The organism is Streptomyces sp. NPDC001922 (assembly GCF_042891165.1).
Taxonomy (GTDB): domain Bacteria; phylum Actinomycetota; class Actinomycetes; order Streptomycetales; family Streptomycetaceae; genus Streptomyces.
This window is the reverse complement of record NZ_JBIASV010000003.1, coordinates 57,672-113,845: the sequence shown is the minus strand read 5'-3', so window position 1 is coordinate 113,845 and position 56,174 is coordinate 57,672. Positions and strand designations below refer to the sequence as shown.

50 protein-coding genes and 1 pseudogene (1 of these 51 only partly in view) are annotated in these 56,174 nt (G+C 71.4%); 27 read left to right on the top strand and 24 right to left on the bottom strand.

Annotation, left to right across the window (positions count from 1 at the left end):
• The 4 genes from ACFYYR_RS06020 to ACFYYR_RS06005 all read right to left on the bottom strand — a co-directional run.
• Window positions 1-1,047, bottom strand: the 5' portion of a protein-coding gene (locus tag ACFYYR_RS06020; protein ID WP_388847414.1) for a beta-ketoacyl synthase N-terminal-like domain-containing protein. It extends 669 nt beyond the left edge of the window; 1,047 of the gene's 1,716 nt are visible here — the first part of the coding sequence; the start codon lies at window positions 1,045-1,047; its stop codon lies off the left edge, out of view.
• The gene (locus tag ACFYYR_RS06015) at window positions 1,044-1,967 is read right to left on the bottom strand and encodes a glycosyltransferase family 2 protein (protein WP_388847412.1); all 924 of its coding nucleotides are present in this window, start codon (window positions 1,965-1,967) and stop codon (window positions 1,044-1,046) included. The genes ACFYYR_RS06020 and ACFYYR_RS06015 overlap by 4 nt, the downstream gene beginning before the upstream one ends.
• 88 nt (window positions 1,968-2,055) lie before the next feature.
• Entirely contained in the window at window positions 2,056-2,346 is a 291-nt protein-coding gene (locus ACFYYR_RS06010; RefSeq protein WP_351504386.1) for an acyl carrier protein, read from the bottom strand.
• Between the two features lie 79 nt (window positions 2,347-2,425).
• A complete protein-coding gene (locus ACFYYR_RS06005) occupies window positions 2,426-4,333 on the bottom strand; it encodes a KedN5 family methylcobalamin-dependent radical SAM C-methyltransferase (RefSeq protein WP_388847410.1) in 1,908 nt (635 codons plus the stop codon).
• 520 nt (window positions 4,334-4,853) lie between these two features.
• Here ACFYYR_RS06005 and ACFYYR_RS06000 point away from each other — a divergent pair.
• The 3 genes from ACFYYR_RS06000 (at window position 4,854) to ACFYYR_RS05990 (ending at window position 7,350) form a co-directional block, all read left to right on the top strand.
• A complete protein-coding gene (locus ACFYYR_RS06000) occupies window positions 4,854-5,852 on the top strand; it encodes a PIG-L family deacetylase (protein ID WP_388847408.1) in 999 nt (332 codons plus the stop codon).
• 98 nt (window positions 5,853-5,950) lie between these two features.
• Window positions 5,951-6,631 carry a transcriptional regulator gene (locus ACFYYR_RS05995; RefSeq protein WP_388847406.1) on the top strand — a complete coding sequence of 227 codons (681 nt, stop codon included), beginning with the start codon at window positions 5,951-5,953 and terminating at the stop codon, window positions 6,629-6,631.
• Window positions 6,628-7,350, top strand: a complete 723-nt coding sequence (locus ACFYYR_RS05990) for a hypothetical protein (RefSeq protein ID WP_388847404.1) — start codon at window positions 6,628-6,630, stop codon at window positions 7,348-7,350. Before ACFYYR_RS05995 ends, ACFYYR_RS05990 begins: the two co-directional genes overlap by 4 nt.
• Here the strand turns inward: ACFYYR_RS05990 and ACFYYR_RS05985 are convergent, their stop codons facing one another.
• Window positions 7,351-8,433, bottom strand: coding sequence for a methyltransferase (locus tag ACFYYR_RS05985; protein WP_388847402.1), 1,083 nt, complete (start codon window positions 8,431-8,433; stop codon window positions 7,351-7,353).
• Window positions 8,434-8,480: 47 nt separating this feature from the next.
• Window positions 8,481-9,635, bottom strand: a complete 1,155-nt coding sequence (locus ACFYYR_RS05980; RefSeq protein ID WP_388847400.1) for a radical SAM protein — start codon at window positions 9,633-9,635, stop codon at window positions 8,481-8,483.
• Window positions 9,636-9,905: 270 nt separating this feature from the next.
• Between ACFYYR_RS05980 and ACFYYR_RS05975 the strand changes: the two genes are divergently transcribed.
• Window positions 9,906-11,633, top strand: a complete 1,728-nt coding sequence (locus ACFYYR_RS05975; protein WP_388847398.1) for a carbamoyltransferase — start codon at window positions 9,906-9,908, stop codon at window positions 11,631-11,633.
• A complete protein-coding gene (locus ACFYYR_RS05970) occupies window positions 11,630-12,829 on the top strand; it encodes a DegT/DnrJ/EryC1/StrS family aminotransferase (protein ID WP_388847397.1) in 1,200 nt (399 codons plus the stop codon). Before ACFYYR_RS05975 ends, ACFYYR_RS05970 begins: the two co-directional genes overlap by 4 nt.
• Window positions 12,830-12,894: 65 nt before the next feature.
• Here ACFYYR_RS05970 and ACFYYR_RS05965 read toward each other — a convergent pair whose 3' ends face one another.
• A complete protein-coding gene (locus ACFYYR_RS05965; protein WP_388847395.1) occupies window positions 12,895-13,290 on the bottom strand; it encodes a 4-oxalocrotonate tautomerase family protein in 396 nt (131 codons plus the stop codon).
• 117 nt (window positions 13,291-13,407) lie between these two features.
• Between ACFYYR_RS05965 and ACFYYR_RS05960 the strand changes: the two genes are divergently transcribed.
• The 3 genes from ACFYYR_RS05960 to ACFYYR_RS05950 all read left to right on the top strand — a co-directional run bounded on the left by ACFYYR_RS05960 (window position 13,408) and on the right by ACFYYR_RS05950 (window position 16,857).
• Window positions 13,408-14,331, top strand: a complete 924-nt coding sequence (locus tag ACFYYR_RS05960; protein WP_388847393.1) for a LysR family transcriptional regulator — start codon at window positions 13,408-13,410, stop codon at window positions 14,329-14,331.
• A gap of 507 nt (window positions 14,332-14,838) precedes the next feature.
• Window positions 14,839-15,846, top strand: a complete 1,008-nt coding sequence (locus ACFYYR_RS05955) for a 1-aminocyclopropane-1-carboxylate deaminase/D-cysteine desulfhydrase (RefSeq protein ID WP_388847391.1) — start codon at window positions 14,839-14,841, stop codon at window positions 15,844-15,846.
• Window positions 15,847-16,188: 342 nt separating this feature from the next.
• Entirely contained in the window at window positions 16,189-16,857 is a 669-nt protein-coding gene (locus tag ACFYYR_RS05950) for a hypothetical protein (RefSeq protein WP_388847389.1), read from the top strand.
• A 134-nt stretch (window positions 16,858-16,991) separates the two neighbouring features.
• Here the strand turns inward: ACFYYR_RS05950 and ACFYYR_RS05945 are convergent, their stop codons facing one another.
• Window positions 16,992-17,165 carry a CsbD family protein gene (locus ACFYYR_RS05945; RefSeq protein ID WP_388847387.1) on the bottom strand — a complete coding sequence of 58 codons (174 nt, stop codon included), beginning with the start codon at window positions 17,163-17,165 and terminating at the stop codon, window positions 16,992-16,994.
• A gap of 758 nt (window positions 17,166-17,923) precedes the next feature.
• Between ACFYYR_RS05945 and ACFYYR_RS05940 the strand changes: the two genes are divergently transcribed.
• From ACFYYR_RS05940 to ACFYYR_RS05925, 4 genes are all read left to right on the top strand, one after another.
• Window positions 17,924-19,075, top strand: coding sequence for a mechanosensitive ion channel family protein (locus ACFYYR_RS05940; protein WP_388847385.1), 1,152 nt, complete (start codon window positions 17,924-17,926; stop codon window positions 19,073-19,075).
• A gap of 333 nt (window positions 19,076-19,408) precedes the next feature.
• Complete coding sequence (locus ACFYYR_RS05935; protein WP_388847383.1) at window positions 19,409-21,028, top strand: diaminobutyrate--2-oxoglutarate transaminase family protein; 1,620 nt, start codon at window positions 19,409-19,411, stop codon at window positions 21,026-21,028.
• 1 nt (window position 21,029) lies between these two features.
• The gene (locus ACFYYR_RS05930) at window positions 21,030-25,148 is read left to right on the top strand and encodes a Pls/PosA family non-ribosomal peptide synthetase (protein WP_388847381.1); all 4,119 of its coding nucleotides are present in this window, start codon (window positions 21,030-21,032) and stop codon (window positions 25,146-25,148) included.
• 283 nt (window positions 25,149-25,431) lie between these two features.
• Window positions 25,432-25,983: an EF-hand domain-containing protein gene (locus ACFYYR_RS05925; protein ID WP_388847379.1), complete on the top strand. Its 552-nt coding sequence runs from the start codon at window positions 25,432-25,434 to the stop codon at window positions 25,981-25,983.
• A gap of 170 nt (window positions 25,984-26,153) precedes the next feature.
• Here the strand turns inward: ACFYYR_RS05925 and ACFYYR_RS05920 are convergent, their stop codons facing one another.
• Window positions 26,154-26,609, bottom strand: coding sequence for a VOC family protein (locus tag ACFYYR_RS05920; protein ID WP_388847377.1), 456 nt, complete (start codon window positions 26,607-26,609; stop codon window positions 26,154-26,156).
• 158 nt (window positions 26,610-26,767) lie between these two features.
• Here ACFYYR_RS05920 and ACFYYR_RS05915 point away from each other — a divergent pair, with 158 nt between their 5' ends.
• Window positions 26,768-27,757, top strand: a complete 990-nt coding sequence (locus tag ACFYYR_RS05915; protein ID WP_388847375.1) for a hypothetical protein — start codon at window positions 26,768-26,770, stop codon at window positions 27,755-27,757.
• Window positions 27,758-27,874: 117 nt separating this feature from the next.
• Here the strand turns inward: ACFYYR_RS05915 and ACFYYR_RS05910 are convergent, their stop codons facing one another.
• The 3 genes from ACFYYR_RS05910 to ACFYYR_RS05900 form a co-directional block, all read right to left on the bottom strand.
• Window positions 27,875-28,804 carry an SDR family oxidoreductase gene (locus ACFYYR_RS05910; protein ID WP_388847373.1) on the bottom strand — a complete coding sequence of 310 codons (930 nt, stop codon included), beginning with the start codon at window positions 28,802-28,804 and terminating at the stop codon, window positions 27,875-27,877.
• Window positions 28,805-29,070: 266 nt separating this feature from the next.
• Complete coding sequence (locus ACFYYR_RS05905; protein WP_388847371.1) at window positions 29,071-29,331, bottom strand: hypothetical protein; 261 nt, start codon at window positions 29,329-29,331, stop codon at window positions 29,071-29,073.
• Window positions 29,332-30,128: 797 nt separating this feature from the next.
• A complete protein-coding gene (locus ACFYYR_RS05900) occupies window positions 30,129-30,695 on the bottom strand; it encodes a DUF3841 domain-containing protein (RefSeq protein ID WP_388847369.1) in 567 nt (188 codons plus the stop codon).
• A 236-nt stretch (window positions 30,696-30,931) separates the two neighbouring features.
• Between ACFYYR_RS05900 and ACFYYR_RS05895 the strand changes: the two genes are divergently transcribed.
• Entirely contained in the window at window positions 30,932-31,756 is an 825-nt protein-coding gene (locus tag ACFYYR_RS05895) for a putative protein N(5)-glutamine methyltransferase (RefSeq protein ID WP_388847367.1), read from the top strand.
• Window positions 31,757-32,230: 474 nt separating this feature from the next.
• Complete coding sequence (locus ACFYYR_RS05890) at window positions 32,231-33,415, top strand: Cmx/CmrA family chloramphenicol efflux MFS transporter (RefSeq protein WP_388847365.1); 1,185 nt, start codon at window positions 32,231-32,233, stop codon at window positions 33,413-33,415.
• A 187-nt stretch (window positions 33,416-33,602) separates the two neighbouring features.
• Here the strand turns inward: ACFYYR_RS05890 and ACFYYR_RS05885 are convergent, their stop codons facing one another.
• Window positions 33,603-34,217 carry a DNA polymerase ligase N-terminal domain-containing protein gene (locus ACFYYR_RS05885; RefSeq protein WP_388847363.1) on the bottom strand — a complete coding sequence of 205 codons (615 nt, stop codon included), beginning with the start codon at window positions 34,215-34,217 and terminating at the stop codon, window positions 33,603-33,605.
• A 394-nt stretch (window positions 34,218-34,611) separates the two neighbouring features.
• Between ACFYYR_RS05885 and ACFYYR_RS05880 the strand changes: the two genes are divergently transcribed.
• The 3 genes from ACFYYR_RS05880 to ACFYYR_RS05870 all read left to right on the top strand — a co-directional run bounded on the left by ACFYYR_RS05880 (window position 34,612) and on the right by ACFYYR_RS05870 (window position 36,456).
• Window positions 34,612-35,511, top strand: a complete 900-nt coding sequence (locus ACFYYR_RS05880) for an RNA polymerase sigma factor SigF (RefSeq protein ID WP_388847361.1) — start codon at window positions 34,612-34,614, stop codon at window positions 35,509-35,511.
• A gap of 187 nt (window positions 35,512-35,698) precedes the next feature.
• Complete coding sequence (locus ACFYYR_RS05875) at window positions 35,699-35,926, top strand: DUF5133 domain-containing protein (RefSeq protein WP_388847359.1); 228 nt, start codon at window positions 35,699-35,701, stop codon at window positions 35,924-35,926.
• A gap of 98 nt (window positions 35,927-36,024) precedes the next feature.
• Window positions 36,025-36,456, top strand: coding sequence for a GNAT family N-acetyltransferase (locus ACFYYR_RS05870; protein WP_388847357.1), 432 nt, complete (start codon window positions 36,025-36,027; stop codon window positions 36,454-36,456).
• Between the two features lie 78 nt (window positions 36,457-36,534).
• On the opposite strand, the gene ACFYYR_RS05865 is transcribed toward ACFYYR_RS05870, so the two are convergent.
• The 5 genes and pseudogenes from ACFYYR_RS05865 to ACFYYR_RS05845 all read right to left on the bottom strand — a co-directional run bounded on the left by ACFYYR_RS05865 (window position 36,535) and on the right by ACFYYR_RS05845 (window position 41,198).
• The gene (locus ACFYYR_RS05865) at window positions 36,535-37,419 is read right to left on the bottom strand and encodes an aldo/keto reductase (protein WP_388847355.1); all 885 of its coding nucleotides are present in this window, start codon (window positions 37,417-37,419) and stop codon (window positions 36,535-36,537) included.
• A 219-nt stretch (window positions 37,420-37,638) separates the two neighbouring features.
• A complete protein-coding gene (locus ACFYYR_RS05860) occupies window positions 37,639-38,526 on the bottom strand; it encodes a DUF4190 domain-containing protein (RefSeq protein ID WP_388847353.1) in 888 nt (295 codons plus the stop codon).
• A gap of 402 nt (window positions 38,527-38,928) precedes the next feature.
• A pseudogene (locus tag ACFYYR_RS05855) lies at window positions 38,929-39,429 on the bottom strand (integrase core domain-containing protein); the annotation flags it as partial.
• A gap of 83 nt (window positions 39,430-39,512) precedes the next feature.
• Entirely contained in the window at window positions 39,513-40,655 is a 1,143-nt protein-coding gene (locus ACFYYR_RS05850; protein WP_388847351.1) for an IS30 family transposase, read from the bottom strand.
• Window positions 40,656-40,832: 177 nt separating this feature from the next.
• Entirely contained in the window at window positions 40,833-41,198 is a 366-nt protein-coding gene (locus ACFYYR_RS05845; RefSeq protein WP_388847349.1) for a VOC family protein, read from the bottom strand.
• A gap of 95 nt (window positions 41,199-41,293) precedes the next feature.
• Between ACFYYR_RS05845 and ACFYYR_RS05840 the strand changes: the two genes are divergently transcribed.
• Entirely contained in the window at window positions 41,294-42,259 is a 966-nt protein-coding gene (locus tag ACFYYR_RS05840; protein ID WP_361324882.1) for a WYL domain-containing protein, read from the top strand.
• A 49-nt stretch (window positions 42,260-42,308) separates the two neighbouring features.
• Here the strand turns inward: ACFYYR_RS05840 and ACFYYR_RS05835 are convergent, their stop codons facing one another.
• Window positions 42,309-42,767, bottom strand: coding sequence for a MarR family winged helix-turn-helix transcriptional regulator (locus ACFYYR_RS05835; protein ID WP_388847347.1), 459 nt, complete (start codon window positions 42,765-42,767; stop codon window positions 42,309-42,311).
• A 156-nt stretch (window positions 42,768-42,923) separates the two neighbouring features.
• Between ACFYYR_RS05835 and ACFYYR_RS05830 the strand changes: the two genes are divergently transcribed.
• Complete coding sequence (locus ACFYYR_RS05830; protein ID WP_388847345.1) at window positions 42,924-43,319, top strand: hypothetical protein; 396 nt, start codon at window positions 42,924-42,926, stop codon at window positions 43,317-43,319.
• Between the two features lie 145 nt (window positions 43,320-43,464).
• Here ACFYYR_RS05830 and ACFYYR_RS05825 read toward each other — a convergent pair whose 3' ends face one another.
• The 3 genes from ACFYYR_RS05825 to ACFYYR_RS05815 form a co-directional block, all read right to left on the bottom strand.
• Entirely contained in the window at window positions 43,465-43,647 is a 183-nt protein-coding gene (locus ACFYYR_RS05825; RefSeq protein WP_388847343.1) for a DUF2191 domain-containing protein, read from the bottom strand.
• A 117-nt stretch (window positions 43,648-43,764) separates the two neighbouring features.
• The gene (locus tag ACFYYR_RS05820) at window positions 43,765-44,025 is read right to left on the bottom strand and encodes a hypothetical protein (protein ID WP_388847342.1); all 261 of its coding nucleotides are present in this window, start codon (window positions 44,023-44,025) and stop codon (window positions 43,765-43,767) included.
• 264 nt (window positions 44,026-44,289) lie between these two features.
• Window positions 44,290-44,727, bottom strand: a complete 438-nt coding sequence (locus tag ACFYYR_RS05815) for a hypothetical protein (RefSeq protein ID WP_388847340.1) — start codon at window positions 44,725-44,727, stop codon at window positions 44,290-44,292.
• A 397-nt stretch (window positions 44,728-45,124) separates the two neighbouring features.
• Here ACFYYR_RS05815 and ACFYYR_RS05810 point away from each other — a divergent pair, with 397 nt between their 5' ends.
• The 7 genes from ACFYYR_RS05810 (at window position 45,125) to ACFYYR_RS05780 (ending at window position 54,535) form a co-directional block, all read left to right on the top strand.
• Window positions 45,125-46,705 carry a GMC oxidoreductase gene (locus ACFYYR_RS05810; RefSeq protein ID WP_388847338.1) on the top strand — a complete coding sequence of 527 codons (1,581 nt, stop codon included), beginning with the start codon at window positions 45,125-45,127 and terminating at the stop codon, window positions 46,703-46,705.
• A gap of 200 nt (window positions 46,706-46,905) precedes the next feature.
• Entirely contained in the window at window positions 46,906-47,745 is an 840-nt protein-coding gene (locus ACFYYR_RS05805; RefSeq protein WP_388847336.1) for an SDR family oxidoreductase, read from the top strand.
• Between the two features lie 98 nt (window positions 47,746-47,843).
• Entirely contained in the window at window positions 47,844-49,160 is a 1,317-nt protein-coding gene (locus tag ACFYYR_RS05800; RefSeq protein ID WP_388847334.1) for an NAD(P)/FAD-dependent oxidoreductase, read from the top strand.
• 131 nt (window positions 49,161-49,291) lie between these two features.
• Window positions 49,292-50,728, top strand: a complete 1,437-nt coding sequence (locus ACFYYR_RS05795) for a cytochrome ubiquinol oxidase subunit I (protein WP_388848123.1) — start codon at window positions 49,292-49,294, stop codon at window positions 50,726-50,728.
• The gene (locus ACFYYR_RS05790) at window positions 50,725-51,753 is read left to right on the top strand and encodes a cytochrome d ubiquinol oxidase subunit II (protein WP_388847332.1); all 1,029 of its coding nucleotides are present in this window, start codon (window positions 50,725-50,727) and stop codon (window positions 51,751-51,753) included. Before ACFYYR_RS05795 ends, ACFYYR_RS05790 begins: the two co-directional genes overlap by 4 nt.
• Window positions 51,750-53,162 carry a chloride channel protein gene (locus ACFYYR_RS05785; protein ID WP_388847330.1) on the top strand — a complete coding sequence of 471 codons (1,413 nt, stop codon included), beginning with the start codon at window positions 51,750-51,752 and terminating at the stop codon, window positions 53,160-53,162. Before ACFYYR_RS05790 ends, ACFYYR_RS05785 begins: the two co-directional genes overlap by 4 nt.
• Window positions 53,163-53,692: 530 nt before the next feature.
• On the top strand, window positions 53,693-54,535 hold the full coding sequence (locus ACFYYR_RS05780) for a calcium-binding protein (protein WP_388847328.1): 843 nt from the start codon (window positions 53,693-53,695) through the stop codon (window positions 54,533-54,535).
• Window positions 54,536-54,875: 340 nt separating this feature from the next.
• On the opposite strand, the gene ACFYYR_RS05775 is transcribed toward ACFYYR_RS05780, so the two are convergent.
• Together ACFYYR_RS05775 and ACFYYR_RS05770 are read right to left on the bottom strand one after the other, a co-directional pair.
• A complete protein-coding gene (locus ACFYYR_RS05775) occupies window positions 54,876-55,400 on the bottom strand; it encodes a GNAT family N-acetyltransferase (RefSeq protein WP_388847326.1) in 525 nt (174 codons plus the stop codon).
• Between the two features lie 164 nt (window positions 55,401-55,564).
• Window positions 55,565-56,155, bottom strand: a complete 591-nt coding sequence (locus ACFYYR_RS05770; RefSeq protein ID WP_388847324.1) for a helix-turn-helix domain-containing protein — start codon at window positions 56,153-56,155, stop codon at window positions 55,565-55,567.
• Window positions 56,156-56,174 lie beyond the last annotated feature (19 nt).

The window sequence follows — 56,174 nt, the reverse complement described above, 5'->3', positions numbered from 1 at the left end:
GTAGACATTGAGCGCGGAGACGCCCGTCACCACCGCCATGTCGGCGAGCCCGGACAGCAGCCACTCCCGGGCCATGGCCAGCCCGAACGCGCCGGACGCGCAGGCGTGGGCCAGCAGGGCGGCGTTCCCGGGGGAGACCCCGAAGCCTTCGCCGTCCCACTCCTCCTCCAGGGATATCTCCCGGATCTGCGGGGCGTCGTCCACCGCCGGCAGGTGCGGCACGACCCCGGCGCCGACCAGCAGCGTCCGCTCCGGCAGCCGGGTCAGGCCGGCCCCGGCCAGGGCCTCCGTACGGGCCCGGTCCAGCAGGACCCGCCGTACCGGGAGCCCCGGCCCGGCCTCCGCCGCGGCCTGGCACACCGTCCGGCTCCGGAACCGTGCGGCGTCGAACCGGGTGAGGTCGGAGAGCGCCCGCCGCCCGGCCAGCAACTCCCGCCAGAACGGGTCCACTCCGTCACCGAACGCCGTCACCAGCCCGAGCCCGGAGAGCACGACTCCCGACCCCGCCGAGCCGCCGGGCGACGGAGTCCCGGCGGGGGCCGCCACCAGGGTGCCCGTGACCAGATAGCCGCCGCTCTCCGGATCCCGCGCGAGCTCGCACACCGCCATCGCCTCGTGCAGCCCCGCCGCGACCGCACCGCGGGCCCAGCGCAGCGCCTGCTCCGCCGCGCCCCGGGGGCTGATCAGCACATGGCCCGCGCCGTCCCAGTCCGACCGCTCCGCGAACTCCTGCAGCAGCTGCGCCGGTTCCGGTGCCATCGACTCCGAGGGCCGCAGCCGGCGGCCGCCCGCCTCGGCCTCGACGCACCGCGCCACATAGCCGGAGGTCGTCGCCACGCAGTGGTCGGTGGCGGCCAGGAGCACGGGTGTCGTGCGGCGCAGCGGTGCCGGCAGCCCGTTCAGGGCCCGGGCCAGGACCTGCACCACCACCTCGGTCAGCGACTCCTCGCCGGCCGGAGCGGTGTGGCCCGTCCGCGCCGGGACGCCGGCCGGCGGTGCCGCGCGGGTGGCGCCCAGGACGACCGTGTCCGGACCGGGCGCGGTCACCGTGCCGCCTCCCCGAGCGGAGCGAGCCGCCCGGCCAGCTCCTCCAGGCCCAGCCGGCCGAGCAGGTACTCGCCCACGGCGGTGAGCCCGGGATCGCCGTGCTGCTGCGCCACCAGCCGCCAGAAGTGCGGCAGCGCGGTGGACACATCGCGGCGGGCCACCGGCAGGTGGTACGCGCCGGCCGGGATCAGGCGGAAGTCCACGCCGTCCGCGGCGAGCCGGAGACCGAGCTCCAGGTCCTCGCCGCCCCACAGCGTGCCGTAGCGCTCGTCGAACCTCCCGGCCCGGACGAACACCCCGCGCCGCAGGCTGGTGTTGGTGCCGATGCAGGACAGCCAGCTCAGATGCCGGTGGGCCGCATTCCCGGTCACCTTCCGGGCCGTGCTCTCGATGAACGAGCACCGCGGCCCGAACGAGCGGGCCACCCGCTCCGGATCCGCGACGTCCACGGGCCTCAGGCTGCGTCCGCGGGCACCGGTCAGCGCCCGCTCCAGCCGCAGGCTGTCCGGGGTCAGAGCGAACGCCGACAGATCGGTGACCCGGCCGTGCACCATCAGCTCCCGCGTCCCGGAGTGCGCCGCCAGGTGCGCCTCCAGGAGCCCCGGGGTGGCCACGGTGTCGTCGTCGAGGAAGAGCAGGAGCTCGGAGCGGGCCAGCCGGGCACCGGCGTTGCGCGCATGGGCGACGCCCCGTCCGCCGGTGTCGGCGACCCGGAGGGGGAGACCCGCCGGCAGGGCCTCGAGGACCTGCGCCACGGCTTCCCGGCCGGGCGCGTCGTTGACCAGGACGACCTCGAACCGGTCGCGGGGCAGCGTCTGGTGGAGCAGCGCCGTCAGGGTCAGCAGCAGCCGTGTGGTCCGGCCGCGCGTCGGTATGACGACGCCGATCGGCACGGGCGGGGCGTTCACGGTGCGGTCCACCCGGGCTTCCTCCACGGTCGAATGGGGAGTGCGGGGACTCATGGCGCCCCGCCGCCCTCCGCTGCGGAGGGCCCGTCCGTGCCGCGGGTCACGAGACCGACGGGCTCCGGCCCACCTTCTGATCGAGGATGTAGGTGGCCAGCCCCTCGATGGAGAAGAGGGTCTCCTCCGTCAGGTCCTCGTCCTCGAAGACCACGTCGTACTTCTCCTCCAGGATGAGGAGGTACTCCAGGGCGTCCAGCGAGCTGAATCCGTACTGGTCGACCAGGCTCGTGTCGGCGGCGGGCCCGGTGCCCTCCGGCTGCTGCCGGTGATCCTCGGCCTTGGTCATCCCTGCCGCTATCTCATGCAGCTCTCGAATGAGTCCAGCGCGGTCCATGCCGTTCCTCCTGTGAAGTTCGCTGCCTGACGGACCTCGGCGCCCGGGGCGGGTCATCGCCCCGGCACGACGGGTCGGTTCACTCGGACACCGACGCGAACTGCGCGGCGAGCTGCTGCTCGGTCCGCCCGCGGTAGGAGTCCATGCGGAAGTAGTGCTGCAGATCGCCACCGAACTCGGTCCGGTAGTAGAAGGAGGTCACCAGCGCCTCGGGGTCGGTGCGGACCGTCTCGCCCCGGCGCAGCGCCGCGATCAGCTCGGGCACGGGGTACTTGAAGGTGACGTCACTGCGCAGATACCAGCGGTCCCCGTACTTCTCGGTCACCGGGAGGTCCTCCTCGGGACCGGAGCCGTCGGGCAGCAGCCGTACCGGCTGGCACATGAGGTCGTACAGGAAGACCTCGTCGAGCAGCGGCAGCAGTTCCTTCGGCAGGTCGGGCCGCATGGCCTCGTCCCACCAGCGCTGCAGCAGCCGCTTGGTGAGCAGGCGCCAGACGTTGGGGTCCACGTTCTCGCTCGCGGAACCGGCCGGCTGTGCCACGGCCGTGAGCTCCCGGGCGTCCGGGTCCTCGCTGTTCTCCACCCACTCGGAGAACTTCAGGATCACCGCGGACTGCGGCACCCCGGCGAGCTCGCGCAGCGCGACCCAGATGTTGTGCAGCCACAGGCTCCGGGCCAGCACGCGGTTCCAGCAGATGAACCGGAGCATGCGCTCGTTGTCCTGGAGCGTCATGGTGTTGTGTGCCAGGACGTAGTCGAAGTCGTCGTTCTCGCCGCGCACCGTGACCAGACCGTGCTGCTCACGCTTGTCGTGGTAATCGGTGTTCGGCAGAATCATCAGCGGATGCACCGCGATGAACGGCGTATGGCGTGACGCGCGGTCGTAGCCGTCGAGGAACGACTCGACCGTTTCCCCCGGCGCACCCCAGATCAGTTCCAGATACGGGGTGATGCCGTGGTCGGTCAGCCAGGCGACGAGATCCTCCCACTCGTTCAGCTTCATATTGCGCCGCCGCATCAGATCCAGGACCGAGTCGTCCATGGTCTGCAGGGCCAGGATGAAGGCGCTGTGCATCCCGGACTGCTTCATCTTGTCCATGATGCGGTAGAAGCCGGCCGACTTGTTCTTGGCCCAGGAGGTCTCGAGGCGCTTGGGGAATCCGAACTTGCTGCGCACACGCAGCAGATCGTCCAGGAATTCCTCGTCCTCGCGCAGCAGGCCGAAGTTGGAGTCGCAGAGCATCAGCGTTTCCGCGCCGTGCCGGCCCAGGAGTTCGAGTTCCTCGCGCAGTCGCTCCCGTGAGAAGGCGCGCATTTTCTGCCCGGTGGCGCCGCCCCAGTAACAGAAGGCGCATTTGTAGGGGCAGCCGCGGTTGGTCTCCATGAGCGCGTAGTCGTAGAGGAACCGGCCCGCCCGGTCGACCAGCGGCACCGCGCCGCTGAGAATGGGGGAGGGAAGGGACTCCAGGTCCGTGATGCGTTCCCGCTCCTCGGTGGTGACGACTTCGCCGTCCGGCCCGCGGAAGGAGACGCCCCGGATGCCCTGCAGCGCGGTGCGGGTGGCGCCGTCCAGATAGCCGTTCAGCAGCTCCGGGAACACCAGTTCGCCTTCGCCGTTGACCACCACGTCCACCTGCGGGTACATCCGGAAGACGCGCTCCGCCTGATGGGCGACGTGGTTGCCGCCGAAGACGACCCACCCGTCGGGGTTCATCTGCTTGAAGGTCTCCGCCAGCACGCCGAACGTGCGGTAGTTCCAGCCCAGGACGGAGAAGCAGAGAATGTCGGGGCAGCCGTCCCGGATGAGATCCCGGCCCATGGCATTGATCCCCGCGTCACCCGGATAGTTCCGAATGGTGACGTCCATGCGGCGGCGAATACGTTCGTCCCTGTCGGCGCATGCTTTGAGATATCCGACGGCCAGGGGCATCGAGGCGGCGGAATTACCCCACACACCTTGCTGGACAAGTAAGACACGAGACTTCACAACCGCGTTCCCCCGATCCTCATCCGCATCCACCGTGGCCAGGGACTTTCAGAGCCCGAGGCTACAACAGAAGAGGATCCACGCAATGGGACCTCGTGCGGCGCGGGAGCGGGGTGTCCGGTTCCCGCCGCGTTCGTGCCGCCGAATGGCCCAGCGGGCCCGGGGCCGGGGACGGCCGTCCGCCTCCCCCGCCGCCCGGCCGCCGGGAGTCTGAAGTGGGAATTCGTCAAAAAGAATCTTGACCGCTTCCGGAGGGGGGCGCGTACGGAGATCTTGAAGGGGGGAAGGGGGAGATTGGCCGGAACCAGCCGGGAAGCCGCGGAAGGCCAAGGGAACCGGTGACCGGGCCGTCCGGCCCAATTTCAGCCACCTGTTGATTACGGGTTTATTCCGCTCCGTGCCTGTGGAGAATCGAACCGTTCGTCTTCAGCGCGGCCGGAGAGCCGGTGACGCGCCGTTTCACGGGCGGAATCAGGGGCCCCGGTACCGCCCGGATCCCGGACTCGGGCCAGGAGGCCACATGACGGAGGTTCCCGGCGCGTGGTGTCCCCTCGCTCTGCCCCACGCGGAGGTATCAGGGAACCGGGTCCTGTGCCGGGGCGAGACGGTCGAGGAGTCCGGCCACGCGCCCGGCTCGGTCGCCCGGCTGCTGGCCCGGTGCGACGGCAGCCGGCCGCTCGACGGCTTCACCGCGGCGGAGCGGAGCCTCCTCGGCACCTGGCAGCGGGACGGACTGGTGGTGATGGCGCCCGGCGGACCCCCGGACCGCGCCGCACCGGACGCCCCCGTCGTGGTGTCCCCGCACCCCGACGACGCGGCACTGGCCCTCGGCGGCCTGCTGGCGCGCCGCGGCGGCCGGGTGCTGGACGTCTTCAGCGTGGAGACCTGGACCAAGGACCCGTACTACGCCGGGCGGCCGGACCTGACGTCCCGTCTGCTCCTGGCGGAGGAGGCGGTCGCCGCCCGGGTCCTCGGCACGGAGGTCGAACTCCTCGGCTTCGTCGACGCGGCGGACCGCGCACTGCGCGCGGAGCGGTTCTTCGCCGGGACGGCCCTGTCCGACACCTTCCCGGACGAGGAACCCGGGCTGTTCGCCGAGCTGACGACCCGGCTCGCCGGACTGCTGGAGGGGGCCGCCGAGATCTGCGCACCACTCGGCGTCGGCGGCCACGTCGACCATCTGGCCTGCCGGGAGGCGGTGATCGCGCTGCTGGCCCGGGGGGACATCACCGGCGCCCGGGTCGTCTTCTACGAGGACCAGCCGTACTCGGTCTTCGGCTCCGCCGAGGAGGTGGCCCGGGGGCTCGCCGCCCGGCTGGCATCGCTCGGCCTCGGCGCGCTCCGCCCGGAGCTGTGCCCGATGGACGCCACGGCCGCGCTGGCCAAGCGCGAGGCCCTGCGGGCGTACCGCATCCAGGTCCGCCAGGGCGTCGTCCGGCGCATCGCCCGGCACGGGGAACGCCTGGCCGAACACTCCGGCCACCCGGCCGCCGAACGGATATGGCCCCTCGTCAGCTGAACGTGCGCCGTGCCCGCGGGTGGCACGACGCGGGCACCACCTGAGACGCCGGCCCCGCGGGGACGGCCACCGAGCAGAGGCGGCCCAGACGCCGCCTCGTGAAGGGTGTCGAGATGTACGTACTGGCTCAATCCCTGGACCCGGCCGATCTGGAGGTCCTCGGGGAGGCCTGCGCCGAACTGGGCCTCACCCTGCACGACTCCGATCCGGAGGGCGGATCGGCCGACTGGCCGGATGTCCTGCTCGCCTCGCTGCACGCCGTGGCCGCCACCGGGCCCGGACTGTCCGCGGCCGACGTCAAGCGCCGGGGCGGGTACCCGATCGCGGTCCTCGACAGCGTGTCCGCGACCGGGGTGCTGGCGGCGCTCTCCGACGGCTTTGCGCTCGCCCTGGCCAGCCCCCTCAAGCAGCACCGCCTCGTCGACAGTCTGGGGTACCTCAAGTCCGTCACCCCGCCGGAGAGCACTCAGGTGCTGACGCTCGACGGCCGGGGCCGGCTGCACTCCCCGTCGAAGGCGGTCCCGGTCTCCGACGCCGAGGCGGGCATGCTGCGACTGCTCGCCAGTCGCCCCGGGCAGATCGTCCCGCGCCAGGATCTCACCGAGGCGACCGGGGGAGAGGACGTGAATCCGGTGTCCTCGGTCCTCAAGCAGAAGCTCCTCGACATCGACTCGGGAGCCAAGATCCTCAAGGTGCCGCACCTGGGCTTCCGCCTGGTGGGCACCGTCCGCGACCTGTCCACCGCCTCCTCCGGCCACGAGAACGGATCCGCCACATGACCGACCGCGCCACCCCCGAGACCGTGACCGCCCGCACCGGAACGGCGGCCGGGCCGGCCGGACCCGGGACCGGCGCTCCCGGCACGGCGGCCGTGGCCGGAGCGTCCGCGGACGCCCCCGGAACGGCCGTCGTCACGGGGGCGTTGACGACGGACATCGGCCGCCAGCGCTCCGCCGTGCCCGAGGACCGGTTCCGGCTGGTCGTGGTGACCGGAGCGCCCGGTGTGGGCAAGACCCGGCTCGCGCAGAGCCTGGTCGCCCGCTATGCCGTACCGGCCGCTGCCGTCGACTGCGATCCGGTGGTGCACCCCTGGGAGAGCTCCGAGAAGCTGTACGCGCTGATGGCGTCGACCCTGCGCGCCACCCTCCCCGTCTACCGGGCCTGGGGCGCCGGGGTGGTCGTGGTCAGCGGCGTCGTGCTCGCGGGGCGTGCCCTGGAACCGTTCCTGGAGGTGTTCGACGCACTCGGCGCGGAATCCGTGATCTACGGTCTGCGCGCCGGCCCGGACGCACTCGCCGCCCGGATCCGCAAGGACCCGGGCGGCGAGCACTTCATCGAGGGCCGGCTGGCCGAGACCCATCTCGACGAGGAGGTGGCGCTGGTACCGGGGGCCCGGCAGATCGACACCACCGACCTCGGTCCCGAGGAGGCCGTCGAGGCCGTTCTCGCGATGGAGCGGGCCGAGCTCGGGCCGGCCTGGCTCGGGCCGGCCCACTGATCAGCCGAAGCGCCCGACCTGCAGCCCGCCGTGCCGTTCCGCCCGCAGGGAGAGCACGAACCCGTAGTAGTGCGTGGCGCCGATGCTCTCCACATAGGCCCGCACCTCGTCCCCCAACGGGCCCGAGAGCTGCAGGTTCTCGTCCCGCGGGGCGAACGCGGGCCAGCGCGGCGGGGTCGACGGGCGGAGGAGCAGCCGGCCGGAGACGCCGAGCCGGTTCATCTCCGCCTCCAGCTCCTGGATGAAGAACGGCCCCTGCTCGTCGCCGTAGGCCGCGGCCTGGAGCAGGGCCTCGCCCGCATCGGTGAGCAGCCCGGGTGTCCGGCGCAGCAGTTCCCAGAAGAACTCCAGTCCGTCCAGGCCGGCTTCACCGGCCAGCCAGCCCAGCGAACCCCGGCGCAGCGGCAGACAGGGCGGATTGGAGACGACCAGATCGAACCGGGAGTCGAGCGCGAGGGACATGATGTCGCCCTCGGCGGTGCGCACCCGCTCGCCCAGACCGTTCAGCCAGGCGTTGAAGGCGGCGGCCGCCGTGCACTCCGGATTGACGTCCACCGCCAGCAGGTCGGCGCCGTTCCGGGCGGCCGACAGACCGAGGATCCCGGTGCCGCAGCCGAGGTCGAGAGCCGAGCGGACCTCCCGGCGGGCGGCCACCAGCCGGGCCAGGGTCATGGAGTCCGTACCGACCCAGGGGGCGTACGATCCGACATCGCGGCCGGCGGCCCGCCACGCCGCGAGGAGGGTCAGGCCCTCACCGCGGACCAGGCAGTACTCGGCGGACAGCTTTCCGGACTCCTGGGCGAGCACACCGCAGCGCAGCAGCAGATCCAGCAGCGGACCGGGGAGTTGCGACCGGGCGTCGGCCTCCGTGACCGGCTCCCCGAGGACGAACAGCGAGGCGAGCAGGGATTCCGCGGACATCGTGCGGGCGATCGTGGCGAGAGTTTCGGTGTTCCGCCAGGGAGCCAGCTCACCGAGCCAGTCCCCGGCCAGGGTGAGCAGGTCGTGGTGCGGCAGCGACCGCAGTCTCGCCGCACCGGCCTCCGTCAATTCCCCGGCCGAGATCTCTTCCACGGAAATCATGCATTCTCCTCACACACCAGGTGCGTCGGTCGGTGATGTCGGTCGGGTCAGGCCGGATGGCCGGCCGGGGTGAAGATCGGCTCGAAGGCCGCCTTCAACTCGTTCAGCCGGGCCAGCGCCTGCGGGCCTGCGTACGGTGCGCACCGGGCGATCTCCGCCTTGGAGATCTGCCCGAGGAGGAAGAGGTTCACCACATCGATCGGCCCGGTGCAGCTCTTGCAATAGGGGAACCTCGGGCGGGGCTGCATGAACATCTCGTAGTGCTGGTGCCTGCCGAACTGCTCGGGAATCAGCTGGGGATCCTCGGTGATATTCCCCATCGGTTTCAGCCAGGCATACGGACAGCAGGAGACGTCCCCCTGTCCGAAGAGCTGCACCATGGTGGCGGTCGCATAACACCGCAGCGTGCGGACGCCGGTGCGCAGCTGATTGCCGATGTGCTCGACGAAGGCCCGCGGCGGAAGGACCTGTTCCAATTCGTCGTAGCGCTCCAGCAACGGCCCGAAATGGTCCCCGAGCTCCGGGGCGAGGGAATCCTTGGCGTCGCCCCTGACCGGGAAGAAGTACAGCATCGCGCCGGACCCGTACCGCTCCAGCAGAAACGCCGCGAAATCCGCCTGTCCGGTGACGTTCTTGTCGGAGAGAACCGACTGGATCTCGATGGGGATGCCCAGCTCCACCGCGTGGTCGAGATGCCGCATGATGACGTCGAACAGCCGGTGCTGCTTCGGCGGCAGGCGGTGCGCGTTCATCTCCAGCGTGTGCCCGTCCAGGGAGAGGCAGAGCTGGACGTTGCCCAGCGCGGCCAGCGCCTCCAGCCGCGGCGGCGTCAGGAAGACGCCGTTGGTGATGACCTGGACCACCTCGTACTTGCTGCTGCACTCCTCGACGAATTCGGTCGATCCCTTCAGCCAGAAGAACTCGCCGCCGCTGAGCCGCATGATCGGACTGTCCACCTGACGGTGATATACGTCGAGAATCCGGTGCCAGTCCTCACGCCGGTCCGTGGTCAGCCTGAGCCGGGCGTCGGGAACGTTCATCAGGAGATTGAAGTCCTCGGTCAAGCAGTAGGAGCAGCGCATCTGGCACAACTGCTCTTCGATGACCATGTCGTTCATGAGGAGTTTCAGACGCTCCTGGCCGTCACGGTGCTCGAACATCGCATTGCGAAAGTCGTTCTTCAGCGCCACGCTCATCACCATTCCGGATTGTCCTGCGCTGACCCTGACCGTAGCCTGCGAGTGTAGGTTTCGGCCGAGTGGACGGTCAACGGGCTCTCGGTACTTACGGACATGATCCGGAAAGCGTCCGGAACTCGACCGTCATGGCTCAACTTGCCCTCTGGACCGGTGTGGTGGGCGGTTGTAACGTCTCGCCCGCGTGGCGCATTCCCACATTCTTGCAATCGCGGTTCGGCGGCCCATTCGGCCTGCCACCGCGAGAACCCGCCTGTACTGAGTTAGGACGGCTGCATGCTCGCTCTTGGGCTCGGCGGATCCAATCACGACTTCTCGGCCTGCCTCGTCGAGAACGGCGAAGTCAGCGTCGGTATCGAGGAAGAACGTCTGACCCGTCGGAAGTACGCGGTCAACGTCAACTCACTGGCCAACCGCGGCTGGCGGTACTGTCTCGAAACGCACGGCACCCGGCTCGACCGGGTCGAAGCGATCGTGGCCGACGACACCCTGCTGCCCACCTGCTACTTCCCCTTCCGGCGCCGCACCCATCTGATCAGGCATCACCTGGCGCACGCCGCCAGCGCCTTCCACCCCTCGCCCTACCACGAGGCCGCGGTCCTCGTCGTCGACGGCGCCGGCAGCCTCTTCGAGGGCCAGGGCGTCGAGACCATGACTCTCTCCGTCGGCGAGGGCGTCGGCATCACCGAGCTGTCGAAGGTGTACGGCACCAACTGGAGCACCGACGGGCTCCGCGCCGACCGGGTCTACCAGGCGGGCGACAGCGACCACTCGCTGGGCTTCATGTACAAGGCGGTCAGCCGGGCGATCGGATTCACCCTCTACGAGGAGGGCGCCTGGTACCTGACCGAGGACGGCAAGACCATGGGCCTCGCCCCGTACGGCACCGACCGCTACCGGGACGAGTTCCACCGCCATCTCGACCTGCTCGACGAGGGCCGGTTCGCGCTGTACCTCAAGGACGGCGGGCTGCTGGACTTCGTCGAGCACGCGCTCGACGGGCTCGACGGCGACGAGCGCTTCTCCCGCGGCGCCGACCTCGCCTGGGCCGCCCAGGACCTGCTGGAGACCGCCGTGCTGCACGCCGCCCGCTGGCTGCACCGGCAGACCGGACTCAGCCGGCTGTGCCTGGCCGGCGGTGTCGTCCTCAACTCGGTCGCCAACGGCAAGATCCTCCGGGAGACGCCGTTCACCGAGATCTTCGCCCAGCCCGCGGCGGGCGACAACGGCTGCGCGGTCGGCTGCGCCTACTACGGCTACCACGTGCTGGGGAACAACCCGCGCCCGCGTGCGGCCAAGCCGGGCGCCAAGCCGGGTGCCGGGCCGCGCGCCCCCCGGCCGCAGCAGCACACCTACCTCGGCCGGACGTACGGCACCGACGAGGTGCGGGCCGCGCTCGACGCCTCGGGCCTGCCCTACCGGCAGGTGCCGGACCCCGCCCGGCTGGCGGCGGAACTCCTCCCCGGCGGCGCGCTCATCGGCTGGTTCACCGGCGGCTCCGAGTTCGGTCCGCGGGCCCTGGGCCACCGGAGCATCCTCGCGGACCCGCGCCGCGCGGAGATGAAGGACATCCTCAACAGCAAGGTGAAGCACCGCGAGTGGTTCCGGCCCTTCGCCCCGGCCGTCCTCGCCCACCGCGCCGCCGAGTACTTCGACCTCGACATCGAGTCGCCGTACATGCTCATCGTGGCCCCCGTGCGGGAGGACAAGCGGGACGAGGTCCCGGCCATCACCCATGTCGACGGCACCGCCCGGGTGCAGACGCTGACCCCTGGCGCCAACGGCAGCTTCTACGAGCTCGTCGAGCGCTTCGGCGAGCTCACCTCGGTACCGGTGGTGCTCAACACCTCCTTCAACGACCGCGGCGAGCCGATCGTGGAGACCCCGCAGGAGGCGCTGGCCTTCTTCGGTCCCAGCAAGCTCGACTACCTGTTCCTGGAGGACTTCCTGGTGTGCCACAGCGCGACCGACCTCGACGCCGTGACCGGACGGACGGCCGGATGACCGCCCCCGAGCCGCGTTACGAACCGGCGCGCGCCCTCGCCCTGTGGGGCGAGGAGGAGATCGCCGCTGCCGTGGAAGTCCTCCGGTCGCGCTCGCTCTTCCGCTATTACGGACCGGACCTGCGGCACCGGGTCGACGCCTTCGAGGCCGAGTTCTCCGCGATGACCGGAGTGCCGCACACGGTCGGCGTCTCCTCGGGCACGGCCGCGCTCACCGCCGCCATGGTCGGGCTGGGCATCCCGGAGGGCGCCGAGGTGATCGTCCCCGCGGTGACCTTCATCGGCTCGGTGAACGCGGTCGTCCAGGCCCGGGGCATCCCGGTGTTCGCCGAGGTCGACGACTCCCTGACCCTCGACCCCGAACGGCTCGACGAACTCGTCACCGAGCGGACCTGGGGCATCATGCCGGTCCATCTCGCCAACGCCGCCGCGGACATGCGGCCGATCACCCAGGTGGCCCGGCGGCACGGGCTGCGGGTCGTGGAGGACGCCGCCCAGGCGGCCGGGGTCCACTACGGGGGTCGGCCGGTGGGCAGCCTCGGGGACGCCGGAGCGTTCAGCTTCCAGCTGGAGAAGAACCTCACCGCAGGGGAGGGCGGCGCCGTCACCGTCGGGGACCGCGCGGTGTACGACCGGGTGGCCCGGTTCCAGGACCAGGGCGGCCAGTTCACCACCGGGCGCGGCGGTGACCGCGGCACCTCGGCCGAGGCACCGTTCCTCGGCGCGAATCTGCGGATGACCGAACTGACGGGCGCCGTGCTGTCGGTGCAGCTCCGCCGGCTCGGGCCGATGCTGGAACGGCTGCGGAGCGTCGCCCGGCACGTCCGCCGCGAGACCGCCGGCCTGCCGGTGCGCTGGCGCCGGCTTCCGGACGAGGCGGGATCCGGGGGCGACCTCACGGTCCTGCTCGCATCCCGCCTGGAGGCCCGGCAGTTCGTGGCCGCGCTGACCGCCGAGGGCATTCCGGCCCACACGATGTACCAGGGCCAGGCGGTGTACGCCAACCGGGCCGTACGCGAGGGACGCACCCCCTGGGGCGTGGCGTGGGACCGGCCCGCGCGCTGCCGGGTCAGCGAGGGCCTCGTCGGCCGTTCGGTCAGCATCGGCCTGGGGGCCACGATGACCGACGGCGATGTCGACGCGCTCGTCGCCGCGTTCCGCAAGGCCTACGAGGGGCTCGCACCCGCGGCGGGCTGACCGCGGGGAGCCGGCGGTGGGCGGAGGAGTGCGGCCCCTCCGCCCACCGTCACGCCCGGCCCGGCTCAGCGGGCCACCGGCCGGCGGTAGTGCTCGAACCGGGTCACCCCCTGGTAGCCGTAGCTCTCGGGGTGCAGCTCGTGCAGCGCGACGCCGGACCGGGAGAGCGGACCGAGGAGGTCCGCCAGCAGTTCCCCCGCAGCGGCGATGAAGGCGGCCTTCTCCTGGGCACTGTTCGTGCCCAGGGTGAGGGACACCTCCACGTGCGCGTCGCGGTCGCCGGTCAGCGGCTCGCCGTCGACGAAGTAGTGGCCGGCCGGGACCGGGACGATGTGGACGACGGTCCGCGCACTCGATTTGTGGAGGACCCCGACCGCCAGCCGGGTCAGCCCCCGGGCGATGGCGGACCGGACGTCGGCGGGGAGTTCGGAGTCGGTGACGGCGACCCGGATGTGGGGCATGGCTCTCCTCGGCCTGCTCGGGACGCGTCCGCCGGGACCGGCGGCGCGGAACAAGCGTTGCCGACCCTGGCACCCTGGATCCAACACACATCAGTCATGGACGTATGAGGCTGCCGCATGCCCGTGAACCTCCCTCAGCTGAGGGCCTTTCTCGCCGTCGTCGACACCGGTGGTTTCAGTGCGGCCGCCGCCGAACTCGGCATCAGCCAGTCCGCGGTGTCGCACGCCGTCGCCTCCCTGGAGCGTGAGCTGGACGCACCCCTGCTGGTCCGCGCCACCCCGGCCCGGACCACGGCACTGGGCGAGCGGGTCCTGCCGCACGCCCGTGTCGCGCTGTCGGCGGTCCGGGACGTGGCACGGGTCGCGGCCGAGGCCTCCGGGGCGTTGACCGGCACTGTGCGGCTGGCCGTCACGCCCTCGGTCGGTCAGGGGCTGATACCCGGACTGCTCCGGCACTGGGGCGAGGACCAGCCACGGATCACGGTCCGCGTGTTCGAGGGCGACAGCGCCGAAGTGGCGTCCTGGCTGGAGAACGGGACGGCCGACGCCGCCGTGCTCGTCGACCCGCCGCCCGGTCCCGGCGTCCGGCTCGCCGTCGACCACTACGGCGCGCTGCTGCCCCGTGACCACCCGCTGGCGGACGAACCGGCCGTCGGACTCGGCGAGTTGGCGGACGACGCGTTCCTGATCTCCCCCAAGGCCTGTGAAGCGCGCATCCGTGCGATCCACCGCGCGGCCGGGCTGCCCTTCACCCCCACGCAGCGGGTCCGGGACCTGGCGACCCTGGTCGGCATGGTGCAGGCCGGTCTCGGCGTGACCGTCCTGTCCGAGGTCTCGCGCTCGTCGATCCCGTCCGACCTGGTTCTGGTACCGCTGCGGCCCCGGACCTCGCGCCGTCTCGTGCTGACCGGACCGCAGGCCGGCCCCTGGCACCCGGCCGTCCGCGCTCTCGCCGAGTCGGTCGCCGGTCACCTGGCCCGCGACGTGCCCCGGCAGCCCGCGGCACCGGACGGCACCGCACGACGGCCGGCCGGATCCTGAGACGACCGGCCGGGCCGGGGGACAAGCCGGGCGGTGGTACGAAGAGCCGGGCCGGCCGGTCAAGGCCTTTCCCTGCCGTACCGGGAGCCGCCATGACGCCGGCCCTTGCCGGCGGGCACCCGGGAACGCACCGGCGCCGGGCGCCCGGCGGTACGCGCGCACGCGGCCGAGGCTCCGGAGCAGGTCCGGGCCCGGGCCGGTCGGGGAACGGCGCTACGCGCACGCAGCCCAGGCGGTGCGGGCCGACGCCGGACGATTGGTTCCGCCCTGCCCGGGAAGGTCCGATGGGGGCCGGGCGTCCCGGACGGACAACCAGCCCCCGAAGGCCCACGGAACCGTGGCCGTCGAGCAGCACGGGGGAAGCGGAGGGATGCAGGTGACCAGCACACGGTGCCGTCCCCGGAGCGCGGGCCGTCCCCGGAGCCGGGGCCGCTCCCGCAAGGAGCGCCCGAAGGCCCGTGCGGTCGGGCCCGTCCCGTACGCGGCACCGCGCGGGCCGGTGCCCGGATGAGCCGCCCGCTGCTGCACCGGAGGTTCCCCGCGCTCGCCCGGACGGTGCCGCACCTCCGGCTGGGCGACGGGCCGACGCCGGTACGGCGGATGACCGGCCTTCCGCTCCCCGTCCCCGTGTGGTGCAAGGACGAGAGCGGGTTCGGCTCCGGCGGGTGGGGCGGCAACAAGGTCCGCAAGCTGGAGTGGATCCTGCCCGAGGCCGAGCGCCGCGGTGCCCGGACCCTCCTCACCGTCGGCGGCCTGGGCACCAACTGGGGCCTGGCGACGGCCCTCTACGCCGGAGAACACGGCCTGCACACCGCCCTCGCGCTGATCGACCAGCCGCTGGACGACCATGTGCGGGCCCAGTTCGACCGCATCCGGCGCTCCGGCGCCACCGTCCACCTCACCCGCACCAAGGCGCGGACGATCGCCGCCGTGCCCTGGCTGATGGCCCGTCATACCACGGCCCGGCGGCCCCCGTACTACGTTCCGGCGGGCGGCTCCGCACCGGTGGGCACCCTCGGCTATGTCGAGACGGCCCTCGAAATCGCCGGACAGGTGGCGCGCGGAACCCTTCCCGAACCCTCCCATGCCGTCCTGGCTCTGGGTTCCGGCGGCACCGCGGCGGGCCTCGCCCTGGGACTGCGGATGGCCGGACTGCGCACCCGGGTCGTCGGCATCGTGGTCAACGACACCCTGCCGCTCGACGCCCGCAGCATCGCGGGCCTGGCCCGCAGGACCGAACGGCTGCTGCGCCGCCGCGGTGCCGCGACGGCGGCGGTGGGTCTCCGGCCGGAGGACCTGACCGTGGTCCGGGGCTGGCTGGGACCGGGCTACGGGCACCCGACACCGGAGGCGGAGGCGGCTCGGCACCTCGCCGCCCGGGAGGAGCGTCTGGACCTCGAACCGGTCTATACGGCGAAGGCGTTCGCCGCGCTCCTCGCCCTTGGAGCCGAGGGCCGGTTCGGGGCCGGACCGGTGCTGTTCCTCCACACACATGGGCCCCGCGGGACCGGCTGAGCAGGCGCGGGGGCCGGTTGCGCCCTCGGGACCCGAGGAGCGGCTGAGCGGCGTGGTACTCCTCGGTCCAGGGACGTGCAGAGCACCGCGGGCCGGACTGCGGTAACCGGGCTGCGCCGGGGGACGGTGTACGACCTGCGGCCGACGGGAGCCTGCCGGAAGGCGGACCGTCCCGCACCCCGGTTACCTCCCGCGGGGGATGGGCCGGCGCGCGTCCTGTCCAAGGATGGCTGCGGGCGCCGACGCCGGGCCGGCGGCCACCGCACTCGATCACCGTCCGGCCACGCATCCGGTTCGGCGTGTCACCCGTCCGACGATCCGTCTCACTCCCGGGAGAACCCCGTGAAGTCTGCTTCCTTCCGCGTCATCGCGGCCGCGACGACCGCGGCCGTCGCACTGACCACCATGGGCGTCGCCTCCGCGGCGTCCGCCGACCGTCCGCAGGAGCGGCCGCCGCGGGCCCGCGTCACCGGCTCCGCCGAGTTCGGGCTCCCGTACCACCCGGACGCCGATGTCCGCTCGTTCACCTTCGACGCCCGGGCGGTTCCGTACAGCCGGCCGATCCCCGGGGTGCCCACCGGGCTGCCCACCGATGCCCGGGGCACGGTGAAGGTCTCCCACTACTTCGCCGAGCAGCACCGTACGGTCACCGCGGAGGGCCGGGTCGACTGCCTCGTCACCGGCCCGCGCACCGCGACCCTGACCGCGGTGATCACCCGGGTCGACGAGGGCGGGCCGGACTGGAAGGGGCGGCGGCTCGGGTTCAGCGTGCACGACGGCGGCCAGGACCGGGGCCGCTCCTCGGACCGGGTCGGATTCTCCTGGAGCATCGTGAATGTGAAGTCGCCCGGGGACGAGCAGAGCGAGGGGGCCGAAACCGGCACCTGCATGGCCCCCGCACCGTACGCCCCGGTCACCAAGGGCGGTTACACGGTTCGGCACGCCGAGCTGCCGCCGGTGCCCGCAGGCGCGGGCCGGACCGGGGGAGCGCGGCCGGCGACGAGGGAATGAACCCGTCGGTGACCGGGGTGCCGTCGTCATCACGAGGACGGCACCCCGGCGGGACGGAACAGGGGAGGGCCCCGGCGGAGAACTCCGCCGGGGCCCTCCCCTGGCGACCGTACGGACGCCGCGTCAGCAGGGCGTCAGTGGCCGAGCTTGTGCCTGGCCTTCTGCGCGTCCTCCTGCATGCCGCCCCGGAGCCTCTCGGCCCGGCCTTCCGCGGCCATACGGTCATTGCCGAGTGCGCGTCCGGCGGCTTCCTTCGCGGCTCCCTTCGCCTGTTCGGCGATGGCAGCGGTCCGCTTCTGCGCGGTCATGGTGGTCACTCCTCAAGGCTCGAGGTGTTTCTCCCTGACACGGGAGCGCGTGCCCGGGGCTCCGGCACGCAAACCGGCCGGCTGCCGGAGTTTCACCGGCGGCGGGGGAGTGGCGGTGGGACCGGGGCGCGTGCGGGGCGGGCGGCACGGACGGACCGGCTCCGCCGATGAGGGCATTCTCACCCGGGGCGTGAGCGCTCTTCCGGGGTAGGGGAAGCTCGCCCGGCGCGACGGGGGAGCGCACCGGGCGAGACGTACTGATCATGCCTCATCCCTCCTCCGAGCACACCAAGAATGCGATATTCCGCATACCGGAGTGCCGGACGGACACGGGGATCCCGTCACGGGCGTCGGCTCGTCGGGACCAGGCGGCCGGTGTGCGCACGAGGGTTGGCGCGGCCCCTGCGTCACCGTTGCTCCCGCCCGTCACGCTTCTGCGGTGTGGAGCACCCCCACTGACGGGACGACAAACACCGTCACCGCGGCCGGTGTCGTGAAACTCACGCCCGCTGAGCGGGGGTGCAGGCTCCGGACGCCGGTGAGCGGTCCGCGGTGCGTGCTGCGTACGGCAGGATGACAGGTCACGCGGGGCTGTCCGAACGGCCCTGACGTAGCAGTACTTTTCCGGAACGAACAGGTGACATGGTGACGACAGAGCGTGCCCAACACCCGACCGCGCGCGCCGCGGTGATGCCGGAGCGGGACTCCCGCGGCTCGGCCGGACCGGACACCCTTCCCGGTGTCGGGGGAGGCCGTCGATGATCCGGGCCCTCACCCTGCACGACGTGATCCTCGCCGCCGCCGCGATGGCCGCCGGCATCGCCGCCGGACTGCTGTCCCGGGTGGCGCTGCGCTGGCTCGGGGTGCGCGCCCAGAGCACGCGGTGGAGCGGGGACGACATCATCGTCGACGCGCTCCGGACACTGGTGCCCTGGGCGTCACTGACCGCGGGCGCCGCGGCGGCGGTCGGTGTGCTGCCGCTGAGCGGCACCATCCGGAACACCGTCCACCAAGTGCTGCTCGCCGGGCTCATCCTGGTGGCCACCGTCACCGCGGCGCGGGTGGCCACCGACCTGGTGCGGTCGCTGGCGCTGGCCCGTTCCGGCGTGGCCGGGTCGGCGACCATCTTCATCAACATCACCCGGGTCGCCGTGCTGGCGATGGGCATTCTGGTCCTGCTGCAGACCCTCGGTGTCTCGGTGGCTCCGCTGCTCACCGCGCTGGGCGTCGGCGGTCTGGCCGTGGCCCTGGCGCTCCAGGACACCCTGGCGAACCTCTTCGCGGGCGTGCACATCCTCGCCTCCCGCACGGTGCAGCCGGGTGACTACATCCGGCTCAGCAGCGGTGAGGAGGGCTACGTCGTCGACATCAACTGGCGCAACACCGTGGTGCGTCAGCTGCCGAACAACCTGGTCATCATCCCCAACGCCCAGCTCGCGGGCACCATCACCACCAACTTCCACCAGCCGGTACGGCAGATGTCGCTGACGGTCCTGGCGAAGGTCGGCTACGGCGCCGACCTGGAGCTGGTGGAGGCGGTGACCAACGAGGTGGCCGCCAAGGTGATGGCCGAGGTCGACGGCGGTGTCCCCGACTTCGAGCCGTCCATACGCTTCCACACGTTCGGGGAGTCCAGCATCGACTTCTCGGTCAACCTGGAAGCCTGTGAGTTCAGCGACCAGTACCTGATCAAGCACGAGTTCATCAAGCAGTTGCACCAGCGGTTCCAGGCCGAGGGCATCGAGGTTCCCTTCCCGAAGCGGACCGTGGTCCTGCACCACCAGGACGAGGAACAGCCGTCACGCGGGCGCAGGACGACGGCGGACACCGGGCTGCCGCCGAAGGCGGTGCTGCCCCTGCAGAAGACCGACGAGCCGCCGTCCGGGGGCAACGCGACCCTGGTGCACTGAGCCGACCGCGGGAAGGGGGAGCACCGTGCCGTCCCGGCGCGCGGGGGAGTGCTCCCCGCCGGAGGCTGTCGTCCGGCACCGGGGCGTTGCCTCGCGCACGGGACGGCATCACTTTGAGTGCGCTCCATGTCAACGGTGCGTGGTCCATGCCCGCGGTGTGTGGTCGTCGGGACGTCGCCCCCGCCCCGTGGCCCCGGAGAGTTCCCTCCCGGCCGACCAATCCGCATGCGCCTTTTGCTCCGTATTGAAGGTAGCGCTGAGCGGATGTGAGGCCCGGCCCGGCGATCCGCGCGGGTGACGGGTGGTGTGCGTGTCGCGCCGACCGTGAGCGCCGTGGACAGCAGCACCCCGCTTCTCACCGCACCGGAGAACGCGATGACGATCTTCCAGCAGTCCGACACGGCCGTCCGGCAGCCGGAAACGGCCGTCCGCACATCCGGTCCGACGACCGGCCCGCACGTCGGGACGGACGTCCCGGGGCCCCGCTCCGCGGAGCTCCTCGCCCGGCAGGAGCGCCGGGAGTCCAACGCACGGGTCTATCCGAGGCATCTGCCCATCGCGATCGAGGAGGGCTTCGGCAGCTTCGTCCGCGATCTCGACGGCAATGTGTTCATCGACTTCCTGGGCGGTGCCGGTGTGCTCTCCCTCGGTCACAACCACCCGGAACTGGTCCGCGCGGTCGCCGATCAACTCGGCCGCTTCACCCATGGCCTCGACTTCCCCACACCGGCGAAGGACGCCTTCACCGAGGCCCAGCTCTCCATGCTGCCGTCCCCGCTGCGGAGCCGGATGAAGCTGCACTTCTGCGGCCCGACCGGCGCCAACGCCGTCGAGGCCGCGGTCAAGCTCTGCAAGACGGCCACCGGGCGCGGCGACATCGTCGCGTTCCAGGGCGGCTTCCACGGGGGCACGCACGCGGCGATGGCGCTCAGCGGGACGGTGGCGCAGAAGCGGCCCGTCGCCAACGGGGTGCCCGGGGTCCACTTCTTCCCGTACTCGTACTGCACCCGGTGCCCGCTCGGCCTCAGCCCGGACACCTGCGAGACCAACTGCGTCGGCTACCTCGAACGGTCGCTCACCGACGGTCTCTCCGGCATTCCGCTGCCGGCGGCGGTCGTGCTCGAACTGGTGCAGGGCGAGGGCGGCGTCGTCCCCGCCGGCCCCGACTTCGTCCGCCGGGTCCGCGCCCTCACCCGGGACCTCGGCATCCCGCTCGTCGTGGACGAGGTCCAGACGGGCGGCGGACGCACCGGGACCTGGTTCGCCTTCGAGAGTTACGGTATCGAGCCCGACGTGGTCCTCGCCTCGAAGTCGCTCAGCGGTGTCGGCGCCCCGGTCGCGCTGATGCTCTACGACCGGCGGCTCGACGTGTGGGCACCGGGCGCGCACACCGGGACGTTCCGCGGGAACCAGCTCGCGTTCGCCTCCGGCACCGAAGCGATCAGGATCTTCCACCGGGACGACGTGCTGGGCAACGTCCGGCGGCGCGGCGCGCAACTGGAGGACGGGCTCGCCCCGCTGCGGAGCCACCCCTGGGTGCACGAGATCCGGGGCCGCGGCCTGATGTGGGGCATCGAGCTCGCCGAGCCGCGCGACGCCCGGCCCGCCGGTGACCTGGCCGCCCGGGTCCAGGAGCACGCCCTGCGGCACGGGCTGATCGTCGAACTCGGCGGCCGGGACGACTGCGTGGTGCGGATGCTCCCGCCGCTCAATGTGACCCCGGAGGTCATCGACACCGCCTGCGCCATCCTCGTCGACGCCATCGAGGCCGTCACCCCGGCCACGCCCTCGGCCACCCCGGTCACGCCCTCGGCCACCCCGACCACGCCGTCGGCCACCCCGGCCACGCCCTCGGCCACCCCGGTCACGCCGTCCACCACCCCGGACGGTGCCGGGGCGCCCCCGCCGTCCGCCGGGCGCCCGTCCGGCCGTCCCGCGTCCCGGACACCCTGAGATGCCCCGGCCGCCCGGCACCGGGGACGTGCCCCTCGACACCCCGGTGCGCCCGGTCCGCGATCCCGCGCAGGGCCCGGCCCTGCTGTCGCCCGGCTGCGAACAGGCCGTCCGCTGGCGCCCCGGCGAACGCCTCGAGCAGCTCTTCGAGGACCGGTGCGACCGGCTGCGGACCGCCGACGGACACAGCCCGCGGGCCGTGGACACAGGCGGCGAGAGCCTCACCTACGACCAACTGGACGCACGGGCCAACCAGCTCGCCCGCCACCTCGCGTCCCGCGGCGCCCGGCCCGGCGACCGGATCGCGCTCCTCCCCGGCCGGGCCGTGCACGCGTACGTGGGCATGCTGGCCGTGCTCAAGCTCGGAGCCGTCTATGTGCCGCTCGACGCCGCCTTCCCGGCGGACCGGCTCGCCTACATCGTGCGGGACGCCGGAGTGCGTCTGGTGGTGTCCGAGTCCCCGCTGCGGGACCGGCTCGGGCAGGTGCCCGCAGAGGTGGTCTGCGTCGACGATGCGGCGGCGGAGCTCGCCGCCGAGGACCCGCGCCGCTCCGTCCGCCCGGCAGCCGGCGACAGCCCGCGCGAGGACCTCTGCTACATCATCTACACCTCCGGCTCGACCGGCCGGCCCAAGGGCGTGGCGATCCCCCACGCCGCCGTCTGCAACTTCGTCCGGGTCGCCGCGGAGGTCTACGGCCTCCTCCCGCAGGACCGCGTCTACCAGGGCATGACCATCGCGTTCGACTTCTCCGTCGAGGAGATCTGGGTTCCGCTGCTGGTGGGAGCGACACTGGTGCCCAAGCCGGACGGCGTCGCGCTGGTCGGCCGGGAGCTGGGGGAGTTCCTCACCTCCCGGGACGTCACCGCGCTGTGCTGCGTCCCGACCCTGCTGGCCACCCTCGACGAGGACCTGCCCGGCCTCCGGTTCCTGCTGGTCTCCGGTGAGGCGTGTCCGCGCGACCTCGTGACCCGCTGGCACCGGCCCGGCCGCCGCTTCCTCAACGTCTACGGCCCCACCGAGGCGACCGTCACCGCGACCTGGACCCCGGTGGCCCCGGACCGGCCGGTGACCATCGGCGTCCCGCTGCCCACCTACTCCGCCGTCATCCTCGACCCGGCCGGCCCCCGGGCGCTGCCGCCCGGCGAACTGGGCGAGATCGGCCTCGCCGGAGTGGGCCTGGCCAGCGGCTACGTGAACCGTGCCGACCTCACCGACCGGGCGTTCATCCGCGACTTCCTCGGCATCCCCAACAACCCCTCCGGCAGGATCTACCGCACCGGCGACCTCGGGCGGGTGAACGAGGACGGCGAGATCGAGTACCACGGCCGTATCGACACCCAGGTCAAGATCCGCGGCTACCGGATCGAGCTGAGCGAGATCGAGTCGGTGCTGAGGAGCGCGCCCGGGGTCGCCCAGGCGGTCGTCGGCACCCACGGGACCGGTCCGGAACCGGTCGAACTCGTCGGCTACTACGTGCCCCGCCGGGACGGCTCGCCGGCCGACCGCCACCACATCCACGACCATCTGCGGGGGCGGCTGCCCGGCTACATGGTCCCCGCCTACCTGGAGGAACTCGCGGACCTGCCGCGGCTCGCCGGCGGCAAGACGGACCGCGCGCGGCTGCCCGCCCCCACCGGCCCCCGCTGCCTGTCCGGCCGGCAGCGGTACACCGCGCCGGCCGGCCCGGCCGAACGGACCCTGGCCCGTCTCCTGGCCGGAGTGCTGCACCTCGACCGGGTCTCGGCCGACAGCGACTTCTTCGCCGACCTCGGCGCCAACTCGCTCCTCATGGCCCAGTTCTGCGCCCGGGTACGGAGCCACGGCGAGCTGCCGCCGGTGTCCATGCGGGACGTCTATCTGCACCCGACGGTCACCGGCCTGGCCGCCGCGCTCACCCGGGAGCGCTCGGCCCCGGCCGCCGAGGCCCCCGCCCCGGCGCCGGTCCGCACCGCGCCCCCGGCACGCCGGCCGCAGTACGTCCTGTGCGGGACGGCGCAACTCCTGCTCTTCCTCGCCTACACCTACGTGGGCGCGTTCCTGCTGATCGAGGGCTACCAGTGGGTCGCGGCAGGTTCCGGCCTCGTCGACCGGTACCTGCGCGCCACGGTGTTCGGCGCCGCCGCCTTCCTGCTGATGTCCGCCGTCCCCATCGTGGTGAAGTGGGTGCTCATCGGACGCTGGAAGCGCCGCGACATCCGGATCTGGAGCCTCGGCTATCTGCGGTTCTGGACGGTCCAGACCCTGATCCGGCTCGACCCGCTGGTGCTGTTCGCCGGTTCACCGCTCTATCTCCTCTATCTCCGGGCCCTGGGCGCGCGGATCGGCCGGGGCGCGGTGATCCTCTCCCGGAACGTGCCGGTCTGCACCGACCTGCTCACCGTCGGCGAGAACACGCTCGTCCGCAAGGACGCGTACCTCTCCTGCTACCACGCCGAGAGCGGGTACATCCGGACCGGGCCCGTCACCCTCGGCCGGGACGTCCTGATCAGCGAGAGCACGGTCCTCGACATCGACGTGCAACTGGACGACGGGGCTCAACTGGGCCACGCCTCCTCGCTGCACGCCGCCCAGCGGGTGCCCGCCGGCCAGGTCTGGCAGGGCTCGCCGGCCGGTCCGGCGGACGCGGACTTCCGGACGGTGGAGCCCACGCGCTGCGGCACCCGGCGGAGGGTTCTCTACGGGACGGCGCAGCTGCTCACCGTGCCCTTCGTCTATCTGCCCCTGGCCCTGGGCGCCGTGGGCACCCTGATCCCGGCCTTCCTCTCCGCACCCGCATCGGCCGTGTCGAGCCCCGGCTTCTACCTCGACCAGCTGTTGGGCTCCCTGGTGCTGTTCTTCGGGCCCCTGCTGGCGGGGCTCGCCGTCGTCACCACCGTGCCGCGACTGCTGAACCGCGCCCTCGTCCCGGGCCGGGTCCATCCGCTCTACGGCTTCCACTACTCGGTGCAGCGGGCGATCTCCCGGATCACCAACACCAAGGTCTACCAGGGGATCACCGGCGACAGCGTGTTCATCGTGCACTACCTGCGGGCCGTCGGCTGGGACCTGACCCGGGTGGTCCAGACCGGCTCGAACTTCGGTGTGGAGCAGCGGCAGGAGTCGCCGTTCCTCACCGTGGTCGGCAGCGGGACGATGGTCTCCGACGGGCTGTCGGTCATCAACATCGATGTCTCCTCCACCTCCTTCCGCGTCACCCGGGCCGTGCTGGGCAAGGACAACTTCCTCGGCAACGCGATCGCCTACCCGGCGCGGAGCCGTACCGGCGACAACTGTCTCCTCGGCACCAAAGTGATGGTGCCCGTCGACGGCGCCGTCCGTGAGGGAGTCGGGCTGCTGGGGTCGCCGAGCTTCGAGATCCCGCGGTCGGTGCAGCGTGACAGCCGGTTCGACGCGCTCGACAGCGGTGAGGAACGGCGCCTGCGGCTGCGGGCGAAGACCCGGCACAACATCGGCACCATCGCTCTCTTCCTGCTGGTGCGTTGGATCGAGTTCTTCGGTCTGGTGCTGTGCGCCACCTTCGCCGCGGAGCACTACGGGCGGTACGGCGCGGTGGTGGTCACCGGGGCGACCGTGCTCGGACTGGCCTTCACCCTCGGCTCGTCCGTGCTGGCGGAGCGGGCGGTGGCCCGGTTCCGCCCGATGACCCCGCGGTTCTGCTCGATCTACGACCCGTACTTCTGGTGGCACGAACGCCACTGGAAGCTGAGCATGACACCGCTGTTCAGCGGCACGCCGTTCAAGAACCTGCTCTGGCGGCTGGCGGGCGCGCGGATCGGCCGCCGGGTCTTCGACGACGGCTGCGGCATGCCGGAACGGACCCTCGTCACCATCGGTGACGACTGCACGCTCAACACGGGCTCCACCCTCCAGTGCCACTCGCTGGAGGACGGCACCTTCAAGTCCGGCCGGATCGCCCTCGGCGACGGCTGCACCCTCGACACGGCCACCCTCGTCCACTACGGCGTCACGATGGGCGACGGTGCGGTCCTCGGCCCGGACTCCTTCCTGATGAAGGGCGAGGACGTCCCACCGCGGTCCCGCTGGCGGGGCAACCCGGCACGGGAGATCCGCGGCACTGCCGGGTCCGCGGGCCCCCGTTCCCCCGCCGGACGCCGCTGACGGGCGGAAGCGACCGGACGGGCGGACGGCCGGGAGGGATCGGCACCGGCGCCCGGCGCCCCGGTCCGGAGAGGATCGGGGACCACGGGAAACGGAGCATGAATGCGGAATGGCCGCTGAATGTACCGGCCCGCCGCGGGCGACACGAAGGAGGTAATCGCGTCACCTGATCGTGGCGGCCCGCAGTCATCAGCGTTCAGGGGAAATGGGCGCGCTGCTAGCGTCCCTGACCGACGGATGCTCCAACAGACCGTTTCTCGCGGTCTCTTCGGAAAGGCAGAGAATGGCCACTGCAGCAGCTGACGTCGTCGGAAGCAAGATCGAGAAGATCTTCAATGCCCTGGACACCGACCGGGACGGGCACATCGACTGGTCCGATTTCCAGCGTCTGATCGACGGGTTCACCGCCGAGTACCGGCTGAACCGGAACGACCGCCGGACCATGGCACTCCACGCCTCCTACGCGATGTTCTGGCAGGAACTCGTCCGCCACGCCGACGCCGACGGGGACGGGCGTCTCTCCAAGGACGAGTACATCGCGGCCTCCCGGAACGCGATCCTCGACACCAGCCGGTTCGACGCCGTCAACGGCCTCACCCACGCGCAGTTCGATCTCATCGACATCGATGGTGACAATCAGATCAGTCAGAGCGAGTTCAACAAGATGAGCACGCTCTGGGGAATTGCCGAGCCGGAGATGAAGGAATCGTTCCAGGCCCTGGACACCGACGGAGACGGGCACATCTCGCGCTCCGAACTCATTCGGGCCTCCCGTGAGTTCTTCCTCTCCAACGACCCGTCGGCGCCCGGAAGCATTCTCTTCGGCCGCGTCTGACGCCACCCACGGATTCCCTTCCGCACGCCCGGGCCGCCGTCACGGTGGCCCGGGCGTTGCCCTGTGTGGGGGTGAACGGCTCTCATTCGGACCGGACGTTCATGCCGGGGCCGCCAGGCGCACCGCGAGCCTCGCCGCGCGGCGAGGTCTCCGCGTGCCGGGCTCCACCCTCAGCAAACGCAGAACTCGTTGCCCTCCGGGTCCTGCAGCACCACGCCGTAGTAGTCCATCCCCGGCTCGTCCATGACCCGGAACACCGTGGCGCCGGCCCCGGTCAGCCGGTCCACCGTGTCGGTGACCCGCTGGGTGCGCACTGCCGGCGGGACGCCCCGCCCGCCGCCGACCCTCAGATCCAGATGCAGCCGGTTCTTCACGGACTTGGCTTCCGGGACGTACTGGAACCACACCCGGGGACCGCTCCCGGCCGGATCGACGATCGACTCCGGGGTCTCCCCGGCGCCCTCCGGCAACTCCTCCTCCGGCACACCCGAGTCGAGCCAGTACTGCCGCCAGGTGGCCTGCCCGCCCGGTGGGGGCTCGGGCACATACCCCAGGGCCTCGGTCCAGAACGCGACCATGCGCCGCGGGTCGGCGCAGTCGATCGTCAACTGCAGCGTCATCTCCATGCGGGCAGCCTGCCAGAGGGGTCCGACAATCCCGGGCGGACCGAAACCCGGGACGCCCGTACGGGGCAGCCGACGACCCGCCTGCGACGGTGGCATGCCCATGGTCTAGCGTGCTGATCGCTACGCGTGACAATGAAATAACCGAACGGGGACAGCACATGGCGAAGCGGACAGCGGGCCGCGCGGCTCTGATCGCCGGAGTGATGACGGTGGCCGTCCTGGCCTCCGGATGCAACGGCGCACTCTCGGCCAAGCGCGACCGGGACGACAAGCGCGTCTCGCAGCGCAAGCCGGCAACGGCGGCACAGGTCACGCGCGCCGACGCCGAGAAGGTCATGGACCGCTACGAGCGCGTCAACAACGCCGCCAACAAGAAGCAGGACGCCGGCCTGCTGGACACCATCGAGGCCGGAAACCTGCTGGAGCGCGACAAGGCGACCTACGAGCAGTTCGAGACCCTGTCGAAGAAGGACAAGGACGCCTACCGGCAGGGGTTCGCGTACCGCAAGCGCACCTACCTGATTCCGGCGGGTGCGAACTGGTTCGCGGTCACCGCCACGCCCACCTACTCCAAGGAGACCCAGCTCGTGGTCTTCGAGAAGAAGTCCGGCACCTGGAAGATGACGGCCTCCGTCTGGCCGAAGGAGGAACTGCCGGAGCTCGCCAAGGGGCCCGGTGGTCGCGCGGTGGCAGTCGACCCCGGCACGAAGAGCGGTCCGCTGGCGCCGAACGAGCTGACCAACGCCTATGAGGACGTGTTCGAGACCGGTGGCAGGAAGGGCGGCAAGGTCTTCGGCCCGTCCAGCACGCTGTCCGGAACGAAGAAGATCCACCGCGACCGCGGGAAGGAGCTGGGCCCGGGGGCCCGGGTGACGTTCTTCGAGACCGAGCCCGCCCACACCGAGACCTATGCGCTGAAGACCGCGAACGGCGGGGTCCTGGCCATCGCGCCGCTCTCCCACAAGATCGAGACGCTGGTCACCCGTCCGGGCCTGGAGATCACACCGTCCGACAAGGAGGCGGTCTACGACAGCCGCCGCCGCCCCGTTGTGATCACCGATCTGCACGGTCAGGGCCTGTTCCACCTCCCGGCCCGGGGCAGGCCGACCTCCCTCGACGTCACGTACGAGATCGTCGACTCGCGCTGACGGCTCCGGCATGCGCGTCCGGCGCGTCCGGCCTGCGCCCCCGGTTCCGCTCCCGGTCCCGGCCCCCTTTCCCTGGGTGCCGGGACCGGCGTGCGAACCGGGAGGTGCCGGTTCCGGTCAGCGGTAGCCGGTCACGTCGGCGGGCTTGCCCGGGTCCTGGACCTCCGTGAGGTAGCGCCAGGCGTCGGGACGGCTGCCGTCGAGGTCGGTGAAGCCGTAGACCTGGGCCAGCTGCCCGCTGGACAGCGACTTCCCGTTCCAGCGCGCCACCCGGGGATCCCCGGCGAGTGCCGCCACAGCCCGGCCGACGAAGGCCGGACTCTCGGAGATGGCGAAGTGCGGCGAACGCTGCGTGCCTTCACGCCAGTTCGCCTCGGTGACGCCGTAGGCCTCGAGCATCGCCTCGGACCGCAGCCAGCCCGGGGTGAGCGACACGGCCGTCGCACCGTGCGGTTCCAGCTCGTGCGCCAGGGCGAACGCCATGCGGTTCACCGCGGCCTTGGCCAGGTCGTAGAAGAACGAGACCCGGTAGTGGGTGGCGTTGTACGCGTCGGTCCCGTCGGTCACCTCGACCACCAGGCCGCCGGGCCTCTCGATGAGCAGCGGAATCGCGACATGGCTGGTGATGGCGTGGGTGTCCACCGCGAGCCGCAGCGTGTGCAGCCCGGTGTCCAGGGACGATTCCCAGACGGTCTTGTTCCACTCGATCTCGGCGCCCCAGATGTCGTTCACCAGCACGTCCAGCCGGCCCTGTTCGCTGCGGATGCGGTCCACCAGCGCGCGCACCTCGTCCGGCACCAGATGGTCCACCCGGACGGCGATGCCGCGCCCGCCCGCTTCGTCCACGAGGGCCGCGGTCTCCTCGATGGTCTCCGGCCGGTTCATCTCCGACCGCTGTGACCCGCTGGTGCGCCCGGTGATATAGACGGTGGCTCCCGCGGCGCCCAGCTGCACCGCGATTCCGCGCCCCGCACCCCGGCTGGCTCCGGAGACCAGGGCGACCTTGCCCGCCAACGACACCCCGATGCCTGCCGGTGAGGTCTCCATGCGGCCGAACCTAACACGAGGGCGACATTCCGCCGCTGATCCGGAACGACGGACATCCGTCGTCCGCGGCGCCGGCCCGTGTCCGTCCAGAGGTCTCCCCTGCCTCCGGTCTGCGAGACCTCCGGACGGATACGGTGCCTCGTGCCTTCCGGCGTGCCCTCATGGATCCACCAACAGCTCGGGGCGGCGGACGGCGGCGGTCCGGGTGGTCGGCGGACGGACGGTCAGGCTGTGTCGAAGCGTCCCATCAGCCCCCGCCGGCCCGCTCAGCGGTTGAACGCCGGGATTCCGAAGCGTTGCACGGTCCCGAGCGCTCCGTCGCCCTTGGCGTCAGTGCTGTTCACCGAGTAGACGAGGGTGCGGGACAGGTCGCAGGTGGCGGCGATGACGGTGTGGTAACCGGGGCGGGAGCCGGTCTTGGCGCACACCACCCTGCCGTTCACCTCGAGCCGCTCCAGGCCCGCGCTCCGGTTGGCACCGGGGATGTCCGGGACGGTGAACATCAACCGCAACTGCGGCTGCGGCACCACCTTCCCGCGGAACAGCGCGACAGGGAATCGCTCCAGATCCCGCGTCGTGGAGACTCGTCGCCTGCCTCACCGGCGGATGGGGCATGGACGGCCGGTGAGGCGGCGACATCGGGAACACGGCGCGCCCCGCGGGGGCCGGCCGGCGCGGGGCCTGCCCGGCAGCGGCGGCGTCGGGCGGAGCCGCGCGCGACCCCTCCTGCTACGCGTCCGGGGAGGACGACCCTCCGGCCCCACCGGTGCCCCGCCGTGCTTCGAGGGCCGCGATCGCCGCACGGATCTCACGGAGGGACACGGTGTCCTGGTCCCGCCGGGTCCGCCGACGGCGCGAAGCGTCCAGGCTCCAGGACGGCGAGTCGAGCGTCGCCCGCGGTGTACGCCGGGGCAGGGGCTGGTGGGCCACAGCAGTCTCCGTTTCCCCAGATGAACGCGGCCGTGCCGGAGCCGCAAACACTGGATGAGGTTCTATGTCAGGTAAGACCGATCTATCGGTTGTTCGGTTCCCGTACAGCCAGAAGTGCGGCAAACGGCCCTCCATGGGGCATGCGCCGCCGAGCGGCCGGGCGGCGCGAGACTCTCCCCGCTGCCGCGACGCCGTGCACCGGGACCGTCCGGTACGTCATGGCCTCCCCGACCTCCCCGTTCTCCGGACTGTCCGGCCGCCCCGGCACTCCCGGTCCCGTACCGCCTACCCCGCCGGCGCCTTCACTTTGCACAGCTGCCGTGCGGCATTCACGCCGCCGTTCCCCGGCCGGGAGACGACGGCGCGGAGTGTGACAGCAGTGACCGACGACGGGTCACTCGGCGCGGGGTGCCGCCGGTGCCCCCGCCGCTGCGCCGGCGTCCTCCGCTTCCACTCCCTCGGCTTCCTCCGCTTCGTCCGCCGGACGTTCGATCGGGCGGATGCCGCGCACCCACGAACGGTGAACGAAGGGGAGGCAGGCCTGAACGCCGCACTTCACTTCGTCGTGGAGATCGTCCGGGCCGACCGACCAGTCCATGACCGGTGACGCGGCACCGGTCAGGACGGCTTCGAGCAGGTCGTTCCAGTAGCTGTACGAGCTCAGCAGCACCAGCTCGTCGGGGACATCGAGGTCCAGGACGACCACCCCCTGCTCCCACTCGTGGAGGCTGAGCAACAACTCGGCGGTGACGGTCACTCGCTCGTCCCGCGTGTCCGGTCCGGCCCAGGCCCACATCGGAGGCCTCCCGGCACAGTCGATGCCCCGCTGCCGCATTTCGGCCACCATCAGCTCGTAGGCCGACCGCCAGGTGGGACTCACCCGTCGCCAGTCCCCCGTGAGGCGCCCCGCCTCTTCCAGGGCCGGGACGGCGTGGTGGTGCTGCACTGTCCACAATCGCATGGACCGATGGTTCCACCCCGCCGGAGCCCCGCCCGAGGCGCGACGGGGCCCGGGGCTGGTGAACGCCGGGGGCGCCGTGGAGCGGCTGCGGTATGGTTGGCGCGCCAGCAGGTGAACGACCGAGGAGGTGAGTCCCATTACCGCTGCGGTAGTCCGGGTGCTCTCACCCACCGGTCGTACGGTTCCCGAGCAGTAGGGGACCGCGAGAGCGCCCTTCGGTATCCCGGGAGGCTCTCATGTCGACATCACTGTCACTTCTTCTTTCCCCCTCGTCCGTGGTGACCAGGCTTCGGGCCGGCGGCTGCGTCTTCGCCGAGGACGAGGCGCAGTTGCTGCTGTCCGCGGCCGGCACACCCGACGAGCTCATGTCCATGGTCGAACGGCGAGTCGCCGGCCTGCCCCTGGAACACATCGTCGGCTGGGCGGAGTTCCGCGGACACCGGATCGCCGTGGAACCCGGGGTGTTCGTGCCGCGCCGCCGCACCGAGTTCCTGGTGCAGCAGGCCCTCGGCCTCGCCGGTCCGCGTGCCGTCGTCGTCGACCTGTGCTGCGGTTCGGGAGCCCTGGGGGTGTCGCTGGTCGCCGCCCTGAGCGGGGCCGAACTGCACGCCGCCGACATCGACCCCGCCGCCGTACGGTGCGCCCGCCGCAATCTGAGGACGGTCGGGGGCCAGGTGTATCAGGGAGACCTCTTCGCGCCGTTGCCCGCCGCTCTGCGCGGGCGGACCGGCCTGCTGCTCGCCAATGTGCCGTACGTTCCCACGGAGGAGATCGGACTGCTCCCCACCGAGGCCCGTGTTCATGAGGCCCGGGTGGCGCTCGACGGCGGCTCGGACGGTCTGGATGTCCTGCGCCGGGTCACCGCCGAGGCAGCGCACTGGCTGGCCCCCGGCGGCCACCTGCTGTTCGAGACCAGTGAGCGTCAGGCGCCGCGCGCCGTGGAGACGGTGGTCCGGGGCGGCCTGCTGGCCCGGACCACCGTCTGCGAGGAACGGGACGCCACGGTGGTCACCGGCACGAAACCCGCTGACGGGGCCGGGGCGGCCGGGACCACCGACTGAGCGGGACCGTCGACTGAGGCCGGGGACGGCGCCGTCGCAGTGCGGCGGGACGGATCCGTAGCCGCGCTCCCTCGCGGCTACGGCTCCACCCGCAGCGGTGCACGGGCGGTCGGGACAAATTCGTGGACAGGGCATGACGGTCCGCATAGGCTCACGCCCGTGTCCAGTCCCGAGTCGTCAAGACCCTTGCCACCGGCCGTCCGGTGGCTTCTTGCGCTGCCGCGGTGACGCCGCGCGGCCCTCCGCGGGCCGCGGGTACGACACCAGCGAACGACGACACCAGCGAACCCTGCCACCGGATCGGCCCCTACGGGCTGTTCGAGACCTGAGCCGTGCGTACCCCGATGACGCCGCCAGGTTCTTCGCGCGGTGGCCGCCCGTCCCGCACCGGCCGTGGATTCCCGGCCCGGGCGCGGAATGCCCGCGGCCGGCCGCTGCCTTCCCGATTCCACGATCCGGTTGCGGAGTTCTGCTGTGCCCTTTGCTCTCCATGTCCTCGCGTTGGCGGTTTTCGCCCAGGGGACATCCGAGTTCATGCTGTCCGGGCTGCTGCCCGGCATCGCTCACGACCTGCACGTTTCCATTCCGGCCGCGGGCCGGCTGACCTCGGCCTTCGCCCTGGGAATGATCATCGGCGCACCGCTGATGGCGGTGGCCGCCGCGCGCGCATCACGCCGCCGTTCCCTGCTGGCCTTCCTCGTCACCTTCCTGCTCGTCCATGTCGTCGGCGCCCTCACCACCAGCTATGCGGTGCTGCTGGTCACCCGGTTCGTCGGCGCGCTCGCGAACGCCGGATTCCTGGCCGTGGCCATGGCGGCGGCCACGAGCATGGCCGCCCCGAACGCCAAGGGCCGGGCCACCTCCGTCCTGCTCGGCGGCGTCACCCTGGCGTGTGTCGTGGGCGTCCCCGCGGGTGCCCTGCTGGGCCACCTGTGGGGGTGGCGCTCGGCGTTCTGGGCCGTCGCCCTGGCATCGGCGCCGGCCGCCGTCGCGATCCTCCGTGCGGTGCCCGCCGGCCCGGCCGGCCCCGGTGGCCCCGGTGCGGCCGGGGAGTTCCGTGCGCTGCGCAGTCCGCGACTGGTGGTGACGCTCCTGCTGGGCGCTCTGGTGAACGGCGCGACCTTCTGCGCCTTCACGTTCCTCGCGCCCGTGCTGACCACCGTCACCGGCTGGAGCTCCGGCTGGATCCCGGCCCTGTTGGCGCTCTTCGGCACCGGCTCCTTCATCGGTGTCACCGTCGGCGGGCGGCTGGCCGACACCCGGCCGCTGCCGCTCCTGGTGACCGGCGGGACGGCCCTGCTCGCCGGCTGGTCCGCCTTCGCCGTCCTGGCCGACAGCCCGGTGGCAGCGACCGTGTTCGTCCTGGTGCAGGCGGTCCTGTCGTTCGCCGTCGGATCCACACTGATCTCGCAGGCGCTCTACGCGGCGCCCGGGGCGCCCACCCTGGCTGGGGGTTTCGCCACCGCCGCGTTCAACGTCGGTGCCGCGATCGGGCCGTGGGCCGGGGGAGCCGCCATCGAGGCGGGCTTCGGCTACCGATCGGCGCTCTGGGTCAGCGCGCTGCTGATGGCGCTCGCCCTCGCGCTGGCAGCCATGGCCGGGGTGGTGCGGCGCGGTACGGCGGAGGGCCGGGACACCTCGACCGCAGGGGCCGCGTGAGCGCGACGGGGTGTTCGTCCCCGCCCCCGCGGGTCTGACGTCTCGTTGCCTACCACGGGCTGCTGCGGTAACGCCGCGCTCGGCGGCGTTGCGGCGGCCTTGCGGCGGTCGCACAGGGCGCCCCGACACCGCCCCGCGCGACGGCCGCGCCTCGCCCCGGTGATCCGTCACCGGGGCGACGGGCCCGTCAGGGCTCGTCCTCCAGGTCCTCGAGGGTGCGGCCGGTGCGGACCGAGCCGGGCCGGGAGCCGACCGGATCGCGGCGGGCGTCCGCGGCCTCGTCCTTCCGCTTCACCAGCACCCACCGTTCCTTGCCCGCCTGGTCGCCGGTGCGCGTCAGCGCATAGCCGCCCCGCACCTTCTCGCCGTCCAGCCAGAAGGAGACATGGCCCCGTTCGACGGCGTCGATGACGGAGACCTCCCGGACCTCCCCGTGCACCAGCGGCCGATAGGTGCCGGCGTCCCAGACGATCACCCGGCCCGCCCCGTACTCGCCGCCCGGAATGGTGCCTTCGAAGTCGAGGTAGTCGACGGGGTGATCCTCGGTCCGCAGGGCGAGCCGCTTGTCGCGGGGGTCGGCGGAGAGACCCTTCGGTACCGCCCAGGACAGCAGTACGCCGTCCGCCTCCAGCCGGAAGTCGTAGTGCAGGGTCGTCGCCGCGTGCTTCTGGATCACGAAGCGCGGCGCGCCGTCCGGTGGGGAAGTGCCGCCGGTGGGTTCCGGTGTACGGGAGGCATTCCGCTTGGAGCGGTACTCCTTCAGCCGGTCCCTTCTGCGCCGGTCCCGGTCGTTCTCGGCCATGGCCGCCGAGTGCCCGTGCCGTCCGGCGGCAAACCGGGGGAGCGGGGGAGTGCCGGAGCTCGGGACCCACGGCGGGGCGCTCTCCGCGGGGCACCGCTCGCCGCGCCCCTGACCTGGGATCCGGGACCTGGACGGGTGCTGCTTCGTGGTGGAACAGTGTCTTGATCATGACGGTCGACGGCGCGGGGGCGGGGCACGGACAGGGGGCCGGTCACCGGGCCGCGAGCCCCTGACGAGGCCGCCCCGGGCCGGTCGTCCCGGGGATTTTCCGGGGCCCTCCGGGCCGCACGGAGGCTCAGGGGAACGCGGCCGAAACTTTGTCGCATGGCAAATGTTGGGAGGGGTAGGCGCACGCCAACGACGACGGGGGCTACCGAGGAGGGCGTGACCGGACATGATCTCGTCTGTGCGTGCTGCCGCTGGGCAGCCGGCCGTACCCGCCGAAGCCGTGCCCCCGTCCCCGGACGCGGCCGGCCCATGGGCGGAGGATCTTCCCAGGATCGAGGACGCCGGCAAGGTGGCGCCGCACGACGCGCGCACCCTGTCGAAGGCCTTCTTCGACCGGCTCGCCGTCCTGGAGGAGGGCACACCGGAACACCAGTACGTACGCAACACACTGATCGAGCTGAACGTCTCCCTGGTGAAGTTCGCCGTCCATCGGTTCCGCAACCGCCGGGCCGAGACCGAGGACATCATCCAGGTCGGGACCATCGGTCTGATCAAGGCGATCGACCGGTTCGACCTCTCCCGCGAAGTCGAGTTCTCCTCGTTCGCCGTGCCCTACATCGTGGGTGAGATCAAGCGCTTCTTCCGGGACGCCACCTGGGCCGTTCACGTGCCCCGGCGCCTTCAGGAACTGCGGACCGATCTGACCAAGGCGTCGGAGGTCCTCGCCACCCGCCTGGACCGTGACCCCACCCCGGCGGAACTCGCCGAACACCTGGGACTGCCGGAGGAGGAAGTCCTCGAGGGCATTGTCGCCGGGAACGGCTACAACACCGTCTCGCTGGACCTCCCCGCCACCGGCAGCGACAACGTCACCGCCGCCACCAGCTATGCCGAACACCTCGGGGACCTCGACCCCTCCCTGGAAAAGGTGGAGAACCTCCAGGCCCTCAAGCCGCTGCTGGAACAGTTGGAGGACCGGGACCGGCAGATCCTGCAGATGCGGTTCGGCCAGGAGATGACGCAGTCCCAGATCGGCGCCGTCCTCGGCATTTCCCAGATGCATGTCTCCCGGCTGCTCACGCGCGCCCTCCGGCAACTGCGCAGCGGACTGCTCAGCCACAGCTGAGGCAGCTCCCCTTGCATCCTTCCCGGGCGCCCACCCGTTCCCGGGGGTCGTTCCCGGGATCCGTTCCCGAGCGGCCGGCACCCGGTCGGTGCGCCCCGATCATCCGTAGCGCCCGGCACCGTCCGCGCCGCCGTACCCGAGCAGCTCCACCCGAGAAGCCCTCCCCTGACGAGAGGACCGAAGAACCGTGCTGATGGCCCACCCCGTCGTACTCCAGAAGCTCGTCGAGCAGTACGAGACCCTGCACCTGCTCCAGGCGGGCGAGGGCGGCGCCGCAGTGCGCCGGCGCATGGACGACATCGCGTACACCCTGTGCGTGTCCACGGGCACCCGCGATGTGGACTCCGCCCTCGTCGCGGCGCGGCACCGGCTGCCCGGCGCGCGGGTGGAGGACGACTCCGCCCTCACCATGTGAACCTGCGCCGGGTGAACCGCGGATCGGCCGCGCGCGTCGGCCCGTCACCGGCGGGCCGACGCGCGCGGCTCACACCGCCGCGCCCTACGATGACGATCATGATCGAACGCAGGGACGACGGATACGAGATCGCAGACGATCCGGACCGCCTCGACATCGACACGGTCCACCACTGGCTCTCCACGGACGCGTTCTGGGCGCTCGGCCGCAGCCGCGAGACCGTCGAACGGTCCGTGCAGGCCTCACTCAACTTCGGTGTCTACGACAGCGCGGGCGCCCAGGCCGCCTACGCGCGGGTGGTCACCGACCGCGCGACCCTCGCCTGGCTCTGCGACGTCTATGTGGCCCCCGAGCACCGCGGCCGGGGCCTCGGTACGTGGCTGGCGGCCACCATCCGCGACCGCTTGGCCCCGTACGAGCTCAAGCGGGTGCTGCTGTCCACCCTCGACGCTCACGAGGTCTACGCCAAAGCCGGCTTCGTTCCCGTCCCGAACCCCGAGAACCTGATGATCCTGGATCCGGACCGGTGAGACCCCCGGTCCCGGTCCCGGCCCGGTCGTGACAGGGCTCCGCCGACTTCGCCTCCCGCCTCCGGCGGTTCGGGCCGCTCACCGCCGGGGGCTGTCGGGAGGGCCTGCGTGGAGCAGTGCCATGTCCGCGTCGTCGAGGACGAGTTGCGCCGCCGCCATGTTCTCCTCCAGGTGGGCGAGGGAGGCGGTGCCGGGAATCTGCACGACGGACGGTGACCTGGCCGGCCCCCACGCGAGGGCCACCTGGTACGTGGTCGCACCGTGCCGTTCTGCGACCGTCATGAGGTTCGCCTCGGCCAAGGTGGTCCGGCCCCCGCCGAGTGCGAAGAACGGCATGTAGGCGATGCCGGCGTCGGCACACAGGTCGACGAGTCCGGCGTCCCGCTGGTCGAGCACGCCGAACCGGTTCTGCACGGCGGCGACCGGCGCGATGGCGCGTGCCTCGTCGAGTTGCGCACGGGAGACATTGCTGACGCCGAGCTGTCGTATCAGCCCTGCCTCGCGCAGCTCGGCCAGAACGGCGAAGCGGTCGCCGATCGGCACCCCGCCCACCGCGTCGAGCCGCCCCACGCGCAGATACACCAGATCCAGGGCATCGACGCCGAGTTGCCGCAGATTCTCCTCCACCAGATCCCGCAGCTGATCGGGCCGGGCCTCGCCGTACATGTTCCCGGTCGCGTCCCGCAGCGGGCCGACCTTGGTGGCGATGGTGACGTCCGATGGATAGGGGTGGAGAGCCGTGCGCAGGATGTCGTTGGCGGAGAAGTAGTACGCCGCGGTGTCGAGGTGTCGCGCGCCCAGCTCGACGGCGCGCCGCGCCACGGCCACGGCGGTCTCCCGGGGAACGGCCGGGCCGCCCCATCGGCCGGGCAGTTGCATGGCGCCGAAGCCCAGGCGGGGAATGGTGAGGGTGCCGCCCAGCGCGAAGGTGGCCGAAATATCGTGATGTGTGTGAGGAGCCATGAGGGATCATGCGCAGGTTTCCGCACCTATCGCAAGATCACGCATGGGCGGGTGGGGCACGGCCCCGGCACCTGGGGTCCCGCGGAGCTCCTCGGAGCACCGCAGGCCACGGAACCGGTCGGCGCATCGCGTGACTGGTGATCAGCCAGGAGACCGGTGCGCGATCGCATCCGGCATGCGATACGCCGGAGGTTTCCTCAGCAGGAGGCCCGTGTGCGGTCAGCGGGTGGGGCCGCTCCAGTGGGCGTCGTCCCACCGGGCCGCGTCAGGGCTGAACTCGACCTCGATCCGGTCCGCGGCATCGGGCGGCAACGAGAAGGCGTACTTGCCGACAGCTTTCCTGCCGGGCAGGACGTATCCGGTGATGACCTTCTGGCGTCCGCTTCCGTCGATCACCAACTCCGCGGAGGCGCCGTCCGCGTCGTTGACCTCGGGCAGGCCGGTCTCGACCGCGACCCGCCGGGTGCCCTGGTTGACCACGGTGACCGTGACCTGAACGGCCTTGTTGCCCTTGGCGTGACCGTGGGCGAACGAGTCCGGGGTGAAGGGTGCCGGCTTGGACACCGTGACTTTCAGGCCGTCGCCGAAGGTGTACGGCTCACCGAAGGAGAGGTGCCGGCCCTTCTCCACGGCCGCTGCCGACTCCCGGGCTTCCCGAGCCTCCTTCCTGGTCTCCTCGGCCTCCTTCTTGACCTTCGCGCGACTGTCGTCGACGACCTGTGTGACCGTCACCACCGTGAACACTGCGCTGCCGGCAGCGATCAGCAGGCCGACGATGCCCAGGGCGAGACCACTGACGGCCAGTGCCTGGTTGGTCGCAAGGCCCTTGCGTGCGTGGCGGAGTCCGATGGCGCCGAAGATCACGGCCAGCAGGGCCGGTAGCCACGACAGCCAGAACAGGATGATGAACAGGCCGAGGACGACACCGACGAGGCCGAGTATCAGGGCCGCGGTGCCCATGCCGTTACGGGGCTGCGGAGCCTGCATCGGATACGGCCAGTAGGGCCCGCCGCCGGGCCGGGACGGCGGAGCCCACACGCCCTGGTCCTGGCCCTGCGACTGCCGGCTCGTGGATGCGGAGTCATCGGGGGAGCCGGGTATGGGCATGATGATTCCTTTGTCCGGGTCGCTGAACTCATACCTTACCAAGCGATTTTCCGAATTTGTTACCCCTCGGGGTTGATGTCGGTTCATCGCGCCTGGTCGGGAGTGTGTCGGTTCGGGGGAACGGGTTCGCTGTGCGGACGGCGGGCCGATGTCGCGCGGACTCGGTCGTTTCGTTCGGATCATCTGCTCGTTCTCGGTTGTCATCGAGCAGAAGCCGTCACGCAGGTGATGGGCAACGCAGGACCGTCGAGCGATGCCTCGGTGGACCTCTGTCCAGCGAGGCCCTCCTCCTCGTCGTGCCCGGTAGGGCGCGTTCGAGTGCCCGATCCAGGTGCACGAGGTGTAACGCGGCCCACCGGAGCAGGAGAGAGATGGCCGCCCACACGACTCCTCGGGCACTGCCTAGTTGTACTGATCGGGGAGGTTGATCAACCGTGAGAATGGGGGCTGGTTGCCGCAAGCGCTGTGCGGACGGTGCTGGTTGTACTGGTGCAGCCACGGTGGCAGGGCGTCTCGGCGTTGTTGCTCGCTGGTGTAGCAGCGGGCGTAGGCCCAGCCGTCGGCCATGGTGCGGTGGAAGCGTTCGACCTTGCCGTTGGTCTGCGGACGGTAAGGGCGCGTGTACTTCGGCGTGATCGAGAGGGTGTCGCACGTGTCGCGCCACAGGTAGGACCGGTAGGCGCCGCCGTTGTCGGAGAGAACCCTCTCGATGGTGACGCCGCGCTCGGCGAACCACTCCACCGCGCGATGCAGCACGCCGACTGCGGTCACGGCCGTCTCGTCATCGTGGACCTCGGTGTAGGCGACGCGGGAGTGGTCGTCGATGACGGTGTGCACGAACGCATATCCGAGCTTCGGGCCGCCGTAGGCGTTGCGTGACTTGCCCGGTGTCGCGACGCGGTGCGATGTTTGAGCTCCTGGACAGCCTGAAGGGCCGACCATCGGGGGCGGTTTCTAGGGGTCGTCGCAACACGTGGTCGTGTTGATCAGGCCGCGAGCAGTTTATGCAGGCGCTCGGCTGGGGTTTCCCAGCCGAGCGTTTTGCGTGGGCGGCGGTTGAGCTGGTCGGCGACGGCGACCAGATGCTCCGGGGTGTGGGCGGAGAGGTCCGTTCCCTTGGGGAAGTACTGCCGCAGCAGGCCGTTCGTGTTCTCGTTGGAGCCACGCTGCCAGGGGCTGGCGGGGTCGCAGAAGTAGACCGGGATGTCGGTGGCGAGAGTGAAGTCCGCGTGCCGGGCCATCTCGCTGCCCTGGTCCCAGGTCAGGGACCGCTTCAGGTGTTCGGGCAGGGTCTGGGCGGTGGCCGTCAGGGCGCCCAGGACAGCCTCGGCTCCGTGGTCGCCCGGCAGGTGCAGCAGCATCACGTAGCGGGTTGCGCGCTCGACGAGGGTGCCGATCGCGGACTTCCCGTCCTTGCCGATGATCAGATCGCCTTCCCAGTGGCCGGGCAGGGCCCGGTCCTCGGCCTCGGCGGGCCGTTCGCTGATCATCACCATCGGGGTGGTGAACCGGGGCTGGCGGCAGTTCGCCTGCCGCTGGGGCCTGCGGCGGGCACGGCCGGAACGCAGGGCGCCGGCGAGTTCCCGCCGAAACTGGCCCCGGCCTTGGACGTAGAGCGCCTGGTAGACGGTCTCGTGGACCACGTGCATCTCCGGCCGGTCGGGGAACTGTGCCCGCAGAGCCTGGCATATCTGCTCAGGGCTCCATTTCTCATCCAGCATCGCCTGCACGGTGTCCCGCAGCTCGGTGTTCCGGCTGATCTTGCGGTGCTTGGGGCGGGGCCGGCGGGCATCGGCGCGGGCCTGGGCGGCGTGCGGGCGGTAGTGCCACTGGCCGCGGGTCCCGTCGGTACGGTTGCGGCGAATCTCCCGGCTGACCGTGGAGGGGCTGCGGCCTAGCTCGGCGGCTATCGACCGGACCGTGGCCTTCTCCCGCAGACGGTCCGCGATGTGGATGCGTTCGTCCTCGCGCAGGTACCTGGACACGCCGGAAGGCGGCACCACCACACGAATCGGTGGTGCCGCCTTCTGTCGACGGTCGGCGCTGCGGCCGTTGAGCCACTTCCGGCCCGTGCGGTCACTGATGCCGACGATCCGGCATGCCTCGGCGTTGCTGTGCCCCTGCTGCATGAGCTGGGAGTATGCCGCCCGCTCCCGGCTCAGCCTCACAGGCCCCTGAGCTGTCCGCACCTTTCGGATCTCGAAGTCCATTGCATCCCCTGAGCTGGGGTGTTGCAACGACTCCTAGAACACAAGGGGTGCGGGCGGCCCTTCGACAACTAGAAGTGTGGGTAGAGGGCGTGAAGATCAGTCCACCGGGGAGACCCGGATGAGGTTGCCGTCGGGGTCCGTGATGACGAACGTGCGACCGAAGACAGCGTCGTGTGGCTCCTCCGCGACATGGACTCCCTTCGAGACCCAGCTCGCGAAGATCTCGTCAATCGCGGTCGCTCCTCCTGGGACCATCAGTCCGACTTCGCTCGTTCGAGGGGTGCTCGGGACCGCATGCTCGCTGTAGCCCGTCCACAGCGCGAACAGGACGCCGGGGGCAACCTCGAAAGCTACGTAGTGGGGACTGATGAAGGTCGGTTCGATCTCGAACAGGTCGCTGTAGAAGGCGGTAGCGGTCTCGGCGTCGCGGACGCCGATCAGGAACAGGTTGGGTGCGGGCATAGTGCGCTCCTCACATCGTTGAATTCTCGGTACTGCTCCAGTTGACCGCCGCATCGCGACAGAGCCTGTCACCTTTTCTGCAAAGGTTGGTCAGTATGAAGGCTTCGAGGCTGTTGCATCTCTTGCTGCTCCTGCAGACCCGTCAGCGCATCACCACCACCGAGCTCGCCGGACGTCTGGAAGTGTCTCGGCGGACCGTGCTGCGGGATGTCGAGGCGCTCTCGACAGCAGGTGTGCCTGTCTATGCCGAACGCGGGCGGAACGGCGGGATCGTCTTGCTCCCCAGTGCACGGCTCAACGCATCGCATCTGGAACCATCAGAGCTGGAGGCACTCTCCGTAGCCGGTTTGGACAGCGCGCAACTTGAGCGTATGGGTCTGTCTGCGGTGTGGGAGTCGGCCGCACGCAAGATCGCCGCTCGGCAGGCTGCAGCACCTGGATCGCCGAGCCTGCTGCAACTGGCGGACCTGGTGCTGGTAGACAGCACCGCGTGGTTTGCTGACTCAGAGGCAGGGGTCGACGTATCGGATCTGGCCTCGGCACTGCGACACCGCCGCCGGCTGCGAATCCAATACCGGCGCAGCGCCGAGAATCAGGCCTCAACGCGGGTGGTCGACCCGTACGGGATCGTCGCGAAATCCGGTCGCTGGTATCTCATCGCCGATGACCAGGGGAACGGTCGGCTGTTCGCTCTGGAACGACTCTCGTCCTACGAACAACTCGACGCGCCAGCTGCTCTCCGACCAAGCGAAACCCTCCGCACCAGATGGGCCGCGTTGAAGGAACGCACCGAGGGGCAAGGTCGCGTGAGCGTGACCGTCCGCCTGCCAGAAAATGGACTCGACCTGGCGCGGCGCATCCTCGGCAACCGCATCCACGACGTCTCCGACGCGGAAAACGGCTGGTGCACCGTCGTCGTCCGCTACCCCGACATCGAGTCAGTGCGTCAGCTCCTCCAGTTCGGCGACCACATCGAGATACTCACCCCAGAGACAGCCCGCGAACGCATCAGTCAGCTCGCCAGAGACCTGGTTGAAAGGCACTCAACCCCGGCCTCGTGACTGCCGAGCGGAACACCCTGCTCTCAATCAACGTCTCCGGTCAGTACACCTAGTGATGCCAGGCCTGACCCCCCGTGTTGTGGATGAACCGCTGCAACACCTTGAGGGTGGTCAGATACTCCTCGTCCGTGACACCGGCGTGCCGCTCCGCCCACAACTCGCCCTGCAGCGCGGCCGCCCTGTCGAAGAATGTCTTCCCTTCCGGGGTGAGGGTGAGCCGGCCCGAGCCGTCCTCGGTGACCCACCCACGGCCGAGAGTCGCGTCGATCTCCGCCTGCAGCCCCTCCTCGCCCACGTCGAGATAGTTCCGGAGCACGGCGGACACCTCGTCGCGGGTTCTCACCGTGCCGGACCGGGCGATCTGCGCCAGGACCCACCACTGCGGCTGGGTGGTGCCCAGCTCGGCGAGCGCGCCGCGGGTGCGGCTGATGACGGCCTTGTAGGCGGCCCAGCTCCAGTAGCCGATGGGCTGGTGAATCAGTTCGGCGTCGCTGTGCGAATACTGCATGGGGGGCGCTCCTTCATGGGTTCGGAACTGTTTCGACATCGAAGACCGTAGAAACTGAACCGGACTTGATGTCAAGCACGTGGTCCCTGAGGGAGCGCGACCCCCACGCCGGCACCGTCACCGGAGCGGTCAGCGGCTCGCGGCTACGATCGGCCGATGGCTCGCAACAGGAGGAACGCACGGCGCCTCGTGGCCGACGGGAACACGTATCTGTGGTCGTTGGGCCACAGTCACCAGGCGCTGGACGGCGGCGGGTTCGAGGACTGCTGTGACATCGTCACCCTCCGGCTGCTCCGGGCGCGAGGCTGTGTCCGCATCCTCTTCCCGGGAGGTCCGGGGCGGTTCGAGCCGGGCGGGACCGTGCCCTCCGGAATGGTCGGCACCGTCGGGGGCGGATGTCTGAACCTGCACGAGCCGGGGACCGTCCGGGCGCTCCTCGACGAAGCGCTGGCCGCGGGCTGGCGTCCCGAAAGCCCCCGGACCGAGGAGATGGACGGCTGGGCCTTCTTCGACACCGTCGTCGCACGGCGCACCGCGGTTCCGCGCGACTGACCCCGGCCGCCGCGCGGCACGAGACGTACGGGTCCGGGGTCACGGCGACGGTACGACTGGTACGCGAGGGGGCGCACGGCCACCGTCCCGCGGGAGCCGGGCGGTGGCAGGGGCGTACGGCCAGGACGCCGGTACGCCCGCCGGGTCAGCCCTGCGGATCCTGCGGCTTGGCCTCCACCTCGCGCAGGCTGTCGTCCTGGTGCTCGGTGCGGGCCTCGGTGCGGTGCCCGCGGGCGATGTAGTCCCGCACGACCGCTTCGACGGCGTCCTGGGGCGAGCCCACTCCGGCCAGGACCATGACCTCCACAACCAGGCCTTGGCCGTCCATCCGGTGGCCGGAGGCATGGCCGGGGCCGGCTCTCCGGCGGCCGGCCCGGCGCGGGCGGCCTTCCCCTGAGGGAAGACCAACTCGACTGTCTGTCAGTGAAAATGACGTCTCATCACGTTACGCCGAGAGATCGCCCGGGACTCCGCTGATCCGGACCAGACCTTGCTGCCCCCCGTCGGTGACCTTCACGTACAGCGTGTACGACAAGCCGCGCTCCCCGGCGAATTCGCGCGTCCAGAGCAGGACGTCCTCGACCGGGGAGTTGGAGATCTCGAAGTCATGTGCCTGGTTGTTCACGGTGTCCAGGAACGAGACGCGGTACACCGCGTGGTCCTGCTCCCAGGAGGAGTCCCTGGGATCCACTGGCTGAATCTGCATGCGGCCACCGTAAGGGCCGGGGACATGTCCTCACTGTAAAGATCGTCTGGCCCCGGGCCGGGGGAGTGCAGCGTCCGCAACGCAGCCCCGGCGCCACCCGGCGTGTCGGCCGCCGAGGTGGCGCCGGGGCGTGGAGAGCCGCGCTCACCGGCGCATGGGCTCCCCGCCCCGAGCGGTCCCGGCCCCGTTGCGGCCGGTCCCGGCCTCTGCCCCGAGGGGCCCGCGGAGCGGGACCGGCCGCGTCCCGGCCGGTCCCGGTCCGGGCTACGGTCGGAGGTGTTCCCGCGGCGCGACGCACAGCGCCCAGATGACGAAGCCGTACACGGCGATCAGCACGATCGACCAGAGCGGGTAGTACGGCAGGGACAGGAAGCACGTCAGGAGCAGCAGCCCGGCCAGCAGGACGCCGACGGCCCGCGCCCAGAGCGCGTCCCGGAACAGGGCGAGGCCCGCGAGCAGGGCCAGGGCTCCCAGCACGAGATGGATCCATCCCCAGCTGGACACGTCGAAGGCGAAGACGTAGTTCGGCGTGTTGACGAAGATGTCGTCCTTGGCGATGGCCATGATGCCGCGGAAGATGTTGAGAACACCGCCGATGACCAGCATGACCGCGGCGAAGACCACCAGCCCACTGGCCAGTGCGTCGGTACCGTCGGTGGGGCGGTCATTGCCCGCGTCGGGGCGCTCACGTGTCTCTGTCATGGGATTTCCTCGCTTCGGCTGGGATTTCAGCTTCCGACGGCGGTGTGGTGGTGTCCTCACCCGGACCGGGTGAAATCCCGTCGCGGCCCGTCGCGCCGCACCCCGGCCGTCCGGCCCCCTCCGATGCCCGGCCCGGCGGCGCAGTGCCCTGAGGTCATGCCGTTGACCTGGGGTGATGTCGTCAGCGACACATCTGCGCGACCGGCCCGGAGCACCGGCACGAGCCCGGCCGCACGGCATCACCCGGTGCGGGTGATGCGGGCCGTGCGAGGGCGGGAGAACCTGCCAGGAACGGCACCGGGAAGCGAGGCGCCGGGCGGACGCCGTCCCGGTCCCCTGCATCGCGTCTCCCGCATCTCCGTCGTCCCGTATCCCCGTATCGACCCGAGGGGGTCCCGTGGCTGAGGATCAGGACTACGACGTCATCATCATCGGCACCGGTGCTGGAGGCGGCACCCTGGCCCACCGGCTGGCGGAGTCCGGCAAGCGGATCCTGCTGCTGGAGCGGGGCGGGTATCTGCCCCGGGAGCGGGACAACTGGGAATCGAAGGCCGTCTTCGTCGCCGGGAAGTACCGGGCCCCGGAATTCTGGCTCGACAAGCACGGCCGTGAATTCCCGCCGGAGATCAACTACTACGTCGGGGGCAACACCAAGTTCTACGGCGCCGCCCTGTTCCGGCTGCGCCCGGAGGACTTCGGCGAGATCCGGCACCAGGACGGCATCTCACCGGCCTGGCCGCTCCGGTACGAGGACTTCGAGCCGTACTACACCCGGGCCGAACACCTCTACCGGGTGCACGGGCAGCACGGTGAGGACCCCACCGAGGGGCCGGCGAGCGCGCAGTACGCCCACCCGCCGGTCCAGCACGAACCGCGGATCCAGCAGCTCAGCGACGATCTGGAGAAGCGCGGCCTGCACCCGTTCCACCTGCCGATCGGCGTCGACCTCACCCAGGACGAGCAGGGCGGGGCGACCCGGTCCAGCGTGTGCATCCGCTGCGACCGGGTCGACGGCTTCCCCTGCCTGGTCGGCGGCAAGTCCGACGCACAGGTCGTCTGCGTCGACCCGGCCCTGGAACACCCCAATGTCCGCCTGATCACCCACGCCCACGTCCAGCGCCTGGAGACCGACGACTCCGGACGGCGCGTCACCGGGGTCGTCGCCCGGGTCGCGGAGGAGGACACCGTCGTCTTCCGGGCGGACATCGTCGCTGTGGCGTGCGGAGCGGTGAACTCGGCTCTGTTGCTGCTGCGTTCGGCGAACGACCGGCACCCCCGCGGCCTCGCCAACAGCTCGGACGTGGTGGGACGGCACTACATGCGGCACAACAACCTGGCCCTGATGGCCGTGTCGAAGGAACCCAACGACACCCGCTTCCAGAAGACCCTCGCCGTCAACGACTGGTACCTGGGCTCGGAGGACTGGGACTACCCGCTGGGCGGCATCCAGATGCTGGGCAAGTCCGACGCCGAACAGATCCACGCCGAGGCCCCGCGATGGGCGGGGTCCCTCGCACCGGACATGCCGTTCGAGGTACTCGCCCACCACGCGGTCGACTTCTGGCTCTGCGCCGAGGACCTTCCGCTGCCGGAGAGCCGGGTGACGCTCGACGGCGACGGCCGGGTCCACCTGGCGCTGGACGAGGGGAACAATGTCGTCGCCCTCGAGCGGCTGCGGCACAAGCTGCAGAAGATGCTCGGACACCTCGGCATGCACGAGCACCATCTGCTGTCGCACAGCATCTACCTGCACAAGGGCATGCCGATCGGTGCCACCGCGCACCAGGCCGGGACGGTGCGGTTCGGCACCGACCCCCGCACCTCGGCGCTCGACCCGGACTGCAAGGCCCACGACCTCGACAACCTCTACGTCGTGGACACCAGCTTCTTCCCGAGCATCGGAGCGGTGAACCCGTCCCTGACCGCGATGGCCAATGCCCTGCGCGTCGGCGACCACATCGCCGACCGTCTGGGGTGACTCCATCCGACGAAGCGTCACCACCACGGCGTGCGGTGCCCGTACACACCTGCGGGGCACCGTGCGCCTTGGGCCATTGGCTTGACGTCTCTCGCCCCGGCGGGCGAAAGGCGCGGGGTGATCCACGCCGCGCGTCCCCGGTGGTGTTCTCTCGACCGTGGAGACCCGGGACTTTCCCGTCCACCGGTGAGGAGACGGCAGTGAACACCAGTACCCGCGCGGACCGCAAGGACTTCTCCGTACCGCTGCTCCGCGGTCAGAAAGCGCTGGTCACCGGGGCCAATTCCGGGATCGGCAAGGCGACCGCGATCGCTCTCGGACGGGCCGGCGCGGATGTCGTCGTCAACTACGTGGCCGACCGGCCCGCCGCCGAGGGTGTGGTGAAGGAGATCGAGGGGTTCGGCGTACGGTCCTATGCGCACGAGGCGGATGTGTCGCAGGAGGACCAGGTCGTCGGCATGATCTCCCGGATGGTCGACGAGCTCGGCACCATCGACATCCTGGTCGCCAACGCCGGACTCCAGCGGGACGCCTCGCTCACCGACATGTCCCTCGACTCCTGGCACAAGGTCATCGAGGTCAACCTGACGGGGCAGTTCCTGTGCGCCCGGGAAGCGGTCAAGGAGTTCCTGCGCCGCGGCGTCGTCCCCGAGGTCTCCCGCTCCGCGGGCAAGATCATCTGCATGAGTTCGGTCCACCAGATCATCCCGTGGGCCGGCCATGTGAACTACGCGTCGTCCAAGGGCGGAGTGCAGATGCTCATGGCGACCATGGCGCAGGAACTCGCGCCACAGAAGATCCGGGTGAACGCCATCGGCCCCGGCGCCATCAAGACACCGATCAACCGCGACGCCTGGGAGACGCAGCAGGCCGAGGCCGACCTCATGACGCTCATCCCGTACGGCCGGATCGGCGTCCCCGAGGACATCGCCGACGCCGCGGTCGTCCTCGCCTCCGACCTGCTGGACTACGTCATCGGCACCACCCTCTACGTCGACGGCGGCATGACCCTCTTCCCCGGCTTCGCCACCGGCGGCTGACGGCCCGCTGCCGCGGCCGTCACCTCATCGGACGGCCCGCGCCGTCACCGGCGCCGCGGCGGACGCAGACCCGGCCGGGACGGACAAGGGAGAACAGCGTGCAGGACCATGTGTCGCCGCGGCGGGTGGTGATCGTCGGCGGCGGATTCGCCGGGCTGTTCGCCGCGCGGGAATTCCGCCACTCGCCCGTCGCCGTGACCCTGGTCGACCGCTGCGCCCACCATCTGTTCCAGCCCCTGCTCTACCAGTGCGCCACCGGCATCCTCTCCGAAGGGCAGATCGCCCGGCCGCTGCGGTCCGTACTCCGCCGGCACTCCAACGTCCGCTGCGTCCTGGCCGAGGCCACCGGCCTGGATGCGGCGGGCCGCGTGCTGTACGCCGACCGGCCCGACGGGACACAGCTGGAGCTCCCCTACGACGACCTGATCGTCGCCGCCGGGGTGCAGCAGTCCTACTTCGGCCACGACGAGTTCGCCGCACACGCGCCGGGCATGAAGACCCTCGACGACGCTCTGGCGATCCGCCGCCGGATCTACCGGGCGTTCGAGCTGGCGGAAGTCGCCACGGACCCGGAGGAGCGGGACCGCTGGCTGACGTTCGCCCTGGTCGGAGCCGGTCCCACCGGCGTGGAGCTGGCGGGGCAGATCCACGAGATCGCCACCCGCACCCTCGACCGGGAATTCTCCGCGATCGACTCCGGCCGGGCCCGGGTGCTGCTCTTCGAGGGCGGGGACGCGGCACTCGGCTCGTTCGGCCCGGAACTCGCCCGGCGCACCGAACGCACCCTGGCACAGCTCGGCGTCGAACTGCGGCTCGGCACCCTGGTCACCCGGGTCGACGACCGGGGCCTCACCGTCCGCTCCCGGGACGGCGCGACCACGGACATCCCGGCCGGAACCGTGCTGTGGACCGCGGGCGTCCAGGCCCCGCCGCTGGCCGACGCGGTGGCCCGGGCGACCGGAGCCGAGCAGGACCGGGCCGGACGCATCGTCGTCGACCCCTACCTCACCATCCCCGGGCACCCCGAGATCCGGGTCGCGGGCGACCTGATGAGCCTGAACGGACTGCCCGGACTGGCCGAGGTCGCCATGCAGGCCGGGCTGTACGCGGCCCGGCAGATCCGGCACAGCGTCGAGCACCGCACCGCGGCACCCCGCCCCTTCAGCTACCACGACCTGGGCAGCGCCGCCTACATCAGCCGCGGCCGAGCCGTCGTCAAACGGGGCCGGCTGCAGATCTCCGGCGTGCTCGCCTGGCTGATCTGGCTGTTCATCCACATCGCCTTCCTGACCGGATTCCGCAGCCGGCTCGGCGCCCTCCCCACCTGGCTGATCGTCTTCCTCACCGGGAACCGCCGGGAACGCGCCTTCACCTCCGGGGCTCTGGCACCGCACCGGGCCGGGAGGCCCGCATGAACCTCGCCCCGGGACTGCACCTCGCCTCGGAACTGCACGCCGCCTCGGCACTGCGCTTCGGCCGGGAACTGCACCTCGCCCCCGAGCTCATCACCGGCACCCCCGCACAACTGCTGCCCGCCCGGGAGCTCATGGCGTTCACCCTCGCCTCCCACATCCTCCTCGTGCCCTTCGGCGTCGCCCTGCCGTTCCTCACACTGCTGATGCACTACCGCGCCCTGCGCACCAACGACGCCGTCGCCCTCCTGCTCGCCCGGCGCTGGTCCGCGATCATGGCCGTCCAGTTCGCCGTGGGCATCGTCACCGGCACCGTGCTGTCCTTCGAATTCGGCCTGCTGTGGCCGGGGATGATGGGCCGCTGGGGAGACGTCTTCGGTATCGGGTTCGGCGTGGAGGCCTGGGCGTTCTTCCTCGAGGCCGTCCTGATCGCCATCTACCTCTACGGCTGGAGCCGGCTGAAGCCGTGGACCCACTTCTGGCTCGGACTGCCGCTCCCCGCCGCCGCCCTGATGGGCGCCTTCGGCATCCTCGCCGCCAACTCCTGGATGAACACCCCCCGGGGATTCCGCCTCGACAGCTCGGGCAGCCCCGTCGACGTCGACCTGCGGCGCGCCGTGTTCACCCCCATGTTCGGCCCGCAGTACTGGCACTTCGTGATCGCGATGGTCCTCACCGCCGGATACGTCGTCGCCGGGGTCTACGCGGTCGGCTGGCTACGCGGGCGCCGGGACCGCTACCACCGGCTCGGATTCACCCTGCCCTTCACCGTGGCCGCCGTACTGAGCCCGGTGCAGTTCGTGGTCGGCGACTCCATCGCCCGCAGCGTCTACCAGAAGCAGCCCGTGAAGTTCGCCGCCACCGAACTGGTCTGGCGGACCGACACCCACGTACCCGAATACCTCTTCGGCCGGATGCACCCCGACGGTTCCGTGACCGGCGGCATCAAGATCCCCCAGCTCGACTCGATCCTCGCCGGCTTCAGCCCGGACACGAAGGTCACCGGGCTGACCTCCGTCCCCGCCGACGCCCGGCCGACGGCCCGGCAGGCCACCATCGCCCACTGGGCGTTCGACACCATGGTCATTCTCGGCTCCCTGCTGGCGCTGCTGGCTCTCTGGTACGCCTGGAGCTGGTGGCGGCGACGGGACCTGCCCGCCTCGCGCTGGTTCTTCCGGTGCGCCGCCTGCGCCGGGGTGGCCTGTCTGATCACCGTGGAGTGCGGCTGGATCACCACCGAGGTGGGGCGCCAGCCGTGGATCGTGTACCAGGTCATGCGGGTCTCCGAAGCGGTGACCGCCACCCGCGCCGAGGCCCTGTGGGCGATGCTCAGTGTGGTGGTGGTCGTCTATGTGCTCATCTTCGGCGCGTTCCTCGCCGTCGTCCTGAACATGCGCACCCGGTGGCGGATGGCCGACGAGGGCCTGGCCGGGCCCGGAGCGCGCGGCGACAGTCCGGAGGACCACACCCCGTACGGGCCCGCCCCGGAACCGGCCGCGGCCCGCGCCGGCCCGGCCGACGGCTCCCCTCCCGGACCCCCTTCCGACCGGACCCCGGGTGGAACCCCATGATCGAGGCCGTCATCGCCTGGATTCTCGTCCTCGCCGTCGCCGCCTACGCCTGCGGGGGCGGCACCGACTACGGCGCCGGCTTCTGGGACCTGGTGGCCGGCGGAGCGGACCGCGGCAGCGCCCCCCGCCGGCTGATCGACCACGCCATGGCGCCGGTGTGGGAAGTGAACAACGTCTGGCTGATCTTCGTCCTCGTCCTCATGTGGACCGGCTTCCCCGAGCTGTTCCGCATCGTGTTCTCCGCGATGTGGCTGCCGCTCGCGCTCGCAGCCGTCGGACTCGTCCTGCGCGGCGCCGGGTTCGCCCTGCGGAAGCCCACCCGGCGGCTCGCCGGACGGCGGGTCTACGGAGCGGCGTTCGCCATCGCCTCCGTGCTCACGCCGTTCTTCCTCGGCGCCGCGGTGGGCGGCGTGGCCACCGGCAAGGTCGGCACCGGAACCACTGCCTCCGCCGATGCCTGGTCCAACCCCACCTCCGTCATCGCCGGACTCCTCGCCGTCGCCGCGAGCGCCTTCCTCGGCGCGGTCTTCCTCACCGGCGACGCCCGCCGGCTGGGCGAGGACGCCCTCGTCGGGTACTTCCGCCGCCGCGGCCTGCTGAGCCTGGCGGTGCTCGCCGTACTGGCCCTCGCCGGCCTGCGCGTCACCCGCGACGACGCGCGACATGTCCACTACGGGCTCACCCACGGGACCGGACTCGTGCTCGTCGCCGTCGCCGCCGGATGCGCCGTCGCCACCGTGCTGCTGCTCCTGCGGGGCGCCACCACCTGGTCCCGCGGCACCGCCCTCGGCTCGGTCGCCCTGGTCGTGGCCGCATGGGGGATCGCCCAGCGGCCGTACCTGGTGCCCACCTCCCTCACCGTCGCCGAAGGCGCCGGATCTCCCGCGACGCTGCGGTGGCTGCTCATCGTCACCCTCATCGCCGTCGTGCTCGTCGGCCCCGCCCTGGTGTTCCTCTACTGGCTCGACACCCACGGGAAGCTCCAGCCGCTCAGCGACGCGGAACTGGCGGACGAGCCCTCATGACCGCGCCCACCCCGCCGGCCCGGGAACCGCAGCCGCCCGGCCCCGACCGGCTGCGGGAGGTGCTCCGCAGCCCCGGATACCTGCGCGGCCTGGTCTTCTGCGCCCTGATCGGCGTCCCCGTGTCCCTGGCCGCCTTCTGGTTCCTGGTGGGCATCAACGAACTGGAGCACGCCCTCTGGGACGAGCTGCCGCATGCCGCCGGTTGGACGGATCCGCCCTGGTGGTGGCCGCTGCCGCTCGCCCTGGTCCCCGGAACCGTCGTCGCCCTCGTCGCCACGCGCCTGCCGGGGAAGGGCGGTCACATCCCCGCGGACGGGCTCCACGCGGGAGGCGCCACCACCGAGGCTCTGCCCGGCGTGCTGCTGGCCGCCGCAGCAAGCCTGCCGTTCGGGGCGGTCCTGGGTCCCGAGGCACCGCTGATCGCCCTGGGCGGGGGCCTGGCCCTGCTGTTCAGCAAGCTCGTCCGGGCCGAACAGAGCACGCAGGGCAGCGCACTCCTCGGAGCCGCGGGCGCTGCCTCCGCACTCTCCGCGATCTTCGGCAACGCGTTGGTGGGGGCCGTGCTCCTGATCGAGGTCAGCGGAGTCGGCGGGACGCAGCTGCTGCTGATCATGCTGCCCGCGCTGCTCGCCAGCGGGGTCGGGTCGCTGGTGTTCACCGGCTTCGGCCGGTGGACCGGATTCGAGACCGGCAGTCTCGACATCGGACTGCCCACCTCCGGACTTCCCGACGTGGGCGATGCCGCCTGGGGACTGCTGCTGGCCGTCGCCGTCGGCGCCACCACCCATCTGGTCCTCGCCGGCGGACGTCGGGCGGAGCGCTTCGTCGCGGCCCGGCCCGTCCGGCACACCCTGATCTGCGCGGTCGCCGCCGCGGCCTCCTGCTCCCTGTACGCGGTGGCCACCGGCCGCTCCCCGGCGGACGCCGCCCTGTCCGGGGAGGCCGCCCTCGCGGGCATGGCGTCCGATCCCACGGTCTGGGCGAGCTGGGACCTGGTGGCCGTCCTGGCGTGCAAGGCCGTGGCGTACGCCCTGTGTCTGGGCAGCCTGCGCGGGGGACCGGTGTTCCCCGCACTGTTCCTGGGCGGCGCCGCCGGACTGCTGTGTTCCCCGCTGCCCGGCTTCGGTGTCGTCCCGGCCATGGCGGCCGGCATGGCAGCGTCGGTCGCCTCGGTGCTCCGGCTGCCGGTCAGCGGACTGCTGCTGGTGGTGCTGCTCCTCGGCGGCGTGAACATGGTGCCGGTCGCCGTACTGGCCGCGGTGGCCGCGATCGTCACCACCGAACTGCTGCCCCGGAGCCTGGGACGGGGGCGGGCTCCGGCTTCGGCTGCCGGAGGCGGGGGAGGAGGCGGGGACGCTGGAGGCACCGGTGACGGCGGGGACGGCGGGGGGCGGCCGCAACCGGCTTGAAAGGGAGGGCGGTTCGGTGCTGCGGGGTGTTGCGCGCCCCTGTCCGTTGCATCCGCCCGGCGGGCGGCGCGGCCGGTATCGCGGCCGGGCGAACCGCGTTGCTCCTCGGGTGGCCGCGCCCCGTCCGCGCCCCGTCCGCGCCCCGTCCGGGGGCCGGGCGGGCCGGATCACGGTGAACTCCGCGGGGCCGAGACGGACGCGGTGGAGCGTGACGGGCAGCTTCAACGGTTCCTCCGGGAGCGGGCGCGGCCGACGGGGACGACGGGGCCGGCACAGTCTGCCCACGACGGGCACGGGGGAGCGAAGGGGCTTCCGCGCCCGCCAGGGCTGCTGACGGGAGGGGAGCGCGTGGACGTTCGGGTCCGGGCATCGTCTTGGGGGATCGTCGTACCCCGAGCTGTCCATGTTCCGGACATTGCCTGGTCCGCAGGTGTTCATGACCGATGGCACAACTCTGGCCCCGGGCCCCTTGTCTGACCCGTTGACCACAAGCACCACGGCGCACCGACATTCCGAAGGGCTACTTCCGCATGCGCATCCACAGCACCATCGCTGCTACCGCCGTCCTTGCCCTCGCCCTCGGCACAACCGCCCTCGCGCCGGCCGCCCAGGCAGCCCCGGGGGGCACGGCCACGGTCGTCCACGAGGACGGCGAGCTCTGGTACAAGGCCGCCCCCGGCCAGCTGAACAAGCTGACGGTCGACGAAGAGATCGAGCACCGCGGTGAATTCGAGTCGTACTACGTCCTCACCTTCCGCGACCGGTACGACATGGCTATCGACGCGAGTGCGGCGAGCTCGGACGAGTGCACGTACCCCACGCGGGGTGACCGCACCGTCGTACGCTGCGCGGTCGAGATCCCGCAGAACTCGGATGACTCGGACAGCTACGACATCGACCTCGGCGACAAGGACGACACCGCGACGCTCGAGCAGGACAGCGACGCATGGGCCGGTGTGCACGGCGGCAAGGACGACGACGTGCTCAAGGGGCCCGTGTCCGCCATGCTCCACGGGGACGACGGCGACGACCGCCTCGACGGCGGCGGTGGTCCGTTCGGCTTCGGCTCCTTCGGCGGCCCGGGGAACGACATCCTCACCCACTGCGGGCAGGACTGCTCCGGCGGAGCCGGGAACGACTCCCTGACCGGCACCGGCGAGGAGAACAATCTGCACGGCGACGACGGCAACGATGTTCTGCACGGCAGCGGCGGCGCCGACGTCCTCTACGGCGGCAAGGGCAACGACGAGCTGTACGGCGAGGCGGGTAACGACACACTGTGGGGCAACAGCGGTGACGACGTCCTGTGGGGCGGCCCGGGCACCGACAAGCTCTCCGGCGGCCCCGGCCGCAACGAACTGCACCAGAACTGAGCCCGAGCACGCTTGTTCGCCGGCGCGCGGGTGCCTGGGGCTGTCCGGGGACGGCACCGGGGTCGACGCCGGTCAGGCTGGAAGACGGCTGCCGCTGCATGCGGGCAACTCGACACCCACCGTTCCAGCGGCCACCGGCACATCGCCCATCGATCGCCGACAGTCCCGCAGGACGGCCGATATCCCACCGACACGGTTGCCGGCCCGTCGACTTGTCACAGGAGAGCCCTCATGCAGGGTAGTGATCTTCCTTCGCGCTCGCCTTGCCCCACTGCCGCGGAACGGGGCCCGGCCCGTTCCGTCAGGGGGCCTGGACCGGGTGCGGGCTCCGCACCGGTGCTCAAGCGAGCTGCTTGTAGTAGAAGCTGCAGTCGCGGAGCGCTCCGGCCGGGTCGGTCGCATAGCCGGGGACGACCCCGTACCGGTTCCAGCCGGCGGAGTCGTAGAGGCGGTCGGCGGTGCTGTCCGTCTCGGTGTCGAGGAGCAGCAGGGTCGCTCCGGCGTCGGCCGCGCCTCGTTCGGCTGCGGTCAGCAGCGCCCGGCCCAAGCCGTGCCCCTGGGCGCCGGGGTGCACCATGAGTTTGACGATCTCGGCCCGGTGACGGCCGTTCGGCTTGGCCTCCAGGGCGAGGCCGACGGTGCCGGTGAGGTCGCCGTCGGGCCCCTCGGCGACCCACACGGCGAGGCTGCCGTCGGCCACGGCGGGCTGCCGGGCCGCCCACCAGGCCGCTGCCGCGCTCCGGTCGAAGGGAGTGCGGAAGCCGAGCGAGGCGCCTTCCGCCACGACATCCGTGAGCAGGCCGGCCAGGCCGCTCACCGCGGCCCGGAAGTCGTGCGGCGACAGTCGGGTGATGGCGTGATGCATTGGGGTCCCTCGGTGGATCGGTGACTTGGTGGGGCGGGGAGCAGTGGTGGGGGATGCTGACGTGGCGGGCCGGAGCGGGACCGACTCGCTCCGGGCATCCGCAACGCGCACCCGGCCCGGCGGCCCCGGGTGTGGACGTCCTCGGCGAGGCGCACTAGGGCGGCTCATGGCAGGATCACCAGTACGGCGTACCGGACGGATTCGGGGCCGGGGTTGTGGAATCGCGAGTGTCCCCACAGCCGGAAGCGCAGACAGTCGCCCTCCCGCAGCGCGTGCACCGCGCCTGAGGCAGTGACGTCGAGCGCGCCGTCCAGCACCCAGATGTGCTGCTCGACGCCGGGGACGGGCGGCTCGTCGTAGGAGATGTCGGCACCCGGCCTCAGCAGGCCCTCCACGACCTCGCCTCGCAGACCGGGGAGCGGTGGGGAAACCGAACGCCGGGTGAATCCCGACTGCCCGTCCTGCCACACCGTTTGCTGCGCGGCCCGGACCACCTGCGGGGAATCGGACTCGACTTCGGCCAGCAGCTGCGACATCGTCCGCCCGTACGCGGCGCACAGGGAGCCGAGCAGCGCTGCCGTCGGGCTGATCTCCGCCCGTTCCAGCCGGGACAGCGTCGAGCGGCTGATGTCCGTGTGCCGGGCCAGCTCCTCCAGTGACCAGCCCCTGTCCGTGCGCAGCTCGGCGAGCCGGGCGGCCAGCCGGCCCTCCAGCCCTTCGGTGCCCCGGCTCGGGGACGCGGAGTCGGTTCTCATATCTGGGAGGCTATCCCGG

Excerpts from the sequence above, each read along its gene's own strand:
- ACFYYR_RS05985 (WP_388847402.1), bottom strand. The coding sequence starts at position 8,433 with ATGATTTCCGTGGAAGAGATCTCGGCCGGGGAATTGACGGAGGCCGGT.
- ACFYYR_RS05795 (WP_388848123.1), top strand. The coding sequence starts at position 49,292 with ATGGCGTTCACCCTCGCCTCCCACATCCTCCTCGTGCCCTTCGGCGTC.
- ACFYYR_RS05900 (WP_388847369.1), bottom strand. The coding sequence starts at position 30,695 with ATGCGATTGTGGACAGTGCAGCACCACCACGCCGTCCCGGCCCTGGAA.
- ACFYYR_RS05820 (WP_388847342.1), bottom strand. The coding sequence starts at position 44,025 with ATGCAGATTCAGCCAGTGGATCCCAGGGACTCCTCCTGGGAGCAGGAC.
- ACFYYR_RS05920 (WP_388847377.1), bottom strand. The coding sequence starts at position 26,609 with ATGGAGATGACGCTGCAGTTGACGATCGACTGCGCCGACCCGCGGCGC.
- ACFYYR_RS05830 (WP_388847345.1), top strand. The coding sequence starts at position 42,924 with ATGGCTCGCAACAGGAGGAACGCACGGCGCCTCGTGGCCGACGGGAAC.
- ACFYYR_RS05860 (WP_388847353.1), bottom strand. The coding sequence starts at position 38,526 with ATGCCCATACCCGGCTCCCCCGATGACTCCGCATCCACGAGCCGGCAG.
- ACFYYR_RS05780 (WP_388847328.1), top strand. The coding sequence starts at position 53,693 with ATGCGCATCCACAGCACCATCGCTGCTACCGCCGTCCTTGCCCTCGCC.
- ACFYYR_RS05815 (WP_388847340.1), bottom strand. The coding sequence starts at position 44,727 with ATGACAGAGACACGTGAGCGCCCCGACGCGGGCAATGACCGCCCCACC.
- ACFYYR_RS05785 (WP_388847330.1), top strand. The coding sequence starts at position 51,750 with ATGACCGCGCCCACCCCGCCGGCCCGGGAACCGCAGCCGCCCGGCCCC.
- ACFYYR_RS05835 (WP_388847347.1), bottom strand. The coding sequence starts at position 42,767 with ATGCAGTATTCGCACAGCGACGCCGAACTGATTCACCAGCCCATCGGC.
- ACFYYR_RS05990 (WP_388847404.1), top strand. The coding sequence starts at position 6,628 with ATGACCGACCGCGCCACCCCCGAGACCGTGACCGCCCGCACCGGAACG.
- ACFYYR_RS05965 (WP_388847395.1), bottom strand. The coding sequence starts at position 13,290 with ATGCCCCACATCCGGGTCGCCGTCACCGACTCCGAACTCCCCGCCGAC.
- ACFYYR_RS05925 (WP_388847379.1), top strand. The coding sequence starts at position 25,432 with ATGGCCACTGCAGCAGCTGACGTCGTCGGAAGCAAGATCGAGAAGATC.
- ACFYYR_RS05865 (WP_388847355.1), bottom strand. The coding sequence starts at position 37,419 with ATGGCTCCTCACACACATCACGATATTTCGGCCACCTTCGCGCTGGGC.
- ACFYYR_RS05930 (WP_388847381.1), top strand. The coding sequence starts at position 21,030 with ATGCCCCGGCCGCCCGGCACCGGGGACGTGCCCCTCGACACCCCGGTG.
- ACFYYR_RS05910 (WP_388847373.1), bottom strand. The coding sequence starts at position 28,804 with ATGGAGACCTCACCGGCAGGCATCGGGGTGTCGTTGGCGGGCAAGGTC.
- ACFYYR_RS05940 (WP_388847385.1), top strand. The coding sequence starts at position 17,924 with ATGATCCGGGCCCTCACCCTGCACGACGTGATCCTCGCCGCCGCCGCG.
- ACFYYR_RS05775 (WP_388847326.1), bottom strand. The coding sequence starts at position 55,400 with ATGCATCACGCCATCACCCGACTGTCGCCGCACGACTTCCGGGCCGCG.
- ACFYYR_RS05975 (WP_388847398.1), top strand. The coding sequence starts at position 9,906 with ATGCTCGCTCTTGGGCTCGGCGGATCCAATCACGACTTCTCGGCCTGC.
- ACFYYR_RS05895 (WP_388847367.1), top strand. The coding sequence starts at position 30,932 with ATGTCGACATCACTGTCACTTCTTCTTTCCCCCTCGTCCGTGGTGACC.
- ACFYYR_RS05880 (WP_388847361.1), top strand. The coding sequence starts at position 34,612 with ATGATCTCGTCTGTGCGTGCTGCCGCTGGGCAGCCGGCCGTACCCGCC.
- ACFYYR_RS05885 (WP_388847363.1), bottom strand. The coding sequence starts at position 34,217 with ATGGCCGAGAACGACCGGGACCGGCGCAGAAGGGACCGGCTGAAGGAG.
- ACFYYR_RS05790 (WP_388847332.1), top strand. The coding sequence starts at position 50,725 with ATGATCGAGGCCGTCATCGCCTGGATTCTCGTCCTCGCCGTCGCCGCC.
- ACFYYR_RS05845 (WP_388847349.1), bottom strand. The coding sequence starts at position 41,198 with ATGCCCGCACCCAACCTGTTCCTGATCGGCGTCCGCGACGCCGAGACC.
- ACFYYR_RS06010 (WP_351504386.1), bottom strand. The coding sequence starts at position 2,346 with ATGGACCGCGCTGGACTCATTCGAGAGCTGCATGAGATAGCGGCAGGG.
- ACFYYR_RS05980 (WP_388847400.1), bottom strand. The coding sequence starts at position 9,635 with ATGGTGATGAGCGTGGCGCTGAAGAACGACTTTCGCAATGCGATGTTC.
- ACFYYR_RS05870 (WP_388847357.1), top strand. The coding sequence starts at position 36,025 with ATGATCGAACGCAGGGACGACGGATACGAGATCGCAGACGATCCGGAC.
- ACFYYR_RS05825 (WP_388847343.1), bottom strand. The coding sequence starts at position 43,647 with ATGGACGGCCAAGGCCTGGTTGTGGAGGTCATGGTCCTGGCCGGAGTG.
- ACFYYR_RS05840 (WP_361324882.1), top strand. The coding sequence starts at position 41,294 with ATGAAGGCTTCGAGGCTGTTGCATCTCTTGCTGCTCCTGCAGACCCGT.
- ACFYYR_RS06000 (WP_388847408.1), top strand. The coding sequence starts at position 4,854 with ATGACGGAGGTTCCCGGCGCGTGGTGTCCCCTCGCTCTGCCCCACGCG.
- ACFYYR_RS05955 (WP_388847391.1), top strand. The coding sequence starts at position 14,839 with ATGAGCCGCCCGCTGCTGCACCGGAGGTTCCCCGCGCTCGCCCGGACG.
- ACFYYR_RS05770 (WP_388847324.1), bottom strand. The coding sequence starts at position 56,155 with ATGAGAACCGACTCCGCGTCCCCGAGCCGGGGCACCGAAGGGCTGGAG.
- ACFYYR_RS05960 (WP_388847393.1), top strand. The coding sequence starts at position 13,408 with ATGCCCGTGAACCTCCCTCAGCTGAGGGCCTTTCTCGCCGTCGTCGAC.
- ACFYYR_RS05850 (WP_388847351.1), bottom strand. The coding sequence starts at position 40,655 with ATGCAGCAGGGGCACAGCAACGCCGAGGCATGCCGGATCGTCGGCATC.
- ACFYYR_RS05915 (WP_388847375.1), top strand. The coding sequence starts at position 26,768 with ATGGCGAAGCGGACAGCGGGCCGCGCGGCTCTGATCGCCGGAGTGATG.
- ACFYYR_RS05970 (WP_388847397.1), top strand. The coding sequence starts at position 11,630 with ATGACCGCCCCCGAGCCGCGTTACGAACCGGCGCGCGCCCTCGCCCTG.
- ACFYYR_RS05945 (WP_388847387.1), bottom strand. The coding sequence starts at position 17,165 with ATGACCGCGCAGAAGCGGACCGCTGCCATCGCCGAACAGGCGAAGGGA.